General features: G+C 72.5%; 54 protein-coding genes and 1 pseudogene (2 of these 55 cut by a window edge). 34 read left to right on the forward strand and 21 right to left on the reverse strand.

All coding sequences use genetic code 11. The annotated features are described in order from the left end of the window. From ACIHCL_RS21645 to ACIHCL_RS21665, 5 genes are all read left to right on the forward strand, one after another. Positions 1 to 464, forward strand: partial view of an ABC transporter permease gene (locus tag ACIHCL_RS21645; RefSeq protein WP_399864035.1) — the 3' portion only. Its footprint begins 460 nt before the window's first position; only the last 464 of its 924 coding nucleotides appear in the window; the start codon falls outside the window, past its left edge; the stop codon is at positions 462 to 464. Beyond that, positions 457 to 1,434 (forward strand): ABC transporter permease, encoded by a 978-nt coding sequence (locus tag ACIHCL_RS21650; protein ID WP_399864037.1) that lies wholly within the window; start codon positions 457 to 459, stop codon positions 1,432 to 1,434. The genes ACIHCL_RS21645 and ACIHCL_RS21650 overlap by 8 nt, the downstream gene beginning before the upstream one ends. Before the next feature lie 11 nt (positions 1,435 to 1,445). After that, a complete protein-coding gene (locus ACIHCL_RS21655; protein ID WP_399864039.1) occupies positions 1,446 to 2,426 on the forward strand; it encodes an ABC transporter ATP-binding protein in 981 nt (326 codons plus the stop codon). After that, the gene (locus ACIHCL_RS21660; RefSeq protein ID WP_399864041.1) at positions 2,416 to 3,591 is read left to right on the forward strand and encodes an ABC transporter ATP-binding protein; all 1,176 of its coding nucleotides are present in this window, start codon (positions 2,416 to 2,418) and stop codon (positions 3,589 to 3,591) included. The genes ACIHCL_RS21655 and ACIHCL_RS21660 overlap by 11 nt, the downstream gene beginning before the upstream one ends. Before the next feature lie 237 nt (positions 3,592 to 3,828). Then, positions 3,829 to 4,968 (forward strand): hypothetical protein, encoded by a 1,140-nt coding sequence (locus ACIHCL_RS21665; RefSeq protein WP_399864042.1) that lies wholly within the window; start codon positions 3,829 to 3,831, stop codon positions 4,966 to 4,968. A 209-nt stretch (positions 4,969 to 5,177) separates the two neighbouring features. Here the strand turns inward: ACIHCL_RS21665 and ACIHCL_RS21670 are convergent, their stop codons facing one another. Further along, positions 5,178 to 7,310: a prolyl oligopeptidase family serine peptidase gene (locus tag ACIHCL_RS21670; RefSeq protein WP_399864044.1), complete on the reverse strand. Its 2,133-nt coding sequence runs from the start codon at positions 7,308 to 7,310 to the stop codon at positions 5,178 to 5,180. A 184-nt stretch (positions 7,311 to 7,494) separates the two neighbouring features. On the opposite strand from ACIHCL_RS21670, the gene ACIHCL_RS21675 reads away from it, so the two are divergent. The 4 genes from ACIHCL_RS21675 to ACIHCL_RS21690 all read left to right on the forward strand — a co-directional run bounded on the left by ACIHCL_RS21675 (position 7,495) and on the right by ACIHCL_RS21690 (position 11,627). Further along, positions 7,495 to 7,689 carry a hypothetical protein gene (locus ACIHCL_RS21675; protein ID WP_399864045.1) on the forward strand — a complete coding sequence of 65 codons (195 nt, stop codon included), beginning with the start codon at positions 7,495 to 7,497 and terminating at the stop codon, positions 7,687 to 7,689. A 291-nt stretch (positions 7,690 to 7,980) separates the two neighbouring features. Then, positions 7,981 to 9,009, forward strand: a complete 1,029-nt coding sequence (gene mshB, locus ACIHCL_RS21680) for an N-acetyl-1-D-myo-inositol-2-amino-2-deoxy-alpha-D-glucopyranoside deacetylase (protein ID WP_399864046.1) — start codon at positions 7,981 to 7,983, stop codon at positions 9,007 to 9,009. Further along, positions 9,006 to 9,452, forward strand: a complete 447-nt coding sequence (locus tag ACIHCL_RS21685) for a DUF6113 family protein (RefSeq protein WP_399864048.1) — start codon at positions 9,006 to 9,008, stop codon at positions 9,450 to 9,452. The genes mshB and ACIHCL_RS21685 overlap by 4 nt, the downstream gene beginning before the upstream one ends. A gap of 174 nt (positions 9,453 to 9,626) precedes the next feature. Further along, entirely contained in the window at positions 9,627 to 11,627 is a 2,001-nt protein-coding gene (locus ACIHCL_RS21690; RefSeq protein WP_399864049.1) for a hypothetical protein, read from the forward strand. Between the two features lie 394 nt (positions 11,628 to 12,021). On the opposite strand, the gene ACIHCL_RS21695 is transcribed toward ACIHCL_RS21690, so the two are convergent. Then, complete coding sequence (locus tag ACIHCL_RS21695) at positions 12,022 to 12,747, reverse strand: class F sortase (RefSeq protein ID WP_399864050.1); 726 nt, start codon at positions 12,745 to 12,747, stop codon at positions 12,022 to 12,024. 236 nt (positions 12,748 to 12,983) lie between these two features. Beyond that, entirely contained in the window at positions 12,984 to 13,841 is an 858-nt protein-coding gene (locus ACIHCL_RS21700; RefSeq protein ID WP_399864051.1) for a hypothetical protein, read from the reverse strand. A gap of 602 nt (positions 13,842 to 14,443) precedes the next feature. Between ACIHCL_RS21700 and ACIHCL_RS21705 the strand changes: the two genes are divergently transcribed. Genes ACIHCL_RS21705 through ACIHCL_RS21725 form a run of 5 tightly spaced genes read left to right on the forward strand, consistent with a single transcriptional unit; the run spans position 14,444 to position 19,076 of the window. Then, positions 14,444 to 15,595, forward strand: coding sequence for an ABC transporter substrate-binding protein (locus ACIHCL_RS21705; protein ID WP_399864053.1), 1,152 nt, complete (start codon positions 14,444 to 14,446; stop codon positions 15,593 to 15,595). Then, positions 15,576 to 16,790, forward strand: coding sequence for a FecCD family ABC transporter permease (locus ACIHCL_RS21710; protein WP_399864054.1), 1,215 nt, complete (start codon positions 15,576 to 15,578; stop codon positions 16,788 to 16,790). Before ACIHCL_RS21705 ends, ACIHCL_RS21710 begins: the two co-directional genes overlap by 20 nt. Continuing rightward, positions 16,787 to 17,734 carry an ABC transporter ATP-binding protein gene (locus tag ACIHCL_RS21715; RefSeq protein ID WP_399864056.1) on the forward strand — a complete coding sequence of 316 codons (948 nt, stop codon included), beginning with the start codon at positions 16,787 to 16,789 and terminating at the stop codon, positions 17,732 to 17,734. The genes ACIHCL_RS21710 and ACIHCL_RS21715 overlap by 4 nt, the downstream gene beginning before the upstream one ends. Next, positions 17,731 to 18,429 (forward strand): hypothetical protein, encoded by a 699-nt coding sequence (locus ACIHCL_RS21720; RefSeq protein ID WP_399864058.1) that lies wholly within the window; start codon positions 17,731 to 17,733, stop codon positions 18,427 to 18,429. The genes ACIHCL_RS21715 and ACIHCL_RS21720 overlap by 4 nt, the downstream gene beginning before the upstream one ends. Continuing rightward, positions 18,429 to 19,076, forward strand: coding sequence for a hypothetical protein (locus ACIHCL_RS21725; protein WP_399864059.1), 648 nt, complete (start codon positions 18,429 to 18,431; stop codon positions 19,074 to 19,076). Before ACIHCL_RS21720 ends, ACIHCL_RS21725 begins: the two co-directional genes overlap by 1 nt. Before the next feature lie 362 nt (positions 19,077 to 19,438). Here the strand turns inward: ACIHCL_RS21725 and ACIHCL_RS21730 are convergent, their stop codons facing one another. Then, entirely contained in the window at positions 19,439 to 20,308 is an 870-nt protein-coding gene (locus tag ACIHCL_RS21730; RefSeq protein WP_399864060.1) for a tetratricopeptide repeat protein, read from the reverse strand. A gap of 16 nt (positions 20,309 to 20,324) precedes the next feature. Further along, positions 20,325 to 21,458 (reverse strand): GNAT family N-acetyltransferase, encoded by a 1,134-nt coding sequence (locus ACIHCL_RS21735; protein ID WP_399864061.1) that lies wholly within the window; start codon positions 21,456 to 21,458, stop codon positions 20,325 to 20,327. A gap of 117 nt (positions 21,459 to 21,575) precedes the next feature. Here ACIHCL_RS21735 and fdxA point away from each other — a divergent pair, with 117 nt between their 5' ends. Both fdxA and dapC read left to right on the forward strand, forming a co-directional pair. After that, positions 21,576 to 21,896 (forward strand): ferredoxin, encoded by a 321-nt coding sequence (fdxA, locus tag ACIHCL_RS21740; RefSeq protein WP_018956287.1) that lies wholly within the window; start codon positions 21,576 to 21,578, stop codon positions 21,894 to 21,896. A 388-nt stretch (positions 21,897 to 22,284) separates the two neighbouring features. Continuing rightward, on the forward strand, positions 22,285 to 23,394 hold the full coding sequence (gene dapC, locus ACIHCL_RS21745; protein WP_399864062.1) for a succinyldiaminopimelate transaminase: 1,110 nt from the start codon (positions 22,285 to 22,287) through the stop codon (positions 23,392 to 23,394). Between the two features lie 231 nt (positions 23,395 to 23,625). On the opposite strand, the gene ACIHCL_RS21750 is transcribed toward dapC, so the two are convergent. Both ACIHCL_RS21750 and ACIHCL_RS21755 read right to left on the reverse strand, forming a co-directional pair. Continuing rightward, positions 23,626 to 24,054, reverse strand: coding sequence for an ATP-binding protein (locus ACIHCL_RS21750; RefSeq protein ID WP_399864063.1), 429 nt, complete (start codon positions 24,052 to 24,054; stop codon positions 23,626 to 23,628). Between the two features lie 287 nt (positions 24,055 to 24,341). After that, positions 24,342 to 25,319 carry a hypothetical protein gene (locus ACIHCL_RS21755; RefSeq protein WP_399864064.1) on the reverse strand — a complete coding sequence of 326 codons (978 nt, stop codon included), beginning with the start codon at positions 25,317 to 25,319 and terminating at the stop codon, positions 24,342 to 24,344. A gap of 129 nt (positions 25,320 to 25,448) precedes the next feature. On the opposite strand from ACIHCL_RS21755, the gene dapE reads away from it, so the two are divergent. Together dapE and ACIHCL_RS21765 are read left to right on the forward strand one after the other, a co-directional pair. Beyond that, complete coding sequence (gene dapE / locus ACIHCL_RS21760) at positions 25,449 to 26,528, forward strand: succinyl-diaminopimelate desuccinylase (protein WP_399864065.1); 1,080 nt, start codon at positions 25,449 to 25,451, stop codon at positions 26,526 to 26,528. 100 nt (positions 26,529 to 26,628) lie between these two features. Further along, complete coding sequence (locus ACIHCL_RS21765) at positions 26,629 to 27,381, forward strand: TIGR00730 family Rossman fold protein (RefSeq protein ID WP_399864066.1); 753 nt, start codon at positions 26,629 to 26,631, stop codon at positions 27,379 to 27,381. A 162-nt stretch (positions 27,382 to 27,543) separates the two neighbouring features. On the opposite strand, the gene folP is transcribed toward ACIHCL_RS21765, so the two are convergent. Then, the gene (folP, locus tag ACIHCL_RS21770) at positions 27,544 to 28,416 is read right to left on the reverse strand and encodes a dihydropteroate synthase (protein WP_399864067.1); all 873 of its coding nucleotides are present in this window, start codon (positions 28,414 to 28,416) and stop codon (positions 27,544 to 27,546) included. A 277-nt stretch (positions 28,417 to 28,693) separates the two neighbouring features. Here folP and ACIHCL_RS21775 point away from each other — a divergent pair. After that, positions 28,694 to 29,086 (forward strand): annotated as a pseudogene (locus tag ACIHCL_RS21775) (DivIVA domain-containing protein); the annotation flags it as partial. Positions 29,087 to 29,274: 188 nt separating this feature from the next. Then, positions 29,275 to 29,877, forward strand: coding sequence for a DNA-3-methyladenine glycosylase I (locus tag ACIHCL_RS21780; RefSeq protein ID WP_399864068.1), 603 nt, complete (start codon positions 29,275 to 29,277; stop codon positions 29,875 to 29,877). A 289-nt stretch (positions 29,878 to 30,166) separates the two neighbouring features. Here the strand turns inward: ACIHCL_RS21780 and ACIHCL_RS21785 are convergent, their stop codons facing one another. Next, positions 30,167 to 30,979 (reverse strand): enoyl-CoA hydratase/isomerase family protein, encoded by an 813-nt coding sequence (locus ACIHCL_RS21785; RefSeq protein WP_399864069.1) that lies wholly within the window; start codon positions 30,977 to 30,979, stop codon positions 30,167 to 30,169. 324 nt (positions 30,980 to 31,303) lie between these two features. On the opposite strand from ACIHCL_RS21785, the gene ACIHCL_RS21790 reads away from it, so the two are divergent. Continuing rightward, positions 31,304 to 31,471 (forward strand): DUF3117 domain-containing protein, encoded by a 168-nt coding sequence (locus ACIHCL_RS21790; protein ID WP_003966491.1) that lies wholly within the window; start codon positions 31,304 to 31,306, stop codon positions 31,469 to 31,471. 247 nt (positions 31,472 to 31,718) lie between these two features. Here ACIHCL_RS21790 and ACIHCL_RS21795 read toward each other — a convergent pair whose 3' ends face one another. Further along, on the reverse strand, positions 31,719 to 32,384 hold the full coding sequence (locus tag ACIHCL_RS21795) for an O-methyltransferase (RefSeq protein ID WP_399864070.1): 666 nt from the start codon (positions 32,382 to 32,384) through the stop codon (positions 31,719 to 31,721). A 181-nt stretch (positions 32,385 to 32,565) separates the two neighbouring features. Here ACIHCL_RS21795 and sigE point away from each other — a divergent pair, with 181 nt between their 5' ends. The 5 genes from sigE to ACIHCL_RS21820 all read left to right on the forward strand — a co-directional run bounded on the left by sigE (position 32,566) and on the right by ACIHCL_RS21820 (position 37,580). Next, entirely contained in the window at positions 32,566 to 33,330 is a 765-nt protein-coding gene (sigE, locus tag ACIHCL_RS21800; RefSeq protein ID WP_399864071.1) for an RNA polymerase sigma factor SigE, read from the forward strand. Further along, on the forward strand, positions 33,327 to 34,406 hold the full coding sequence (locus ACIHCL_RS21805) for a zf-HC2 domain-containing protein (protein WP_399864073.1): 1,080 nt from the start codon (positions 33,327 to 33,329) through the stop codon (positions 34,404 to 34,406). Before sigE ends, ACIHCL_RS21805 begins: the two co-directional genes overlap by 4 nt. Before the next feature lie 160 nt (positions 34,407 to 34,566). Continuing rightward, positions 34,567 to 36,228: a trypsin-like peptidase domain-containing protein gene (locus ACIHCL_RS21810; RefSeq protein WP_399864075.1), complete on the forward strand. Its 1,662-nt coding sequence runs from the start codon at positions 34,567 to 34,569 to the stop codon at positions 36,226 to 36,228. A gap of 100 nt (positions 36,229 to 36,328) precedes the next feature. After that, positions 36,329 to 36,802, forward strand: a complete 474-nt coding sequence (locus tag ACIHCL_RS21815; RefSeq protein ID WP_399864077.1) for a sec-independent translocase — start codon at positions 36,329 to 36,331, stop codon at positions 36,800 to 36,802. A gap of 118 nt (positions 36,803 to 36,920) precedes the next feature. Beyond that, positions 36,921 to 37,580, forward strand: coding sequence for a hypothetical protein (locus tag ACIHCL_RS21820; protein WP_399864078.1), 660 nt, complete (start codon positions 36,921 to 36,923; stop codon positions 37,578 to 37,580). Between the two features lie 144 nt (positions 37,581 to 37,724). Here ACIHCL_RS21820 and ACIHCL_RS21825 read toward each other — a convergent pair whose 3' ends face one another. From ACIHCL_RS21825 to ACIHCL_RS21835, 3 genes are all read right to left on the reverse strand, one after another. Continuing rightward, on the reverse strand, positions 37,725 to 38,858 hold the full coding sequence (locus tag ACIHCL_RS21825) for an Mrp/NBP35 family ATP-binding protein (RefSeq protein WP_399864079.1): 1,134 nt from the start codon (positions 38,856 to 38,858) through the stop codon (positions 37,725 to 37,727). Positions 38,859 to 39,001: 143 nt separating this feature from the next. Next, positions 39,002 to 39,568, reverse strand: a complete 567-nt coding sequence (locus ACIHCL_RS21830) for a DUF1003 domain-containing protein (protein ID WP_399864080.1) — start codon at positions 39,566 to 39,568, stop codon at positions 39,002 to 39,004. Next, positions 39,558 to 40,832: a magnesium transporter MgtE N-terminal domain-containing protein gene (locus ACIHCL_RS21835; RefSeq protein WP_399864082.1), complete on the reverse strand. Its 1,275-nt coding sequence runs from the start codon at positions 40,830 to 40,832 to the stop codon at positions 39,558 to 39,560. The genes ACIHCL_RS21830 and ACIHCL_RS21835 overlap by 11 nt, the downstream gene beginning before the upstream one ends. Before the next feature lie 228 nt (positions 40,833 to 41,060). Between ACIHCL_RS21835 and ACIHCL_RS21840 the strand changes: the two genes are divergently transcribed. Next, positions 41,061 to 41,825, forward strand: coding sequence for a hypothetical protein (locus tag ACIHCL_RS21840; RefSeq protein ID WP_399864083.1), 765 nt, complete (start codon positions 41,061 to 41,063; stop codon positions 41,823 to 41,825). 125 nt (positions 41,826 to 41,950) lie between these two features. On the opposite strand, the gene ACIHCL_RS21845 is transcribed toward ACIHCL_RS21840, so the two are convergent. Further along, positions 41,951 to 42,472 (reverse strand): hypothetical protein, encoded by a 522-nt coding sequence (locus ACIHCL_RS21845; protein ID WP_399864085.1) that lies wholly within the window; start codon positions 42,470 to 42,472, stop codon positions 41,951 to 41,953. Between the two features lie 46 nt (positions 42,473 to 42,518). Further along, positions 42,519 to 43,631: a magnesium and cobalt transport protein CorA gene (locus ACIHCL_RS21850; RefSeq protein ID WP_399864086.1), complete on the reverse strand. Its 1,113-nt coding sequence runs from the start codon at positions 43,629 to 43,631 to the stop codon at positions 42,519 to 42,521. 407 nt (positions 43,632 to 44,038) lie between these two features. Between ACIHCL_RS21850 and ACIHCL_RS21855 the strand changes: the two genes are divergently transcribed. After that, positions 44,039 to 44,629 carry a suppressor of fused domain protein gene (locus ACIHCL_RS21855; protein WP_399864088.1) on the forward strand — a complete coding sequence of 197 codons (591 nt, stop codon included), beginning with the start codon at positions 44,039 to 44,041 and terminating at the stop codon, positions 44,627 to 44,629. 91 nt (positions 44,630 to 44,720) lie between these two features. Here the strand turns inward: ACIHCL_RS21855 and ACIHCL_RS21860 are convergent, their stop codons facing one another. Further along, positions 44,721 to 45,953: an MFS transporter gene (locus ACIHCL_RS21860; protein WP_399864089.1), complete on the reverse strand. Its 1,233-nt coding sequence runs from the start codon at positions 45,951 to 45,953 to the stop codon at positions 44,721 to 44,723. 163 nt (positions 45,954 to 46,116) lie between these two features. On the opposite strand from ACIHCL_RS21860, the gene ACIHCL_RS21865 reads away from it, so the two are divergent. The 3 genes from ACIHCL_RS21865 to ACIHCL_RS21875 all read left to right on the forward strand — a co-directional run bounded on the left by ACIHCL_RS21865 (position 46,117) and on the right by ACIHCL_RS21875 (position 48,815). Then, positions 46,117 to 46,755: a DUF6758 family protein gene (locus ACIHCL_RS21865; protein WP_399864090.1), complete on the forward strand. Its 639-nt coding sequence runs from the start codon at positions 46,117 to 46,119 to the stop codon at positions 46,753 to 46,755. A 380-nt stretch (positions 46,756 to 47,135) separates the two neighbouring features. Continuing rightward, complete coding sequence (locus ACIHCL_RS21870; protein WP_399864091.1) at positions 47,136 to 48,002, forward strand: PHP domain-containing protein; 867 nt, start codon at positions 47,136 to 47,138, stop codon at positions 48,000 to 48,002. Positions 48,003 to 48,209: 207 nt separating this feature from the next. Then, positions 48,210 to 48,815 carry a MarC family protein gene (locus ACIHCL_RS21875; protein ID WP_399864092.1) on the forward strand — a complete coding sequence of 202 codons (606 nt, stop codon included), beginning with the start codon at positions 48,210 to 48,212 and terminating at the stop codon, positions 48,813 to 48,815. 76 nt (positions 48,816 to 48,891) lie between these two features. On the opposite strand, the gene ACIHCL_RS21880 is transcribed toward ACIHCL_RS21875, so the two are convergent. Next, entirely contained in the window at positions 48,892 to 49,044 is a 153-nt protein-coding gene (locus tag ACIHCL_RS21880; RefSeq protein WP_399864093.1) for a hypothetical protein, read from the reverse strand. A 159-nt stretch (positions 49,045 to 49,203) separates the two neighbouring features. Between ACIHCL_RS21880 and ACIHCL_RS21885 the strand changes: the two genes are divergently transcribed. Together ACIHCL_RS21885 and ACIHCL_RS21890 are read left to right on the forward strand one after the other, a co-directional pair. Then, positions 49,204 to 49,341, forward strand: coding sequence for a hypothetical protein (locus ACIHCL_RS21885; RefSeq protein WP_399864095.1), 138 nt, complete (start codon positions 49,204 to 49,206; stop codon positions 49,339 to 49,341). Beyond that, positions 49,338 to 50,234, forward strand: a complete 897-nt coding sequence (locus tag ACIHCL_RS21890) for an NYN domain-containing protein (RefSeq protein WP_399864096.1) — start codon at positions 49,338 to 49,340, stop codon at positions 50,232 to 50,234. Before ACIHCL_RS21885 ends, ACIHCL_RS21890 begins: the two co-directional genes overlap by 4 nt. A gap of 142 nt (positions 50,235 to 50,376) precedes the next feature. Here ACIHCL_RS21890 and ACIHCL_RS21895 read toward each other — a convergent pair whose 3' ends face one another. Next, positions 50,377 to 51,261, reverse strand: a complete 885-nt coding sequence (locus ACIHCL_RS21895) for an alpha/beta fold hydrolase (protein WP_399864097.1) — start codon at positions 51,259 to 51,261, stop codon at positions 50,377 to 50,379. Between the two features lie 291 nt (positions 51,262 to 51,552). Continuing rightward, a complete protein-coding gene (locus tag ACIHCL_RS21900; protein WP_399864098.1) occupies positions 51,553 to 53,427 on the reverse strand; it encodes a DEAD/DEAH box helicase in 1,875 nt (624 codons plus the stop codon). A gap of 473 nt (positions 53,428 to 53,900) precedes the next feature. Between ACIHCL_RS21900 and ACIHCL_RS21905 the strand changes: the two genes are divergently transcribed. Further along, complete coding sequence (locus ACIHCL_RS21905; protein ID WP_399864100.1) at positions 53,901 to 54,635, forward strand: ferritin-like fold-containing protein; 735 nt, start codon at positions 53,901 to 53,903, stop codon at positions 54,633 to 54,635. Positions 54,636 to 54,779: 144 nt separating this feature from the next. On the opposite strand, the gene ACIHCL_RS21910 is transcribed toward ACIHCL_RS21905, so the two are convergent. Together ACIHCL_RS21910 and ACIHCL_RS21915 are read right to left on the reverse strand one after the other, a co-directional pair. Next, positions 54,780 to 55,052 (reverse strand): hypothetical protein, encoded by a 273-nt coding sequence (locus ACIHCL_RS21910; RefSeq protein ID WP_399864101.1) that lies wholly within the window; start codon positions 55,050 to 55,052, stop codon positions 54,780 to 54,782. Between the two features lie 219 nt (positions 55,053 to 55,271). Next, positions 55,272 to 55,451, reverse strand: the 3' portion of a protein-coding gene (locus ACIHCL_RS21915; RefSeq protein WP_399864102.1) for a DUF3107 domain-containing protein. 48 nt of this gene lie beyond the right edge of the window; the window shows 180 of its 228 coding nt (coding positions 49-228); its start codon lies beyond the right edge, outside the window — the gene reads right to left on this strand; the stop codon is at positions 55,272 to 55,274.

The raw sequence follows: 55,451 nt of genomic DNA on the forward strand, positions 1-55,451 counted from the left end.
TGGGCGTCGAATGGGGCGTCGTCAGACCCTCCGTCTCGCCGGGGGCGCCCGTGAACGAACTGATCGTCCCCGGGCTGGTCCTCGCCTCGGTCTCGCTGGCGTACGTCACCCGGCTCACCCGGACCTCGATCGCTGAGAACGCCCGCGCCGACTACGTCCGCACAGCCGTCGCCAAGGGGCTGCCCGGTCGCCGCGTCGTCGTCCGCCATCTGCTGCGCAACTCGCTGATCCCCGTCGTCACGTTCATCGGCACCGACATCGGCGCCCTCATGGGCGGCGCGATCGTCACCGAGCGGATCTTCAACATCCACGGCGTCGGCTACCAGCTCTACCAGGGCATCCTGCGCCAGAACTCCCAGACCGTCGTCGGCTTCGTCACCGTCCTGGTGCTCGTCTTCCTGACGGCCAACCTGCTCGTCGACCTGCTGTACGCCGTACTCGACCCGAGGATCCGCTATGCCTGAGCAGCAGACACCGGACGAGGCGATCTCACCCGGCGGGGCGGGGGGCGCGACGGGCCTCGCCCTGGAGGAGGGCGCGACCCTCGGAAGGGCACCCGGCGGGCCCGGGGGCACCGGCCCCGCCCGGAAGCCGCGCAGTCTGTGGTCCGACGCCTGGCAGGACCTGCGCCGCGACCCGGTCTTCCTCGTCTCCGCCCTGGTCATCCTCTTCCTGGTGGTCATCTCCGTCTGGCCTTCGCTGATCGCCGGTCAGGACCCCCTCGACTGCGACCTCGCCAGGGCCCAGGACGGCCCCCGCCCCGGCCACCCCTTCGGCTTCGACGGACAGGGCTGCGACGTCTACACCCGCACCGTCCACGGCGCCAGGAACTCGGTGACCGTCGGCGTCTGCGCCACCCTCGGCGTGGCCCTCCTCGGCGGTGTCCTCGGCGGTCTGGCCGGATACTCCGGCGGCCGGTGGGACACCGTCCTCTCCCGGATCACCGATGTCTTCTTCGGTATCCCGGTGGTCCTCGGCGGGCTGGTCTTCCTCTCCGTCGTCACCGGCTCCACCGTCTGGCCGGTGATCGGCTTCATCGTGCTGCTCGGCTGGCCGCAGATCGCCCGCATCGCCCGGGGCTCCGTGATCACCGCCAAGCAGAACGACTACGTCCAGGCGGCACGGGCCCTCGGCGCCTCCCACACCCGGATCCTGCTGCGCCACATCGCCCCGAACGCCGTCGCACCGGTCATCGTCGTCGCGGCCATCGCGCTCGGCACGTACATCGCGCTGGAGGCCACCCTGTCGTTCCTCGGCGTCGGGCTGAGGCCGCCCGCCGTCTCCTGGGGCATCGACCTCTCCGCCGCCTCCCCGTACATCCGCAACGCCCCGCACATGCTGCTCTGGCCCGCCGGGGCCCTGGCGGTCACGGTCCTCGCCTTCATCATGCTCGGCGACGCGGTGCGCGACGCCCTCGACCCCAAGCTGCGCTGAGGAGCCCCGCCATGCTGCTCGAAGTACGCGACCTGCACGTGGAGTTCCACACCCGCGACGGCGTCGCCCAGGCCGTCGACGGGGTCGGCTACGCCGTGGACGAGGGCGAGACGCTGGCCGTCCTCGGAGAGTCCGGCTCCGGCAAGTCCGTCACCGCGCAGGCCGTCATGGGCATCCTCGACATGCCCCCGGGACGGATCGGCGGCGGCGAGATCCTCTTCAAGGGCCGCGACCTGCTGACACTGGGGAAGGAGGAGCGCAGGAGGATCCGCGGCCGGGAGATGGCCATGGTCTTCCAGGACGCGCTGTCCTCCCTCAACCCGGTGGTCAGCGTCGGGGACCAGCTCGGCGAGATGTTCGTCGTCCACCGCGGGATGTCCCGCAAGGACGCCCGGACGAAGGCCGTCGAGCTGATGGACCGGGTGCGCATCCCGGCGGCGGGGCAGCGCGTCCGCGACTACCCGCACCAGTTCTCCGGCGGAATGCGCCAGCGCATCATGATCGCCATGGCGCTGGCCCTGGAGCCCTCGCTGATCATCGCGGACGAGCCCACCACGGCGCTCGACGTGACGGTCCAGGCGCAGGTCATGGACCTGCTCGCGGAGCTCCGGCGCGAGCTGGACATGGGGCTGATCCTGATCACCCACGACCTGGGCGTGGTCGCCGACGTCGCGGACAGGATCGCGGTCATGTACGCGGGCCGGATCGTCGAAACGGCCCCCGTGCACGACCTCTACCGGGCCCCCGCCCACCCGTACACCAGGGGCCTGCTCCGGTCCATTCCGCGCCTGGACCACAAGGGCCGGGGGCTGTACGCGATCAAGGGCCTGCCGCCCAGTCTGCTGAGCGTCCCGCCCGGCTGCGCCTTCCACCCGCGCTGCCCGCTGGCCCGGGACGTCTGCCGGCACGGGGCGCCGCCCCCGCTGTACGAGGTGACCGAGCGGCGCCGGAGCGCCTGCCACTTCTGGCAGGAGGCGCTCCATGCGCGCTGATCACTCGACGCGCGCCGGCCGCGGGAGCGCCCGCGAACCCGGAGGCGTGCCCGGCGAACCGATCCTCCAGGTCCGGGACCTGGTCAAGCACTACCCGCTCACCCGGGGCGTGTTGTTCAAGAAGCGGATCGGCGCGGTCAAGGCGGTCGACGGGGTCTCCTTCGACCTGGCGGCGGGGGAGACGCTCGGCATCGTGGGGGAGTCGGGCTGCGGCAAGTCGACCGTGGCCCGGACGCTGGTGCATCTGGAACGGCCGACGGCCGGGGCGATCAGGTACAAGGGCGAGGACATCACCGGTCTCTCGGGGCGCGCGCTGAAGGCGGTGCGCCGCAACATCCAGATGGTGTTCCAGGACCCGTACACCTCGCTGAACCCGCGCATGACGGTGGGCGACATCGTCGGGGAGCCGTACGCGATCCACCCCGAGGCGGCGCCGAAGGGCGACCGGCGGCGCAAGGTCCAGGAGTTGCTGGACGTGGTGGGCCTGAACCCGGAGTACGTCAACCGTTACCCGCACCAGTTCTCCGGCGGTCAGCGCCAGCGCATCGGCATCGCCCGCGGCCTCGCGCTCAACCCGGAGATCATCATCTGCGACGAGCCGGTCTCCGCGCTCGACGTGTCGGTGCAGGCGCAGGTCATCAACCTGCTGGACCGGCTCCAGAGCGAGTTCGCGCTGAGTTACGTCTTCATCGCGCACGACCTGTCGGTCGTCCGGCACATCTCCGACCGGGTGGGCGTGATGTACCTCGGCCGGATCGTGGAGAGCGGCACCGACGAGCAGATCTACGACCACCCCACCCATCCGTACACCCAGGCGCTGCTGTCCGCCGTGCCGGTGCCGGACCCGACGGCGCGCGAGCGCCGGGAGCGGATCATCCTGCGCGGCGACATCCCCTCACCCGCCGACCCGCCCTCGGGCTGCCCCTTCCGGACCCGCTGCTGGAAGGCGCGGGAGCGCTGCGCGCGGGAGGTACCGCCGCTGGCGGTCCCGGAGGTCTTCCGGCTGACGGGCGGCCCCGCGGAGCACGCCTCGGCCTGCCACTTCGCGGAGGAGAGGCGGATGGCGCCACCGGGCGGGCCGGGTGGACCGGGCGGACGGGGTGGACAGGATGCGGGGGACGGGGAGGGCGGGGCGCCGCCGTCCGGGGCCGGCCCGGCGCGCTGACCGTGTGGCAGCGGTTCGGTGCACCGACCGCGTGAGCCGTGACGCGCGGGCCGGTCCGGCCGTTGCTGCCCCGGCACTCCGGTGCGTCGGCGGGGGAGGTGGACGGCCGTGCGGACGCCGTGGACCGGCCGGGGGCCAACGTCCCCCGGCCGGAAGCCCGTTGAGCGTCGGCCTTCCTCGCGCAACAACCCGGCAGCCCCCTTGCCCGGTTCGGGAGGAAGGTGGAGTATCGCTCGGGTGATACTCACACGGGGGGCAAGGATCACCGGCGCCGTTCTCTGCGCCCTGCTCGCGGCGATCGTCGCGGGCTGGATCGTGCGGGACCTCGGCGCGGTCGCCGAACCGGGTCAGCTCCTGCGGTACTGGGCGGGCTTCGAGGACGCGCGGCTGCCCGCGATGCCTGCCGCCTCGACCGTCGACGTGGCCCTGTTCGTGGTGTACGTCGTCGTCGCCCTCGTCGTCCCGCGGTCGACGGTGGCCGCCTCCGCGCTGGTCGCCACCGGTGTGCTCACGCTCGCCTTCCGGCTTCCCGGGCTTTGGAACATCGGGACGTCCCGGATGGGCCACCAGTACTCCGACGAGCTGCGCACCCGCGCTCTGATCTGCGCCTTCGTGGCCGTGGGCGCGGCGATCGCGATGCTCATCACGGCGGGTGCGGGGCGTCGCCCGCCGGCCGACCTCGCCGAACGAGTACCGGTCCGGCCGGGCCAGGGCGCCGGCGCGCTCGCCTTCCTGCTGCTGGGCGCCTCGGCGGCGGTCCGCGCCGCCTGGGAGATCTGGCAGTTGGTGAAGAACCCCGGCCTCTTCCCCGACTGGTACCTGGGCGGGGACCTGGCCTTCCGCGGGCTGATCGACCCGCCACAGGGCTGGACCAGTGCCTTCGTCGTGCTGCTCTGCCTGTTCGCCGGGGTGAGCGCCCTCGCCCGCGCCCCGCACGCCCGGCCGTTCGGCCTGATCGCCGCGGGCATCCTCTTGCCGAGCGCGGCGTCGCTGCTGAACCGGTCCCTGGACTCCGGCGTACTGGAGCGCTTCGGCGAACTGTCCGTGGAGCACCAGCTCCTTGTGCTGAGCTGGACCTTCGAGCTGATCGCCGGCGCGGCCGTGCTCGTCGTGCTGGCCGTGCGGGGCCCGGCCGATGTCTCCGTCCCGCCGTATCAGGGATACGAACCCGAGTACGGGCAGGACCACGGCCATCCGGGGCCCGACCCGGGGCAGGGCTACGGATACCCCGGTTCCGGCCCCGGGGAGGGCTACGGATACCCCGCTTCCGGCCCCGGACCGGGGAACGGCCACCCGGGCTCCGACCCCGGAGCTTTCGGACCACATCCGCCCCATCAGCCGCCGCCTCCGCCGTCCCAGCCGCCACCGGGCTGGTGACGATCTGGTGAGAATCCGGCGAAGCCTCAGTGCGGGGCAGGTGAGGAGCTGGTGAGGAATCGGTGGCGGTCTGTCGACGGTTCATCGAGGATCCGGTGACGGGGCCGAGAACGCGAACCGAACCGGTGGGTGTGTCCGGTGACCGGAATCGGTCTTCGGACACCCCCACCGGAACGCGGCCGGACACCCCGCACGGCGCCCGGCCCGGCTCAGCCCCGCAGCCCCAGCGACCGCTTCAGGAAGTCCACCTGGAGCAGCAGCAGGTTCTCCGCCACCTGTTCCTGCGGCGTCATGTGCGTCACCCCGCTGAGCGGCATCACCTCGTGCGGGCGCCCCGCCGCCAGCAGCGCCGACGACAGCCTGAGCGAGTGCGCGACCACCACGTTGTCGTCCGCCAGACCATGGATGATCATCATCGGACGCACCTGCTCCGCCGCCTCCGAGAGCCCGTCGTCCGTCAGCAGCGAGGTGTGCGCGTACACCTCCGGCTGCTCGGCCGGGTCGCCGAGGTAGCGCTCGGTGTAGTGCGTGTCGTAGAGCCGCAGATCGGTCACGGGCGCGCCCACCACCGCGGCGTGGAAGACATCCGGCCGCCGCAGTGCCGCCAGCGCCGACAGATAGCCGCCGAACGACCAGCCGCGGATTGCCACCCTGCCGAGGTCCAGCGGATGATTTTCGGCCAAAGCGTGCAGCGCCTCGACCTGGTCGTCCAGGGCAAGGGCGAGGTTGTCCTTGACGGCCTTCTCCCAGCCCGGCGAGCGGCCCGGAGTGCCCCGGCCGTCCGCGACGACCACGGCGAATCCCTGGTCGGCGAACCACTGCGAGGTCAGGTGCGGATTGTGCGCGGCGAGCACCCGGCGGGCGTGCGGACCGCCGTACGGATCCATCAACACCGGAAGCGGGCCGTCTGATTCCTTGTGGTCCCGGGGGAGCAGCACGGCGCACGGAATCCGCCGCGCGCCCGCCTCGGTGAGCGACACCCGCGGCGAAATCACCGGTTCCTGGGCGAAGTTGGCGATGGTGGCGATCCGCTTGCCCTCGCGGAACACCTCGGCGCGCACCCCCGGCCACTGGAGCGACTGGGAGGCCAGCACCGTCACGCCACCCCCGCGGACGGCCGAATGGATCCCCGGTTCCTCGGAGATCCGCTCGACGCCCAGCTCGTTGACCCGGTACACATGGCTCTCGCCGATCTCCGGCGCCGCGGCCTCCTCACCCGCCGACGCCGACACCAAAATGTCTGATTCGCCGATGTCCAGGACCGCTTGGAGCTGCAACTGCGCCCCGGTCAGCGGACGGTCACCGACCGCGAGCACCCGGGCCCCGCCCTCGTCCGCGATCCGCACGAGCCGCCCGTCCGGAGCCCAGGCGGGAACTCCGGGGAAGATTTCCAGCCAGATCGGATCCTCGTCGACGTGCACCGTCCGCGTGGCGCCCGTCTCCGTGTCCACCGCGAGGTAGAGCTGGCTGCGCTGGTCGCGGGCCTGCACCAGGAGCAGCGGGGCCCCCGCCGAGGACCAGTGCACCTGGGCGAGATACGGGTGCCGCGCACGGTCCCAGACCACTTCGGTGCGACCGCCGTCCAGGTCCGTCAGGAAGAGCCGCACCTCGGCGTTGGGCGTCCCGGCCGCCGGGTAGGCGACCTCGGCGGGCGTGCGGTCCGGGTGCGCGGGGTCGGCGATCCACCACCGCCGCACGGGGCTGTCGTCGACCCGGGCGACCAGCAGCCGGTCCGATTCCGGCGACCACCAGAAGCCCCGCGAGCGCTGCATCTCCTCGGCGGCGACGAACTCCGCCAGGCCGTAGGTGACGTTCGCGGTCTCCGGCTCCGCCAGCGCCCGGTCCCCGTCGCCCTCGGCGCCCACGACGCGCAGCGCGCCCTTCGCCACGTACGCGATGTGCCGCCCGTCCGGCGAAGGGCGCGGGTCGATCACCGGGCCCGGAACCGGCAGTGCCCGTGCCGTCCCCGCCCGCAACTCCGCGACGTACACCTTCCCGGAGAGGGCGAACGCGGCCAACTCGGCCGCCGCGTCGACCGCGTAGCCGACGATCCCCGAGGAGCCCTCGCGGCTCCGCTCGCGCCGGGCCCGCTCCTGGGCCGACAGGCGTTCCGCCGAACCGCCCAGCAGGGCCTCGGGATCGGCGACGAGCCGTTCCGCGGGAGTGCCGCCCTCGGGCAGGTCAAGCACCCAGAGCCGACCCGACCGGTCCGTGCCGGAATCTGACCGAAGAAAGACCACCCGCTTTCCGTCGGGTGAGATGCTGAACGCCCGTGGAGCGCCCAGGGTGAAGCGCATCGTCCTGGCGTGCTGGCGTGGAAAAGAAGTCTTCTGCGAAGTCATGGCCCGAACCTAGTCCCCGAACCACTGCCCAGGCCCCGATCCACCGTCCGTGCGCCCCTCGTGCTGCCGTGCCCCGATCAATGCGGTGGCACGGAAAGTTATGATCCGTAGCGCTCGGTGGGTATGAACCTGCTGGCTCCATGTGTGCTGCCCGTCCCGACCGTACTGATGGAGGTGAACCGCCGTGGCACTCTCGATTTCGGCGGTGGTGCTGCTGGCGATCGTCGTCTTCCTGCTGATCCGGAAATCCGGATTGAAGGCCGGACATGCGGCGGTCTGCGCGCTGCTCGGTTTCTATCTCGCCAGCTCGTCCATCGCGCCCAGCATCGCGAACCTGACCACGAACGTGGCCGGGATGATCGGCAATCTCAAGTTCTGAGGCACGGCCTTCAAAGCGCTGCTTCCGAGGCACGGCTTCCGGCTTCGAGACACGACCTCTGAGGCACGGTCCCGAGACAGCGGCTTCCGAGTACGGCCCATGAGGCACGGCTCGGCGGCGCGTCCCGGTTCGGCGGCACGGCGGTCCGGTGCCGACATGGCGGTTCGGTGCCGGCACGCAGGCGTGGTCGGCTCACCAGTGCGGTGACCGGCAAGGTTCACCGGGCGCCGCGAGCTGCCCGGACAACCTTCCCGGCCACACCACCAGGCGCTCGGCTCGTAGGGTGGTCCCATGACGGACCACCCCGCCCGGCGCCTGCTTCTGGTGCACGCGCACCCCGACGACGAGTCGATCAACAACGGCGCCACCATGGCCAAGTACGCGGCCGAGGGCGCCCAGGTCACCCTGGTGACCTGCACACTCGGCGAGGAGGGCGAGGTCATCCCGCCCGCCCTCGCCCATCTCGCGGCGGACCGGGACGACGCCCTCGGTCCGTACCGCCGGGGCGAACTCGCCACGGCCATGAAGGAACTCGGCGTCACCGATCACCGCTTCCTCGGCGGTGCCGGCCGCTACCGCGACTCCGGGATGATGGGCGTGGAGCAGAACCACCGCCCCGGTTCCTTCTGGTCCGCGGACGTGGACGAGGCCGCGGCCCATCTCGTGGCGGTGATCCGCTCGGCGCGCCCGCAGGTCCTGATCGCCTACGACCCCGACGGCGGCTACGGGCACCCCGACCACATCCAGGCGCACCGCGTCGCGATGCGCGCGGCGGAACTGGCCGCCGATCCCGCGTACGGAGCCGACTCCGGGGGCCCGCACACCATCGCGAAGATCTACTGGAACCGGGTGCCGCGCTCGGTCGTGGAGGAGGGCTTCGCGCGCCTGCGCGGGACGGCGCCGGACGCCTTCCCGGGGATCGCCGCGCTGACGGACGTCCCCGGTGTGGTCGACGACACCCGGATCACCACGAGGATCGACGGCTCGGCCCATGCGGAGGCCAAGCGCGCGGCGATGCGCGCCCACGCCACGCAGATCGTCGTGGACGGCGACTTCTTCGCCCTCTCCAACGACCTCGGCCAGCCCGTTCTCACCTCCGAGTACTACGAGTTGGTGCGCGGCCCCTCCGGCGCCCGGCCGGGCGGGCACGAGGACGACCTGTTCGCGGGCGTACCGGACGGCCACCTGTCCCTGGGCGCACCGGACACGGAAGCGGGCGCCGCCCCGGGAACGGGTGCACAGGCGGGAACGGGCACGTACGCCGGCGTGGAGCCCGGCACGGACGCGCACACGGGCACGGAAGCGGGAGCGGGACGATGAGCGACGGCAGGCAGCGCGCCGCCCGTTCCGGGGCGCCTTCCGGCGGCGCCCCGGCCACCGGACCGGCCGCGCCCTTCAAACCCGGTCGGATCGCCGTCTACACGGCCCTGGTCGTCCTCGGCGCACTCGTCGGGATCGCCGGTTCACTGGTCCAGGCCGCCTGGTTCCCCGGCGGGCTGCTGCTGGCCCTGGCGGCCTGCGCCGGGCTGTTCCACGGCGGGCGGCGCGTCTTCGGCACCCAACTCGGCGCCTTGGCCCCCGCAGCGGGCTGGCTGATTTCGATCGTGATTCTGCTCGGCGGACGGCCGGAAGGCGACTATGTCTTCGGCGATGCGCTGGGGCTGACCTTCTTCACGCTGGGCGGGATGGCCATCGCCGTGATCTGTGCCACCATGTCGCGGTCACCCCATCCGGGAGCCGACAGCGGCCGACCTGGCAAGTAATGTGCCACGGCCGATTCCGTAGTGCCCTTGAACCGTCAGGGGGTCACGCGGTCGTTTCCCCCGGTCGCGGGGTGTCCGCCGACGCTGGCCAGTATGGTGGTTCGCGCGCCGAGCCGTCCCCTGGACTGCGGCAGGGGAAAGTACGGGCGGCGGAGCCAATCGGGAGAACCTGCTTTGAGTCGTGAAACTGACAGTTCGTCCTCCGGGACCCAGGGGCGCGGAGGAGCCGCGTACCCCTCGGGGACGCCGCCGTACGGATCCCGCCAGTATCCGTCGCCGCACCCCTCGCAGGACGCCCAGGACGGGGCCCCGGAGTCCGGGGACCGGCAGCGGCCCGAGGAGCCGAGAACCGAGACGACGCTGACGACGCGTATCCGGATCAACATTCCGGGCTCGCGTCCCATCCCGCCCGTCGTGATGCGCACGCCCGTCAACGACGGCGACGTCGCCGACGCGGAGCGCACCGGCGGCATCCCGCGCCCCGGATCGGACCCGTCGGATGCCCTTGCGCCCGACAACGACGCGCCGCTCGCCGCTCCACCGGAACCGGCTTCCGAGAAGTCGGCCAGGGAGAAGAACGGCGGCAGCGACTGGTTCGCCCCGCGCAAGGCGCCCATGAACACCTCGGTCACCGGTCCGAAGACCCCGGTCGCAGGCGGTGTGCCCGGCGCCCCGGCCGGTGGCGCGGACGCGGGGGAGGGGGGCGCACCCACTCCGCCCCACGCCGATCTGCCGTACTTCTCGGACGGGCCGCAGCACGGCCCCGCCCCGGACGGGTCCCGCCCCGGCCACAGTGCTTTCGACGAGTTCGACGCCCCCGGCGCCCCCGTGGCCGGGCCGAGCGGCCCCACGGCGGGGCCGGTCGGCGGCGCCGCGCCGCTGACGACGAGTCCGGCCGCGAACGCCGTCACTGGCACCGGCCCCGTGCCGCGGCTGTCCGACGACACGGCGGAGCTGACGCCCCAGTTCACCGCCGCGGTCCGTGCCGCGTCCGACGGCAACGTCTCCGGTGACACGCTCACGAGCGGAATTCCGGTCATCACGCCGGAACAGCGTTCCGCGTCCCCGTTCCCGAACGCGGGCGGCCTCTCCGCCCGGCGCGCGGACGCCGCGCCCGTGGTCGAGGACGAGGCTTTGGGCACGGGCCCGCTGGGCTCGGGCGGTCCCGCCGCCCCGTCGCCCGCTCCGGCCGCCGGTTCCGACGCGCCGTCCGCGCCCGCGAAGAAGAAGGGCCGCTCCAAGCTGGTGCTGCTCGGCGCGGCCGTCGTGGGCCTGGCCGCCGTCGCGTACGGCGCCGGGCTGCTGATGAACCACGCCGACGTGCCCAAGGGCACCACCGTCCTCGGCGTCGACATCGGCGGTGGGACGAAGGAGGAGGCCGTCGCGAAGCTGGACGCCGCCCTCGGCAAGCGCGCCGTGGCGCCCCTCCAGTTGTCCGTGGACGGCAAGACGACCGAGCTGGCCCCGGAGAAGGCCGGACTCAGCCTGGACAGCCAGGAGACCGTGCGCGCCGCCGCCGGAAGCGACTACAACCCGATGTCCGTCATCGGCACCGTCTTCGGGCAGAAGCGCGTCGTCGACCCGGTGATCCCGGTCGACGAGGAGAAGCTGGGCGTCGCGCTGACGGACCTCGCGGGCGCCTCCGGCTCGGCCAGCGACGGCACGATCAAGTTCGTGCCCAACAAGGCCATCGCCGTACCTGGCAAAGCGGGCAAGGGGCTGGACGTCAACCAGTCGATGATCTCGGTCCGCGACGCCTACCGGGCCCAGGTGCAGACCGGCAAGGCGTCCACGGTCCAACTGCCCGTCATCACCCGCGAACCCACCATCACCCAGGCCGAACTGGACCGGGCGATGAAGGAGTTCGCGGAGCCCGCGATGTCCGGTCTGATCACGATCAAGGCAGGCCCCAAGCAGATCCAGTTCGGTCCCGCCAGGTCATTGCCGCAGATCCTGTCGATGGTGCCGATCGAGGGGAAGCTGGTCCAGCGCTACGACAAGAAGGCCATCGACACCCTGTGCGACGGCGTCTTCGACGGCATCATGGTCACCAAGGGCGACGGCAAGAAGCACCAGCTCAACGCCGACGACGTGGCGGCGGCCATGCAGGGCGCGCTGCTGGGCAAGACCCCCGTCGAGCGGACCGTCACGATCAGTCTCGACGGCAACGGCTGACGGCCCCGTCGCGGCCGGCCGCCCCTCCCGGGGAGCCCGCGTACTTCCCGGGAGACCTCACGCACACCCGCCCCCGTCCGGCCCCCGGGCGGGGGCGGTGTCGCACGGGAGCCCGCGTTCCCCGAGCCCGTGCCATCACGGCGGTTCGACGGTTCCGGCGGCAGGGTCCTTGGCCCGACCGTCATGGACGACGGCAACGGCCCCTCCGGCGGACACCGGGGCGGCCTGTGCGCTGGGGCGGCACGGCAGCACCGGTCGACTCCCTTGCGAGAAGTGCCGTTCGGGCCGGGAGAGAAAGCCATCCGTGCCGCCGCGAAGCGCGTAGCCCACTCGGTCCCCGTACGCCATTCCGGGGCGTAGGACGTGTGGGCGGAGCCGCTGCGGTGTGTGGCCGTCAGCCCTTCTTGGACGAGTCGAGGTGGGCGAACACCACCACGTTGTCCTCGTAGTCCTTGGCCTTCTTGTCGTACGTGCCGCCGCAGGTGATCAGGCGCAGTTGGGCCGACGGGGTGTCGGCGTAGACCCGTTGGTCCGGGAACTTCGCCTTCTTGAACGTTTCGACGGAGTCCACCTTGAACGTGGCCACGGACCCGTCGGCGCGGGTGATGTCGACGGTGGAACCCGGCTTGACGTACTGGAGTTGGAGGAAGACGGCGGGCCCGGTCTTCGTGTCGACGTGCCCCGCCACGATCGCGGTGCCGCGCTCGCCGGGCGTGACGCCGTCCTTGAACCAGCCGACCAGGTTGCTGTCGTTCGGGGGCGGCGCGTTGAGCCGGCTGTCCGCGCCGAGAGCGAGCTCGGTGAAGGGCGCGTTGACGGCGAGAGACGGGATCCGCAGCCGCGTCGGGACCGAGCGCAGAATCGCCGGGCCGTCGCCCTGGGGGGCGGGCAGCGGCGGGGCGTGCGAACCGAGTACCTCCTGGGGCATGGAGGGCATCGCGGGCGCCATGGCGGCCGTGGGCGGAGGTGGCACTTTGCCGTCGGCCACGTCGTCGAAGGAGTGGTAGATCATGATCACGCCGAGCCCGGCCGCCATGGCGGGCCACAGCAGGTGGCGGCGGGATCTGGAGGCGTGGGCCTTGCGGCAGGGGGATGAGCCGGGTGGCTGCTGGGCGGCCATGGGAGTGCGCCTTTCACTTGTGCGGTGCGGTGCGGGTGTGCGGGGCGGGGAGGGGAGGTGCGGGGGAGGGAGCCCCGCACCTGTGCCGTGCCGTGCCGGGCCGTGCCGTACCGGGCGTCGGTGCGGAAACGACGCCGCCGCGGCCGTCGCCCCCGAGGGACGACGGCCGCGACAACGTGGACGACCGGTTGATGGTCGGTGGTGGACGGTTACGGGTTGCCGTGGTCGGCCCGGTCTCAGGCGAGCACGTCACCCGTTGGCCGGCGGCGGCGCAGCTTGTACGCACCGACGCCGAGCCCGCCGAGCAGCAACGCCGAACCGGCGGCCAGGCTGCTGCCGGTCACCGCGGTCCCACCGCCACCGGTCTGGACGCCGCCGCGGGGCCGGTCCTCGCCACCGCCGCGCCCGCCGTAGTCGTCGCCACCACGCCCGTAGTCGTCGCCCCCGCCGCCGTAGTCGTCGCCCCCGCGGCCGTCGTTCCCGCCGCCGCGACCACCACGGTCACCGCCGCGCCCGCCGTCGTCGCCGCCGCGACCGCCGCCATCCTCGGTGACCACCCGGGCCATGAAACCGCCGCCGGTGTGTACGCCTCCTTGGGGCTTGCCACCGCCGCGGCCTCCCCGGCCGCCTTCGTCGCCCCCGCGGCCGTTGTCCCCACGGCCGCCCTCGTCGTGACCTCCCCCGCGACCGCCGCGACCGCCCTCGTCGCGGCCGTGGCCGCCGCCCCGGCCGCCTTCGTGGTCATTCGCCACGGCGCCGGCCAGGAAGCCGCCGCCGGTGTGGACGCCGCCGTGCGGGCGGCCCTCGTCGCGACCGCCGCCACCGCGACCGCCTTCGTCGCCGTAGTCGTCACCCCCGCGTCCGTAGTCACCGCGACCACCGCGGTCGCCGTAGTCGTCGTTACCGCCGCGGTCGCCGCCGCGACCGCCGTGGTCGGAGCCGTATCCTCCCTGCTCGTCGCCGCGCGAGGACGAGGAGCCGGTCGCCTGTGCCGCGTCCCCCGCCGCCGTGGTCGCGGCGTAGGCGGAGGGGCCGGTGACGGCGAGGGCCGCTGTGACGGCGGCCGTAGCGAACAGTGTGCGGGCAGAGCGCATCTGAACACATTCCTTCCGTCGCGACTGCTAAGAGTGACAGGGTGTCGACTCGATGTGGAGCAGTAGCGACATGATCCACCGTCAGTCGGAATGCGGTCGCGCGCCATCGGGGAGCGCCGCATTCGAGCGACGCCGTGGGCCCAACGAGTGGTGCGGGGCTGATAATCACCCGTTGGATTGCACGTGGCGCGTCGCGAGGTTTGAGCGGTGGCCTTCCACTCGTTTGCCGAGGTACCGGCGTGTCCCGTCCGGACAGTCACAGCGGTGTGCGATGACCGCGTGTCAGGCGTGAACTCGACCTGATGGAGCGGCGGTTGAAGGGAGGTCGCATATGTGGGAGGCGGTCGGCCGGGGCGCCGGGGCGATGCCGTTCCGGCGCGTTCCGGACCGGGGGCGGCCCGTGATTCCATCCGGCGGCGTAAGCAGATCGGCGAGACGCGCCGAAGCCGGGTTGCTTGTCTTCCGCCACCTCCATGTGGTCAAGCCCCTCCGTGGTCGAGTGGCAAACGGGTTCGCGCCGACTCCCCGGGACCCTCATGGAGGGATGGATTCCGATTGGGTTAGGTTAGGCATACCTAAGTAACTCACTCCGGAGGTGGACCATGTCCGCTGCCTTCCCGGCGCCCCCGGCGCCTTCCCGGCGCACCGCCCTGCGCGGCTTCGGCGCCGGTGCCTTCGTACTGGCCGGAGCAGGTGCCCTCGGCGCCTGCTCCTCTCGCGAGGTCACGGCCGACAAGGCAGGTGCCGCCGCCACCGGCTTCACCATCACCGACCAGCGAGGCAAGAAGGTGGCGTTCGACGGACCGGTGAAACGGATCGCCACCGCGATCATCCCGTCGCCGTCGATGATCGCCGCCGTGGACGGCTCGTACGACCGCATCGTCGGCATCAACGAATCCACGCTCCAGGCCAACAAGGAAGGCATCTTCGGCACGCTCTTCCCCGAGTCGAAGAAGACCGCCACCATCGCCGGAGCCGACTTCGTCCCGAACGTCGAGACCACGCTCTCGCTCAAGCCCGACGTGGTGATCCAGTGGGGCGACATGGGCGACGAGGTCATCGCGCCCCTGGAGAACGCCGGATTCAAGGTCGTCGGCCTCACATACGGCACCCAGGAGCAGATGGAGACCTGGATCGACGTCTTCGGCACACTTGTCGGCAAGAAGGAGCGCGCCGCCGGCCTCATCGCAGGGATGCACGACGAGGACAAGGCGATCCGCACGCTGGTCGCCCCGCAGTCCAGGACCCGCACCAAGGTGCTCTACCTGAGGACCGCGGCCGACGGCTGGACCACCGTCAACAAGTCCCACTACATGAACCACTGGACGGACATCGCCGGCGGTGTCAACGTCGCCCGCGACGAGGCCACCGGCACTCCGCAGGTGTCCGTCGAACAACTGCTCAGCTGGGATCCGGAGGTCGTCTTCCTCTCCGGCTTCGACACCACCACCCCCGCCGATCTCTACGCCGACAAGAAACTCGCGGGCCTGCGCGCCGTCCGCGCCCGCCGCGTCTACAAGATCCCACTGGGCGGCTACCGCTGGGACCCGCCCTGCTGCGAGTCGCCGCTGATGTGGCGTTGGGTCGCGCAGATCCTCCATCCCGGGCTGGGTGCCCGCCTCGGCCTGCGCGCCCGGATCGAGAAGACCTTCGACCACCTCTACGGCTACAAGATCTCGCGCGGCCGGATCGACGACGTGCTGCGCCTCGACATGAACGGTGAGAGCTCCGGCTATGACGGCTTCCGCGCCTGACGCCACGGCGGCGTCCGACCCGCGGGCACACCGGGCGGGGGAATCCGGCCGGCGGGTCCCTCGGGCGGGGGATTCCGGTTCGCAGCCACACCGTGCGGGGGATTCCGGTCCGCAGGCACAGCGCGCGGGGGATTCCGGTCCGCGGGTCTCCCGTGCGGCGGAGGCGGAGACGGGGAACGGGAGCCGCCGCCGGCTCCTCGGCGTACCGCTGCTCGCCGCGCTGACCGTGCTGATCGCCCTCGCCGCGCTCGCGGCCGGCCGCTACATCGTGCCGCCGAACGAGATCGTGCGGCTCCTCACCGGGCAGTTCCTTCCCGTCGACCGGACCTGGACCGGCACCGAGGAGACGGTCGTCCTCGATGTGCGGTTGCCCCGCGTGCTGCTGTCCCTGCTGGTCGGAGGGGGCCTCGCGCTGGCGGGCGCCGCCCTCCAGGGCGTCTTCCGCAACCCGCTGGTCAGCCCCGACGTCATCGGAGTGGCCTCCGGCGCCTCCTTCGGCGGGGTCCTCGCCATGCTGCTGGGGACCGGCTCGTTCGGCGTGGTCACCGGTGCCTTCGGGTTCGGTCTCGTGGCCCTCGCGATCGTCATGCTGATCGGACGCCTGGGCAGCGGCAGCCCGATCCTGATGATCGTGCTGGGTGGCACCGTCACCGCCGCCTTCTTCAGCGCGCTCGTCTCCTTCGGCAAGTACGCGGCCGACCCCGAGTCCGAGCTGCCCTCGATCGTCTTCTGGTTGCTCGGCTCGCTGTCCACCGCCACCTACAGCAAGGTCGTCACCGCCGCGATCCCGGTGCTGCTCGGCGCCGCCGTGGTCCTCGCGCTGCGCTGGCGGCTGAACATCCTCTCGCTCGGCGACGAGGACGCCACCGCGCTCGGCGTGCCCCCGCGCCTGACCCGTGGCGTGTTCCTCTGCGCCGTCGCCCTGATGACGGCCGGAGCGGTCGCCGTCGCCGGCCTCGTCGGCTGGGTCGGTCTCGTCGTGCCGCACCTGGCCCGCCTGGTGACCGGCAGCGACCACCGGGTGCTGCTGCCCGCGTCGTTCCTCATCGGCGGTTCCTACCTCACCGTCATCGACACCCTCTCCCGGACGCTGACCGCCTCCGAGCTGCCGCTCGGCATCCTCACCGCGATCGTCGGCGCCCCGTTCTTCATCGCCCTGCTCGCCAGGTCGCGCAACCGGATGTGGTCCCAGTGAGCCGAACCGAACCGGCCGACGCCGTGAGCCGCCCCGCGGGCCGTACGCGGGCCGACGCCACAGGCCGTATGCGGACCGTCCCCGCCGGTGGGGTGCGGGCCGCGCCCACGGGCGCGACCGGGCCGGCCCACGCGGACGGTCCCGTGGCGGACGATCCCGTGATCGAGGCCCGGGCCCTGGGGCACCGCTACACAAAGGACCGCTGGATCTTCCGGGGCGTCGACGTCGCCGCCCACCGGGGCCGGGTCCTCGGTGTCCTCGGCCCCAACGGCCGGGGCAAAACGACCCTGCTGCGCCTCCTCGCCGGGCTCGCCCGGCCCACCGAAGGCAGCGTCACCGCCCACGCCCCCGTCGCATACGTGCCGCAGTCCCACGCCTCCCCCTTCGCCTACTCCGTCACGGACATGGTGCTGATGGGCCGCTCCCGGCACATCAAGGCGTACGCCACCCCGGGGCGCCGCGACCGCGCACGGGCCGCCGAGGCGCTGGAGCGCGTCGGCATCGCCCCCATGGCCGACCGCTCGTACGCGGAACTGTCCGGCGGAGAGCAGCAGATGACGCTGATCGCACGGGCCCTCGCCGCCGAATGCCAGGTGATGGTCCTCGACGAACCGGTCTCCGCGCTGGACCTGCGCAACCAGACCCGGGTGCTGACCCTCCTCCAGGAGCTCGCCGCCTCCGGCCTCGGCATCGTCCTGACCACGCACCACCCGGACCACGCCCTGCACCTCGCCGACGACGCGGTGCTGGTGCTCGGCCCGGACGACGTCCGTACCGGCCCGGCCGCCGAACTCCTCGACGCCGCAGCGCTGAGCGAGCTGTACGGCATCCCCGTCGCCGCCCCCCGGGTCGAGGGACCGCGCGGCCCCAGGACCGTGGTCGTCCCCGACCTCGGCCCCACCCGCACCGATCTGTCCACCCCTCTCCAGGAGGTCCCCGCGTGAGCACCGTCCGAGTCGTCACCATGGGCGTGCCGGCGTCGGCGCCCGGATCCGAGCCCGGGCCGGGAGCCGAGTCCGGAGCCGGGACCGGCCCCGGTGGCATGGACCCGTCCGCCCGGCCGTCCGTCGAACCGCTCGACGTGTACGACCTGTCCGAAGAGCTGCTGCTGGGCGGCGGGATCAAGGGGCTGTCGATCGCGGGCAACGTCGACCAGGTCTTCCTGGAACGCCGCGCGCCCCTGCTGGCGGACTTCGTGCGCGGCGGCGGCCGGGTCCTGGTCAACGGGCACGTCGTCCGGCCCTTCCTGCCCGGTCTCTCCCCGTGGCGTGCCCTCGACCACCACGGCCCGTCCGACCTGTGGATCAGCCCGGTCACCCCGCATCCGGTCTTCGAGGGCATCGACCACCTCGAACTGGTGTACCGCACCGGCGTCCCCGGCACCCCGACCGGCGGGGACCTGGTGCGCCTGGGGGTGGCCGGCTTCTACGGCCGCGGCTACCACTCCCGCGTGCCCGAGGGCGGCACCGTCCTCAACGGGATCGGCCCGCACGCCCTGCCGATCGACATCCTCTACCCGCTCGGCGAGGGCTTCGTCATGGCCCACGCGGGCAACGACCTGTTCATGTTCAGCGACCCCGACCGTTCCACCCGGACCCTCGGCCCCCGACTGCACGCCTGGCTGGAGGGCACCCTCTGATGCACCGACTCGGTTTCCTGCACGGCGGCTCCTACAGCCAGCTGACCACCCTCGCCGATCCGGCGGTCCAGGTCTGGCGGCCCCGCGACCTCTACCTCCCCGACGTCATCGGGGGCGATTTCGACGACCTGGACACCCTCGTCGTGTCCGACCGGCTGCACCCCCGGCTGCTGGACCGGGCCGTGCCCTGGGTGCTGAAGGTCGCCGAACGCGGCGGCACGGTCGTCGTCCTCGGCGAGAACGGCGACTGCGGCTGGATCCCCGGTCTGCGCGGATTCCGGCCCGCCGAGACCAACTTCTGGTGGTGGCGTGTCCCCGGCGGCGACAACGGCGTCCGCCGGTCCGGCGACGGTCACGCGGCATGGGACCACCTCACCGAACGCTCCGTCCGCTGGCACTACCACGGGCTGCTGGAACCCCCGGCGGACGCCACCGTCCTGGCGTACACGGAGCTGGAGAGGGAGGGCGATCCCGCCACCCGGCAGGTCCTCCTCTACGAGGACCGGGTCTCCACCGCGGGCCGACTGATCGTCACCACGATGGACCCCGTCCACCATCACGGGTCCCGCTTCATGCCGGGCGCCACACAACTCCTGTTCGGCCTGCTCCGGTGGACCGGCACCACGGCCCCGGCGTACCGGAGCTGACCGGCCGGGGCGGCCCCGGGCCAACGGCGGGGAGCCGGGGCGCTCCGGCGGTCGGACCCGCGAGCGGTGCGGTGGGCGCCCCGACCGGCGGCGTGGCGGGCGGTGCGCGGTCGGGGGGGGGGGGGGGCCGGGCCCGGGCGGCCCCCCCCCCCCCCCCCGGGGGGGGGGGCCGCGGGGGGCCCCCCCCCCGCCCCGGGGGTTGGGGGGGGGGGGGGGGGGCGCCCGGGGGGGGGGGGGGGGGGGGGGGGGGGGGGGGGGGGGGGGGGCGCGCCCGGCGGGGGGGGGGGGGGGGGGGGGGGGGGGGGGGGGGGGGCGGGCCGGGGCCGGGCCCCCCCCCCCACCGCAGGCCGAGGGGCGTCCGCTCAGTTCAGCAACGCACGTGCCGCCTGGGCCCGTTGGCGGATCGTCTCGGCCGTCTCGGGGTCGATCCCGCCGATCACGTCCGCGTACTCCTCCATCTCCGCCGCCCCGTGCAGGAACTGCCCGCTCTGCACGAGCAACTGCGCGCGCTCGTAGCGCAGCCGGGCAGGATGCGAGGGCAGCAGCAGCGAGAGGTCCACCGCCCACAGCGCCACGTCCGTGTGCTCCGGACGGGCCGCCGCCCACGCCCTGACGTTGTTGAGGATGCGGAGCACGATCTCCAGCGGGCGGGCGGGAGCCAGCATCGACTCGTCCAGCGGTGCCCCCGTCATCCCGGCCACCAGCAGCCCCGCGTCCTCCTCCGTCAGCGGGCGTCCGCCGTCGAAGGGGTCGGCCAGTACGTGTTCCGAGGGGTCGCCGAAGCCGACCACGAAATGACCCGGCAGCGCCACCCCGTACACCGGGGCGCCCGCCCGTCGGGCCACTTCGATCCACACCACCGACAGCAGGATCGGCAGCCCGCGCCGTTGCCGCAGCACCGCGTGGAGCAGTGACGACTCCAGTCGCCGGTAGTCGCCCGACGCGCCCACGAAACCGCACCGCTCGCCGAGCAGCTCCGCCAGGGCCAAGGCCCACGCCCGGGCGCCCTGCAGCCCGTACGGGAGCCGCCCCGCGAGCTCGTCCAGCTCTATCTGCGCCAGGTCGATCCCGTTCGCGTCCAGCGCCGGGTCGGCCACGGCGGCCAGCAGCAGGCAGAGCTGCGCCAGGTCCGGTCGCTCGGCGCGGGCGTGGGCGGCGAACTGCCGGAACAGCTCGTCCCGGCGGCCGGGGTCCTCGGGCCGCTCGTGCGGGCCGGGCCGGTGAGCGTTCATCGGATTCCTCGCCCCGTCATGCCGACCGGAAGTGGTGGTAGCGGTGGTGGACCGCGAACCCCATGTCGTCGTACAGCGCCCGCGCCGCCTCGTTGTCCGCCTCCACCTGGAGCCACGCAGCCGAGGCGCCCTCCTCCAGAGCCCGGCGGGCGAGCGCCGCCATCACGGCGGTGGCCAGCCCCCGGCGCCGTCGGGCGGGGGCGACCTCCACGGCCATGAACCCGGCCCACCGCCCGTCCACCACACACCTTCCGATCGCCGCGGGCAACCCGGCCGTGCCCCCGGCCCCGGCCGTTCCACTGTGCCCGGCCCGGTCCGTGCCGCCGTGAGCGATCCCGGTCGCGTCCCCGGCCCCGGCACCGGCCATGTCCTCGCCCCCGGCCCCGGCGGTGCCGCCCTCGTCCGGGCCATCGGCCGGCACGGAGGCGAACCACACCGAGGGCCCGCCGCGCAGCACCTCCAGGACGTGCGCTCCCGGAGTCTCGAAGCGCTGGTAGCGGGAGAGCCATGCCGCGTCGAGGTCCCGGCTCAGCCGCACCCGCGCCACATCGGCGTCCAGATCGGCGACCGGCGCCAGCGCGCCGACCCGTACCTCCGTCGTCACCTCGCGCCGCCAGCCGCGCTCCTCAAGGGCCGCCCCGAGCCGCTCCTGGGTGCCCTCGGCGCCGGTCGCGACCTGGATGTACGCGGGCAGTCCGCGCTCCCCGTACCACCGCTGGACATGGCGGAGCGCCTCGTCCAGCGGAGCGCCGGGATCGCCGAGCGGCAGTACGGAGTTGGCACGTCGGGTGAACCCCTGTGCGGCCCGCAGTTCCCAGCCGCCCAGGGCCTCGCTCTCCACCGGCCGCCAGGCCCGGGCACAGACACGCGCGAGTTCCTCGAAGGAGACCGCGGGAACGCCGCGCCGCCGGGCCGGGGCGGCGGGCACGATCTTGCCCGCGACGAGATCCGATTCCGCGATGCGGACGGAGTCACCGCTCTTCGTTGTGATCGACAGCACACCGTGCTCCCACGATGTGAGAACGCCGACCGTGTCCGTGAACCTCGGTCCTTGCGCGCCCTGCGCCGAAGCGCGCCGGACTGATACCCGTTTGCCCACGTCAGTCGGCGCAATTCGGACCTCGAGTCGTCCGCCGACGGTGAATTCCACAGCTCTGCCCGCCCCTCCTGTTCGGTTCGTGCCCGGGAACGGAGATACTAGGGGTGGGCATCGACGACGCCGCGCTCCCGCGCGAGAGCCAACGCCCTACCGAGGAGGAACGACAGCGTGACTTACGTCATCGCACAGCCTTGTGTCGACGTGAAGGACAAGGCCTGCATCGAAGAGTGCCCCGTCGACTGCATCTACGAGGGCCAGCGGTCCTTGTACATCCACCCGGACGAATGTGTCGACTGCGGAGCCTGTGAGCCGGTGTGCCCGGTCGAGGCGATCTTCTACGAGGACGACACCCCGGAGGAGTGGAAGGACTACTACAAGGCGAACGTCGAGTTCTTCGACGACCTCGGGTCGCCTGGTGGCGCCTCCAAGCTGGGCCTGATCGAGCGCGACCACGCGTTCATCGCCGCGCTGCCGCCGCAGAACCAGTAATCGGCGGACCGCACGTGCGTCGCCCGGTCCCGTACGGTCGTCCCCGTACGGGACCGAGGCGTTTTCGCGCGCCGGCGGCCGCAGCGGACTCCGGACTCCGTGAGCCGCACCGAGCAGCACCCTGCCCCGGCGAGCCCGTGAACCGCAGCGCGCGCCCGAGGCCCCAGCGGGCCCGTGAGCTGCACGGGGCCCGCAGGCCCGGGTGAGCCCACCACGGCTCACGGGCCCGCAGCGGTCCCTCGGGCCGAAGCGAGTTCGTGAGTCGCAGCGGGTTCATGAGCCGCAAGAGGCCCGTGAGCCGCAAGAGGCCCATGAGCTGCAAGAGGTCCGTGAGCCGCGGTGGGCACCCCGGGCCGTAGTGGGTCCCCGTACGAGAAAGCAGAGATCCGTGTCCGCAGTCTCCTCCCTCTCCTCCCGCCTCCCCGTCTTCCCCTGGGACAAGCTCGCGTCCTACAAGTCGACGGCCGCCGCCCACTCGGACGGCATCGTGGACCTGTCCGTGGGCACGCCCGTCGATCCGGTGCCCGAGCTGATCCGGCGAGCGCTCGTCGACGCCGCGGACAGCCCCGGCTACCCGACGGTCTGGGGCACCGCCGAGCTGCGTGACGCGATCACCGGCTGGGTGGAACGGCGGCTCGGCGCGGCCGGGGTCACCCACGAGAACGTCCTGCCGGTCGTCGGCTCCAAGGAACTCGTGGCCTGGCTGCCCACCCAGCTCGGACTGGGCGCGGGCGACAAGGTGGCCTACCCGCGCCTGGCCTACCCGACGTACGAGGTGGGCGCCCGGCTCTGCGGGGCCGAGCCCGTCGTCTACGACGACCCCACGGAACTGGACCCGGCCGGTCTGAAGCTGCTCTGGCTCAACTCGCCGTCCAACCCGACCGGCCGCGTCCTGGCCAAGGACGAGCTGACCCGGATCGTCGCCTGGGCGCGCGAGCACGGCGTCCTCGTCTTCAGCGACGAGTGCTACCTGGAGCTGGGCTGGGAGGCCGCGCCCGTCTCCGTGCTGCACCCGGACGTCTGCGGCGGCACCTACGAGGGCGTCGTCGCCGTCCACTCGCTCTCCAAGCGCTCCAACCTGGCCGGGTACCGCGCCGCCTTCATCGCGGGCGACCCGGCCGTGCTCGGCGAGCTGCTGCTGATCCGCAAGCACGGCGGAATGATGACTCCGGCCCCCGTCCAGGCGGCGGCGACCGCGGCCCTCGGCGACGACGCGCACGTCGCCGAGCAGCGCGCCCGGTACGCGGAGCGGCGTGCGGCCCTGCGCACGGCCCTGGAGGCCCACGGCTTCCGGATCGAGCACAGCGAGGCGAGCCTCTACCTGTGGGCGACGCGGGACGAACCCTGCTGGGACACCGTCGCCCACCTGGCGGAGCTCGGCATCCTGGTGGCCCCCGGGGACTTCTACGGACCGGCCGGCGACCGTTTCGTGCGCGTGGCGTTCACGGCGACGGACGAGCGGGTCGCCGCCGCGGTCAAGCGGCTGACCCGCGACTGACGGGCCGCCGACCGAGGCCCGTCGGATCACCGGCCGACGGCCCGGGACCGGTCGACTCCGCGCCGGCTGGTGCCCGCGTGCGGCGGCCGGCGCGGGCCGCGGGGGTGGCACCCCCGAGGGTCCACGGCCGCTCGGGCCGCCGTCGGCGTCGGGCGTACGCGAGGGGCCGCGGGAGTGCACATACACCGTGACTCCCGCGGCCCCTCGCGTGTGAGGTGACGACGGACCGGATCAGCCGATCGGCAGCCCCTGGGTCGGCAGCCCCTGGGTCGGGAGGCCGTTGGTGGGCAGAGCGCCCTTGGTCGCGGCGTTCGCCGTGTCGCCGAGGACCTCACCCGCGCTCTCCGCCGCGCCACCAGCGGCCTTCTGCACGGCCGGTACGGCCTCGGGGCCCGCCTTGTCGACGGTCTTGCCCGCGGCCGGGAGGGCCGTCCCGACGATTTTGCCGCCGGTCTCACCCGTCGCCTTGACGCCCTGCTTGGACGCGCCGTCGACCGTCTTGCCGAGGCCGGAGCCGTCGACGGCGGTCAGGCCGCCGAGGTCCGGCGTCTGCGGAAGCGGTGCGGCACCCGCGGCTCCGGCCGCGCCGATCACGGGAGCGGCGCCCGCGGCGAGCAGCAGGGCGGCACGGGTGATCCGGCGGGTCAGGGGGAGGGACATGATGCTCCTTCGACGGAGTGAGGAATCTTTCTGTCCGTTGATCGGACGCAATGACAACCGTCATGGGGGCGGGGGAGGTTGCGGTGAGCCGAGGTAAAGAGTCGGTAACGCACCACGTGGCCCACGGTGGAGCGACCCGGACGGACAACACCCTTACGGGGGAGTCGACGGGGTTTCAATTCCCTTCTGACGCACTGGGGTTGAAGAGAACGGGGGCGAGTGGGAAGCGGGTGGTGCGCGGCGCCGCCGCGGGGTGACCGGACGACGCCTCCGGGCGATCGGCCGTACTACCGTGCGAGCTTCATTCGGACCTGGTCGATGTTCGATTCACCGTCGGCGCCCTTGTCGGCCTCGGAGCCTCTGTGCTCCGTCCGCCAGCCCGTCCCGGCCTTCCACACCCGGTCCCCGTACGCCACTTCGCCCAGGCCCAGTGACTCGGACCGCGCGACCGCCCAGTGCGCCAGCTCCCAGCCGCGCCGCTTCGCGCCGCCGTCCCCGGAGCCGGCGCTCACCCGCACCGGCACCGCGACCGTGGTCGCCGACGGCGCGCCGCCCGCACCCGCAGTGCCCTTCGGCGACGGCGGTGCCGAGGGGAGCACGTCCTCGCCGAAGGCACGCACTAGCTCCGACCGCACCTTCGCGGCATCGGCCGTCACGGTCGTCTTCCGCGGTGGATTGCAGTTCAGCGTGGCGGGCGCACGGCCCGTCAGCGCCGCCGCCAGCAGCGCCGCGTCCGGCTCGTGCTTCGCGTACGCCTGCGGGAAACCGCTGCGCTGCACCCGCTGCGCGGCGACCGTCAGCGGCAGGCGCGAATAGCCGGGGACCTCGGCCAGGTGCCGGTAGAACTCGCCCGCGGAGTAGACCGGGTCCAGGATCTGCTCCCCGGTGCCCCAGCCCTGCGAGGGCCGCTGCTGGAACAGCCCCAGTGAATCCCGGTCGCCGTGCTCGATGTTGCGCAGCGCGGACTCCTGCAGCGCGGTCGCCAACGCGATCGTCACCGCGCGCTCGGGCATGCCCCGCGAGGTGCCGACGGCGGAGATGGTCGCGGCGTTCGAAGCCTGTTCCATGCTCAGGCGGTAACTACGGCTCTTGCCGGCCGAGCCGTCGGCGGACTCCACGACGCATCCCTGGGCGATCGTTCTGCCGGTGATGTACTGCATGAGGACGTAGCCGCCCAGGGCGGCGAGGACGACGAGAGCGGCCACGACACGGAGGAGGCGGCCGAGGCCGGTGTGGCGGCGGGCTGGGGAGAGGGTCCGGGACACGGGGCCACCGTACTGGAGTGCCCGTCCTGGGCCGAGGGCCCCACGGGCCCATCGCCCGAGGCCCTTCGCCCGACGGTCCGGACGGGCACGGGCCCCGGCGGCCGGGCCGCGGTCGCTATGGTCGGTGCCATGACCGAAAGCACCCTTGACCTCACTCTGGACGGCCCCGCGCTGACCGCACGGCTCGTCGACTTCCCGTCGGTCAGCGGCCAGGAGAAGGAGCTCGCCGACGCCATCGAGGCGGCGCTGCGCACCCTGCCGCATCTGACCGTCGACCGGCACGGCAACAACGTCGTGGCCCGGACGAACCTGGGCCGCGCCGAGCGGGTCGTGCTCGCCGGACACATCGACACCGTGCCGATCGCCGACAACGTGCCGTCCCGGCTCGACGCCGACGGCGTGCTCTGGGGCTGCGGCACCTCCGACATGAAGTCCGGTGTCGCCGTCCAGCTGAGGATCGCCGCGACCGTGCCCGAGCCCAACCGCGACCTCACCTTCGTCTTCTACGACAACGAGGAGGTCGCCGCGCACCTCAACGGCCTCGGACACATCGCCGAGGCCCACCCCGACTGGCTGGCGGCCGACTTCGCGGTCCTCCTGGAGGGCTCCGACGCCGAGGTCGAGGGCGGCTGCCAGGGCACCCTGCGGGTCTTCCTGCGCACCGAGGGGGAGCGGTCCCACTCCGCACGGAGCTGGATGGGGTCCAACGCCATCCACACCGCCGCCCCGATCCTGGCCCGCCTCGCCGCGTACGAACCGCGCCGTCCGGTCATCGACGGCCTCGAATACCACGAGGGCCTGAACGCGGTGCGGATCGAGGGCGGCGTCGCCAACAACGTCATCCCCGACGCCTGCACCGTCGTCGTCAACTACCGTTACGCCCCCGACCGGACCGCCGAGGAGGCGCTGGCCCACGTCCGTGAGGTCTTCGCGGACTGCGGTGTCGCCGAGTTCGTCGTCGACGACCACTCGGGCGCGGCCATGCCCGGCCTCTCCCACCCGGCGGCCAAGGCGTTCATGGCCGCGGTCGGCGGTATTGCCCGGCCCAAGTTCGGCTGGACCGACGTCGCCCGGTTCGGCTCCCTCGGCGTTCCCGCGGTGAACTACGGACCCGGCGACCCGCTCCTCGCGCACAAGCGCGACGAGCATGTGCGGACCGACCGGATCGTCCACTGCGAGGAGCGGCTTCGTTCCTGGCTCACCGACTGACCTCCGGGATTCCCCCACGCGTAACCTCCGTGGATTTACGCTGACCTGACAGAGATGGTCATCGGCGACGACCAACGACCGTCGTCGGAGGAGGCAGGTCATGGGCAACCCCGAGGAAGGACGCGTTCCCGAGGAGCAGCGGCTCGGACCGGTGCTGCGCCGCAGGGGGCAGGTGCAGCCCGGCACCACGGACCAGCGGCTGCTGGACACGGAGGGCGACTCCGAGTGGGTGCACACCGACCCCTGGCGGGTGATGCGCATCCAGTCGGAGTTCGTCGAGGGCTTCGGCGCCCTCGCCGAACTCCCGAGCGCCATCAGTGTCTTCGGCTCGGCCCGGACGCGGCCCGGCGCACCGGAATACGAGGCGGGCGTGCGGATCGGCCGGGCCCTGGTCGAGGCCGGCTTCGCGGTGATCACCGGAGGCGGCCCCGGCGCCATGGAGGCCGCGAACAAGGGGGCGCGGGAGGCCCAGGGCGTCTCGGTGGGGCTCGGCATCGAGCTGCCCTTCGAGTCCGGGCTCAACCCGCACGTCGACATCGGGGTCAACTTCCGCTACTTCTTCGTCCGCAAGACGATGTTCGTGAAGTACGCGCAGGGCTTCGTCGTCCTGCCGGGCGGCCTCGGGACCCTCGACGAACTCTTCGAGGCGCTCACCCTCGTCCAGACCGGCAAGGTCACCCGCTTCCCGATCGTGCTGTTCGGCACCGCGTACTGGAGCGGCCTCGTGGACTGGCTGCGCGACACGGTGGTGGCGCAGGGCAAGGCGTCCGACCGGGACCTGCTGCTGTTCCACGTCACGGACGACGTGGACGAGGCGGTCGACCTGGTGACCAAGGAGGTCGGTAGGGCGTGACGCGCCGGGCGTGACGGCGGCGTGCGCCGGTGGGGCGGCGTGACGGGGGAGCGCGCCGGGCGGGGTGCGCCGACGGGGTTGCCCCTCGGCCCCCGGGCCGCCGGACCGGTGCGCCGCCCGGCGGCGGCCCGACGGGCACGGGGCCGGTCCGCCACCGGTCCGTCAGGCCAGTCCGCGCCGGGCCACCGCGGGCTCCCGGTGCCCCGCGATCGACGTGACCATGTCCAGCACCTGGCGGGTCTCCGCGACCTCGTGCACCCGGTACACCCGCGCCCCCAGCCACGTCGACACGGCCGTCGTCGCGAGCGTCCCGATCAGCCGCTCCTTGACCGGCCGGTCGAGCGTCTCGCCCACGAAGTCCTTGTTGGACAGCGATACCAGGACCGGCCAGCCGGTCTCCGTCATCTCGCCGAGCCTGCGCGTCGCCTCCAGGGAGTGCCGGGTGTTCTTCCCGAAGTCGTGCCCGGGGTCGATCATGATCCCGTCCGGCCGCACCCCGAGCTCGACCGCCCGCTCGGCCAGCCCCACCGTCACCCGCAGGATGTCCGCCATCACGTCGTCGTACGCGACCCGGTGCGGCCTGGTCCGGGGCTCGGCGCCGCCCGCGTGCGTGCACACCAGACCGGCGCCGTACCGCGCGGCGACCTCCGCGAGCTTCGGGTCGACGCCGCCCCACGCGTCGTTCAGCACGTCCGCTCCGGCCTCGCAGACCGCCTCGCCGACGTCGTGGCGCCAGGTGTCGACGCTGATCACCACGTCCGGGTGGCGGCGTCGCACCTCCGCGACGAAGCCGACCGTGCGGCGGGCCTCCTCCTCGGCGGTCACCTCCGCGCCGGGACCGGCCTTCACCCCGCCGATGTCGACGATCGCCGCCCCGTCCGCGATCGCCTGCTCGACCCGGGCCAGCGCGGGCTCGTCCTGGAACGTGGCGCCCTGGTCGTAGAAGGAGTCCGGAGTACGGTTCACGATCGCCATGATCACCGGCTCGTGGACGCCGAACTCGCGCCGTCCCAGCCTGAGCGCACCGCTTCGCATCCCGCGTTTCTCCTCTGGTAGATCGCCCGTGGTCGTAGATCGTCCGTGGTCGCCTGCGACCCTAGCCCCTCACCCGGTACGGGGCCGCGGACGAGAAGCCGCAGGACCGCTCGGACGGGGAGCCGCCGGATGCACGACGGCGGGGAGCCGACGGAGGTACGGCCGCCCCGGCGGGGGAGGGGGCGGTGGGGGTGCGGACATGGGACGCGGCACCGGTTGTCGGTGGCGCGTGGCACGATCGGACCCGGACAGGTTTCCGCTCCCAGGGGAGAAGCGCGTGTTCTGGTTCTTGCTGCTGACGATGGTGGTGGTCGTGGCCGCGGTCACCCTCGCGGTGGTCGGCGGAGGAAAGGAAGCCGTCCTCCAGGACGTGGCCCCGGAGCGGCTGACCGACCCGCTGCCCGCGACGCGCCCGGTCGGCCGCGCGGATGTCGAGGCGCTGCGGCTGCCGGTCGCCGTGCGCGGCTACCGCATGACGGACGTCGACGAGGCGCTCGACCGGCTCGGCGCCGAACTCGCCGAGCGGGACGCGCGGATCGCGGAGCTGGAGTCGGCACTGGCCGGTGCGCAGGCGACCGCGGTCGGCGGCCCCGCCCTCCTCGAACGGCCGGAGGACGGTCCGCAGCCGGCGCCGGAGCGTTCCGAGGAGGTGGCCCGGGAGGACCGGGAGCGGCCCGACGAGCGTTCGGAGTCGCCGTGGGACGCCGCCGTGCCGGACGCCGACGCCACGGGAGCGATGCGCCGGGACCCCTGGCCCGAGCATCGGCAGCACACCTCGCGGCAGCACGACACCCAGCAGAGCGACCCCCGGGGGCACGATTCCCGGCGGGCGGAGCACCCCGGAGAGGAGCCCCGGCGATGAACGGCGGCACGGTGACGGCACCGGACGGCGGCGCGCGCTGCCCGTGGGGACTCTCCACCGAGGACTACCTCGCGTACCACGACACCGAATGGGGCCGTCCGGTCCACGGCGACGACGCCCTCTTCGAGCGGCTCAGCCTGGAGGCGTTCCAGTCGGGCCTTTCCTGGCTGACGATCCTGCGCCGCCGGGAGGGCTTCCGCTCCGCCTTCTCCGGGTTCAAGATCTCCGCCGTGGCGGAGTTCACCGACGCCGACAAGGACCGCCTCCTCGCCGACACCGGGATCATCCGCAACCGGGCGAAGGTCGTGGCCACCCTCGCCAACGCCCGGGTGCTGGCGGGCTGGGGCGAGGGCGAGCTGGACGAGCTGATCTGGTCCCACGCCCCCGATCCGGTCGGCCGCCCGGCCCCGCGCACCGTTCAGGACGTCCCCGCGGTCACCCCGGAGTCCACGGCGCTCGCCAAGGACCTCAAGAAGCGCGGCCTGCGATTCATCGGCCCGACGACGGCCTACGCCCTGATGCAGGCGTGCGGCCTGGTCGACGACCATCTGGCCGACTGCGTGGCGCGCGGCACCGGAGTGCGCGGCCCGGCCTCCTGACCACAGGGGGCGGCCGGTCACGGACGCCCGGTCGGTCCCGGCCGCCGACCGGCGGACGGTTCCGCCCTGCGCCGGGGCCCTGCGCCACCCGGTCCCGGCGGGCCGGTCCGGCCACCGGCGGACCGGGGGTCCAGGAGCCCGGACCGCCCCGTCCCGGACCGACCGGCCCGTCCCGGACCGGACCGCCCCGTCCCGTCCCGGACCGACCGGACCGACCGGCCCGTTCCCTCGCAGGGCCGGACACGCGGAGGGGGCCGCACAGGCGAACGGGCGGGGGCCCGTCAGCCGGTCACCGGCCGAGGTACTCCGGCTTCTTCTTGTCCAGGAACGCCCGCACTGCGATCGCGTGGTCCTCGGACACGCCCGCCTTCGTCTGGAGCTCGTCCTCCTTCTCCAGCGTCTCGACCAGGCTGTGGGTCGAGCCGTAGGCCAGGGATTCCTTGAGCGAGGCGTACGCCACCGTCGGACCGGAGGCCAGGGCGCGGGCCACGGCGACCGCCTCGGCCGCCAGGTCGGCGGCGGGCACCAGCTTGTTCACGATGCCCAGCTCGTGCGCCTCTCGCGCGGAGATCGAACGCGGGAAGAGCAGCAGATCGGCGGCACGGCTCTGCCCGATCAGCCGGGGCAGCGTCCAGGAGACGCCCGAGTCGGCGGTGAGCGCGACCCCGGCGAAGGACGTGTTGAAGGAGGCGGTGTCCGCGACCACCCGGTAGTCGCAGGCGAGCGCGAAACCGAAACCGGCTCCGGCGGCGACGCCGTTCACCCCGGCCACGACCGGTTTGGGCATCTCCGCGATGGCCCGCACGATCGGGTTGTAGTGCTCCCGCACGGTGCTCAGGGCGTTGCCGCCGCCGGACGCACGGACCTCTTCGAGCTTTCCGACGTGTTCCTTCAGATCCTGGCCCACGCAGAAGGCGCGCCCCGTCGCGGTGAGCAGTACGGCCCGTACGGCGGTGTCGGCCGCCGCGGACCGCAGCGCGTCGCGCAGTGCCACCTTGACCGCGGTGTCCAGGGCGTTCATCGCCCCGGGGCGGTTGATCGTGATCGTCGCGAGTCCGTCGCCCACCTCGTAGAGCACGCTGTTCGCCGTCTCGTCGGCCATTTCGCTGTCTCCTTCTGCGCCTCGGACGATGTGTTGTCCGGGCAAGCATGGCCGACCGGGGCACGGGCGAACATGTGACCTGCGTCTAACAATCGTGCTCGTCCGCGTTCCGGTGAGGGGACGAAGTGAAGGAGTATCGCAGCCCGATCGCCGAATTGGGTGGTTTTGAGAGCGCGCGTTGCGCAAGCGATGCCTACCGATGTTGGTCATCGGGGTCTGTGATGCGGGATAATGGCCAGGAAGCAATGTGTTCGATGCCGGTGACACAGCGCCTGTCATGGGGCCGCCGGTTGCGACGAGCTGGTTTCAGGAAGGGGAACGAGCATGGCGGCCATGAAGCCGCGGACGGGTGATGGCCCGCTCGAGGTGACCAAGGAGGGGCGGGGCATCGTCATGCGCGTTCCGCTCGAAGGCGGCGGTCGGCTTGTCGTGGAGCTGACACCGGATGAGGCCGATGCGCTCGGTGACGCTCTCAAGAAAGTCGTCGGCTGAAGCAGAGGCACCCACACTTTCGTCACTGCCCCGGTACGGTCACCCGTGCCGGGGCAGTGACGTGTTGTGGCCGGTTTCCCGGGGCGTCGGTACCGCCGTGCGTGGTTCCGTGGTGACCGCCGTCCGTCCTGCCGCCGCCCCGCTGCCGCGGTTGCCCGGTCCTCGCACGGCCGGATGTGACCCGGCCTGTGCGGCCGTCTCCCACCGTGTCCGGACCTGATCGGTCGTGTCGGTCGGGTGCGCGCCGTCAGCCGCGCCGCACCGCGCACAGCAGTCCGTTGCCCACCGGCAGCAACGTCGCCATCAGCTCCTGGCTCTCCCGCACCGCCCGCAGCAGCTCCCGCAGCCGCAGCACCTCCGCGGGCTGTGCCGCCGCGTCGACCGTCCGGCCGTCCGCGAAGACGCCCTCGAAGCAGACCAGGCCGCCGGGGCGCAGCAGACGCAGCGATTCGGCGAGGTAGTCCAGGCACTCCAGCCGGTCCCCGTCGCAGAACACCAGGTCGTAGCCGCCGTCCGCGAGCCGCGGCAGCACGTCCAGGGCGCGCCCGGGGATGAAGCGTGCCCGGTTGGCGGCGAAGCCGGCCGCGCGGAACGCCTCACGGGCGAACTGCTGGCGCTCGGGCTCCGGGTCCACCGTGGTGAGCACCCCGTCGGGCCGCATTCCGTACAGCAGATAGAGTCCGGAGACACCCGTTCCGGTGCCGATTTCGGCCACGGCTTTGGCGTCCGTGGTGGCAGCGAGCAAGCGCAGCGCGGCACCGGTGGCCGGTGACACCGGGCGGAGTCCTGTCTCCCGGGCCCGGTCTCTGGCCCAGAGCATCGCTTCGTCCTCGGCGACAAAGGCGTCGGCGAACGCCCAGCTCGTCTGCCGGTTGGCGGTAATGACCCTCTCCTGTCCCCGTAGTTGGCGCAACGGTGACTGTATCCGCTGCGCGCGGGAACCCGCAGATGGGACCGGACGTTGTACGGGACCGGGGAGAGCACGTGGAAAACGGCCCGCAGGACCGGGCCGGGAGCCGCGGGCCTGCGGTTCCGGGGAGATCCCCGGCCCCGGAAGGAAAAAGGCTTATCCGGAACTAACGGGCGAGGTGGCTATGGTAGGGGCTCCGCTGGACACCACCAGAGCCGATAGGGGAGGTGCGGCTGCGCCTGCGGATCGGGGAGGAGTGCTGCGGCGCTTTCTCAGGTCGGCGGGTGAGCCGAAATCCGTGACCGACATCGCTGACCGTTCTTCCACTGACTCCGCGCCGACCGCGACCTTCGCTTCCCATGCGGACTCCCAGGCGTGGACACCGCCCTCATGGGAAGAGATCGTCAGCACGCACAGCGGCCGCGTCTACCGTCTCGCCTACCGCCTCACGGGCAACCAGCACGACGCGGAGGACCTCACGCAGGAGGTCTTCGTCCGCGTGTTCCGGTCCCTGTCGACCTACACGCCGGGGACGTTCGAGGGCTGGCTGCACCGCATCACGACCAACCTGTTCCTGGACATGGTCCGCCGCAAGCAGCGGATCCGTTTCGACTCCCTCGGCGACGACGCCGCCGAGCGGCTGCCGAGCCGCGAGCCGTCCCCGCAGCAGGTCTTCAACGACGCCCACTTCGACGCGGACGTGCAGCAGGCACTGGACACCCTCGCGCCCGAGTTCCGTGCCGCCGTGGTGCTCTGCGACATCGAGGGTCTTTCGTACGAGGAGATCGCCGCCACGCTGGGTGTGAAGCTCGGCACCGTGCGCAGCCGCATCCACCGCGGCCGCTCGCATCTGCGCAAGGCGCTGCAGCACCGCTCGCCCGATGCCCGACGCGTCGAGCGGCCGTCGCTGGCGGGCGCGGTCCTGGCCGGGGAGGGCGGAACGGCGTGAGCGGCATGAGCCCGACCCCCGCGGAGCAGCATCTGGGGGACCGGCTCGCCGCGCTTGTCGACGGCGAGCTGAAACACGACGCGCGCGAGCGGGTGCTGGCCCACCTGGCGACCTGCGCCAAGTGCAAGGCCGAGGCGGCGGCCCAGCGCCGTCTGAAGAGCGTCTTCGCGCAGTCCGCCCCGCCGTCGCCTTCCGAGGGGTTCCTCGCCCGGCTGCAGGGCCTTCCCGGGGGTTTCGGGAACGACGGAGACGGCCGAGGAGGACCGTTCGGCGGTTCCGGACGGTTCGCCGACGGATTCCTCCCTCCGATCGAGCCGTCCGGCCGGCCCGGGGACGCCGGGCGGGATTCGGGCCTGGGCGCTTTCGGCTACTTCCCGGACCGGCCCGGGGCGACCGCCGTCCTTCCCCGCGGATCCTCCCGCGAGGGCTTCCGGCTGCCCGTCGGGTCGCCCCGTACGGGCTTCCGGATCCATGAGGTCGGCCGCGAGGCGGACCGGGCGGCGTCGCGCGGTCGGAGGTTCGCGTTCGCCGCCGCCGGCGCCGTGTCGCTGGCGGCCATCGCCCTGGGCGGGGCCCTGCAGGCGGGGGCCGGCACCAACACCCCGGTCAGAGCGGCGGGCGGCGGAAACACCGTGACCCCGATCGACACCTCCCGCGGGGAGAACAGCGGCTCGGTGAGCCGTCGCGGCGGCAGCGGCCAGAGCGCCCCCACCACGACGGAGGCGTACGACCGCGTCGGCATCCCCACGGCCCCGCCGCTGCCGGAGCCCGCCCCGACGGTGCCCTATGCGGCCCCCGTGCTCTCCACCGGCGGTCTCACGGGCCTCCCGGACCCCTACGGTCTCCCCGGCCTTCCGCGCAACACCCTCGACGTCCAGGTCCTGACCAATGTGTCGGCCCCGTCGCTGATACGCCCGACCGGTACCACCACCCCGCTCCTCGCCCGGGTGCTGGGCCGACTCGCCGCGACGCCGTCGCCGACGGCGCCGTCCGCGCAGCCGCCCTGGACCCCGCCTCCCGCCTCGGCCTTCCCGGCCGCCGAGGACGAGGTCATGCCCCTGCCGTCCCGGCGGTGAACCGCACCCGGGGCTGAGCGGGGCCCGTGCGGACGAGGCCCGTGCGGACACGGACAAGGTCTGCGCAGACAATCGCAAACCTGGTTGAATTCCGGGTGGAGTTCCGGGAGGGCGCCCCGCCCGGGGCGCACAGGCCGGTCGCGGCAGTTGCGGGGAGAGCATGGAAGACGGGAAGTCCACCGAGCCGAAGGCGAAGTGGTGGAGCCGGCCCACGCCGATGGGGACGTCCCGCACGGCGCCGGAAGGGTCGCCTTCCCCGGAGGATGCCGCGCCGCACGCCGACCCGCAGGGAACGGCCGCCATGGAGGCGCCCCCGACCGGGCCCCCGTCCCAGGCCGGCCTCTCGGCTTCCGCGGCCGAATCCGCGGCGCCCGCACCGGACGCGCGGCCGATGCGACCGCTGCACGAACCCGACGAGTACCGGACCCCTCCGTACGGGGAGCCCGGCCCCTGGGCGCCGGCGCCCCCCGTGCAGCGCCCGGTCCCGACTCCGGCGCACGGCACCCCCGTGCCCCCGGCCTATACGGGAACGGACGGCGCGGGCATCCACAACGCGGCGGCGACCGGCTTCACGCCCCCGCCCCCGCCCCCGCACGCGGCACAGCCCGCGCAGCCGACGCAGTGGCTCCAGTACGACCCCTGGGCCGCCCCCACCCCCCGTCAGCCGCTGACCCACCCCGGCCCGCCGCTCGGGGCCGACACCGGCCGCAAGAAGAACCGCCGGGGCTCCGCCCTCGTCGGTGCGCTCCTCCTCGCCCTGGTGGCGGGCGGGATCGGCGGCGGGGTCGGCGCCTACGTCGAGCGCAACGGCGGCCTCACCCGGGTCGAGCTTCCGCAGGCCGCCCGGAGCGACGGCGGCCGGGCCCCCGACAGCGTCGCGGGCATCGCCGCCAGCGCCCTGCCCAGCGTGGTCACGCTCCATGTCAGCGGGACCGGCGAGGCCGGCACGGGCACCGGCTTCGTACTCGACAAATCGGGCCACATCCTCACCAACAACCACGTCGTGGCCCCGGCGGGCTCCTCCGGCCGGATCACCGTGACGTTCAGCGGCGGCGAGACCGCGCGCGCCGAGGTCATCGGCAAGGACAGCGGCTACGACCTCGCGGTGGTCAAGGTCAGAGGCGTCTCCAACCTCAAACCGCTGCCGTTGGGCAACTCCGACAACGTGCGGGTCGGCGACCCCGTGGTGGCCATCGGCGCCCCCTTCGAACTGTCCAACACCGTCACCTCCGGCATCATCAGCGCCAAGGACCGCCCGATCACCGCGGGCGGGGAGAAGGGCGACGGCAGCGACATCAGCTACGTCGACGCGCTGCAGACCGACGCCCCGATCAACCCCGGCAACTCCGGCGGACCCCTGGTCGACGCCGGTGCCCACGTCATAGGCATCAACAGCGCCATCCGCGCCGCCGACGGCGGTTCGGGCACCGACGGCGGGCAGTCGGGGTCCATCGGCCTCGGCTTCGCCATACCGATCAACCAGGGCAAGCGCGTCGCCGAGGAGCTGATCAACACCGGACGGGCCACGCACCCGGTGATCGGCGTCACGCTGGACATGAAGTACACCGGCGACGGCGCCAAGGTCGGGGAGCGGGGCGCGGAGGGGAAGCCCGCGGTGACGCCCGGCGGGCCCGGGGCCAAGGCGGGGATCAGGCCGGGGGACATCATCACCGAGATCGGCGGCCACCGGGTGCACAGCGGCGAGGAACTGATCGTGAAGATCCGGGCGCACCGGCCCGGCGACCGGCTGGACCTCGGGCTGACCCGCGGGGGCAAAGAGCTGTCCATGTCCGTGACGCTCGGGTCGGCCACCGGAGGCTGATGGCCGTGGGGGCGCTATCGTGCGGACCGCCCCGGCGGGTACCGTGGGGCGGGTCCGGACCGCAACCGCCCTGGTCGCGGAGAACACGAGGAGCGACAAGGTGTTCAACGACATAGGCGTCATGGAGCTGTTGACGCTCGCGATCATGGGCATGCTGATCTTCGGCCCGGACAAGCTGCCCAAGGTCATCCAGGACGCCTCGCGCTTCATCCGCAAGGTCCGTGAGTTCTCGGAGAGCGCCAAGGAGGACATCCGCGCGGAGCTGGGCCCGGAGTTCAAGGACTTCGAGTTCGAGGACCTCAACCCCAAGACATTCGTCCGCAAGCAGCTCGCGGCGGGCGGCGACGAACTCGGGCTGAAGGAGATCCGCGACAGCTTCGACCTGCGCAAGGACCTGTCCGAGGTTGCCGACACGGTGAACGGGCGGGAGCCCGCCGCGGTGGAATCGGCCGATGCCCGCAGCGACGCGCCGAGTGGTTCGGCGGCCGGTTCCACCGGTACTCCGGACCTGCTCAAGAAGCGTCCGCAGCCCGCGAAGGACGACTACCCGCCGTTCGACGCCGACGCCACCTGACGACGGTCAATCCCGGGTCGACCGGACGGTATGGCTATTCTCCATCTGTCCGGTTGTGAGGACGCCCGCGGGGGGCGGGCCGCACCGGACCCCATGGATCGAGGAGGCGGCCGGGCAGATGGAGACGACCAGTCGGGTGGGCGCGGAAGACGCGCCGGGCACAGTCACCGCCGAGGCGACGTCGGCTGCCCGGCGCACGGTCGATGGTTTTCTGGCCGCCCCGTTTCCCTGGTACGGACTGGACGGGGCCTTCACCGGGCCGCGTCGGCTGATGCAGATCGGCGCGGCGGCGGACGGTCTGGTGCGGCACGGCTCCATCGGCCACGGCGACGAGCCGACGGTGCGCGCCGACGCGGAGGCCGAGAAACGGCGGTTCGCGGTCGTCGTGACGGTGGCCCGCAGCCCGGAACGGCGCAGCGGCGACGGCACCGGTCGGCTGGACGCGACCACGGTCTCCTCCGCCGCCTGGCTGGCCGGGTCCGGGTTGCTCGCCTGCACCTGGCCCGCCCAACTGGACCACGCGCTGCGCGACGACTGGCTGAGCCAGCAGACGGAGACGGCGTTCGAGCTCGCCGACGTCCTGGACGGGCCCGCGTGGTCGACGCTGTCCCTCCCGGTGGACGGTGTCCCGGTCCCGTTCCACTACCGCGAGTCGGAGTTCGGCTGGGTGCTGGCGGGAGCGGCGCCCGACAAGGTGTACATCGGCGCGTACGGGCGCGGGATGAGCGCGTACGGGCTGGGCTTCTCGATGGTCGACGACATCACGGCGTACGCGTAGCCCCGGAGCCCGCACGCCGTGCGGGCTTCCTCCGGTGGCCCTGCGCGGACCCGACCGGCGGGCGGCGCGGCCGGACCCGGCCCGTGGATGGCATCGGCCGCCCGACGGCTCCGTTCCGGATGCGTCGGGCGGCCGGGGGACCGCTCAGAACTTGTTGCGCGGGGTGATGCCGAGCGACATGCCCGTGAGGCCGCGACGGCGGCTGCCGAGCTTGTCCGCGATGGTGCGCAGCGCCTTGCCCGCCGGGGAGTCGGGGTCGGACAGGACGACCGGCCGGCCGTCGTCGCCGCCCTCGCGCAGTCGTACGTCGATCGGGATGGAGCCGAGCACCGGCACCTCCGCGCCGACCGTCCGCGTGAGCCCCTCCGCGACCTTCGCGCCGCCGCCCGTACCGAACACGTCGACCATCTCGCCGCAGTGCGGGCACGGCATGCCCGACATGTTCTCGACGACACCGGCGATCTTCTGATGCGTCTGCACGGCGATCGCGCCGGCCCGCTCGGCGACCTCGGCCGCCGCCTGCTGCGGCGTGGTGACCACCAGGATCTCGGCGTTCGGTACGAGCTGCGCGACCGAGATCGCGATGTCGCCCGTGCCCGGCGGCAGGTCGAGCAGCAGGATGTCCAGGTCGCCCCAGTACACGTCGGCGAGGAACTGCTGGAGCGCGCGGTGCAGCATCGGGCCGCGCCACACCACCGGGGCGTTGCCCGGGGTGAACATGCCGATGGAGATGACCTTCACCCCGTGCGCCGCCGGCGGCATGATCATGTTCTCGACCTGGGTCGGCTTCCCGCCCACGCCGAGCATCCGGGGCACGCTGTGGCCGTAGATGTCGGCGTCCACGACACCGACCTTGAGCCCGTCGGCCGCCATCGCCGCCGCCAGGTTCACCGTGACCGACGACTTGCCGACCCCGCCCTTGCCGGACGCGACCGCGTAGACCCGGGTCAGCGAGCCCGGCTTGGCGAACGGCACCTCGCGCTCCGCCGTACCGCCGCGCAGCGAGGCCGCGAGCTCCTTGCGCTGTTCGTCGCTCATCACGTCGAGCGTGACGTCGACCCGCGAGACGCCTTCCACCCGGGCGACCGCGTCGGTCACGCTCTTGGTGATCGTCTCGCGCATCGGGCAGCCCGAGACCGTGAGATAGACCGTGACAGCGACCGCACCGTCAGCGCCGATCTCGACCGATTTCACCATGCCGAGTTCGGTGATCGGGCGGTGGATCTCCGGGTCGTTCACCGTCGCCAGTGCCTCGCGCACCGCGTCTTCCGTAGCCATACCTCGATAGTACGGGTGTGAGCAGCGCTCGTTCAGGGTGGTGGCGGGCGACGGGTGGGAGGGTGCGCGCAGTGCTCGTTCAGGGTGGTGGCGGGCGATGGGAGGGCGTTGCGGCGCCCGCCGCTACGCGCGGGTAGCAATCCTCAGTGGTCTTCGTCACTCCCGTCCGTAGAGGCCGCGGAACGGGTGTGCCGGTCGTCCAGGGCCCGCAGGAGGTCCTCCAGTTCGGAGCGTATCCAGTCGCGGGTGGCGACCTCGCCCAGGCCCATCCGCAGTGCGGCGATCTCCCGGGTGAGGAATTCGGTGTCCGCGATGGAACGCTCGTTCTGCTTGCGGTCCTGCTCGTAGGTGACCCGGTCGCGGTCGGCCTGCCGGTTCTGCGCGAGCAGGATCAGCGGCGCCGCGTACGAGGCCTGGAGCGACAGCATCAGCGTCAGGAAGATGAACGGGTACGGGTCGAACCGCCAGGTCACGGGCGCGAAGACGTTCCACATCAGCCACGCGAAGATGAAGAGCGTCATCCAGGCGATGAAGCTCCAGGTGCCCAGGAAGCGGGCGATCCGTTCGGAGATCCGGCCGAATGTCTCGGCGTCGTACTCGGGCAGCAGCCTCGGCCGGGGGGCCCTCGGCTGGTCCAACCGGGAGCGGGGCGGGCGCACGATGCCCGAGGCACCGGTCGTCGTGGCCTTCGCGCGGTCCTCACCCGCCATGGGCGGACTCCCCCTCGCCGCGGAAGTCGGCCTCCCGCCAGTCCTCCGGCAGCAGATGGTCGAGCACGTCGTCGACGGTCACGGCGCCGAGCAATGAGCCGCTCTCGTCCACGACCGGTACCGACACCAGGTTGTACGCGGCCAGATAACTCGTCACGGCCGGCAGCGGGGTGTCCGGGGTCAGCGGGACGAGGTCGCTGTCGACCACCGAACTGACCAGGGTGTACGGCGGATCGCGCAGCAGCCGCTGGAAGTGGACGGTGCCCAGGTACTTGCCGGTCGGGGTCTCGTCCGGGGAACGGCACACGTACACCTGCGCGGCGAGTGCCGGGGACAGGTCCGCCTGCCGGACCCGGGCGAGCGCGTCGGCGACCGTCGCGTCCGGACGCAGGATGATCGGTTCGGTGGTCATCAGGCCGCCCGCGGTGCGCTCCTCGTACGACATCAGGCGCCGCATGTCCGCCGCGTCGCCCGGGCGCATCAGGGCCAGCAGCCGTTCCTTCTCCTCCTCGGGCAGTTCGGACAGCAGATCGGCCGCGTCGTCCGGGTCCATGGCCTCCAGGACGTCGGCCGCGCGCTGCTCCTGGAGCTTGCCGATGATCTCCACCTGGTCGTCCCCGGGCAGTTCCTCCAGGACGTCGGCGAGCCGCTCGTCGTCGAGCGCGGCGGCGACCTCCGCCCGGCGCTTCGGCGACAGGTGGTGCAGCGCGTTGGCCACGTCGGTCGGGCGGAGCCGTTCGAACGTGGCGACCAGGGATTCGGCGCCCTGGCCCTGCTCCTCCAGCGAGAACCCGCTGACCGCCGACCACTCGACCGTGAGCGTCTCGCCCTTGCGGCGCAGCGCCCCGCCCCTGCCCCGGCGCACGAAGTACTTGTCGATCTCCCAGTCGCGGCGGGCCGGCAACTGCTGGACGGAGACGTCGAGGACGGTGACCTCCTCGCCGGTCTCCACGAGCCGCACGCGCCGGTCCAGGAACTCGCCCAGCACCAGGCGTTCGGTCGGGCGCTGCTCGAAGCGCCGCATGTTGACCACGCCGGTGGTGATGACCTGGCCGGACTCGATCCCCGTGACCCGGGTCATCGGGAGGAAGATCCGGCGCCTGGTCAGCACCTCGACGACCAGGCCGAGCAGCCGGGGCGGCCGTCCGCCGACCCGCAGCATCGCGACCAGGTCGCGGACCCGGCCCACCTGGTCGCCGGTGGGGTCGAAGACCGGGGCACCGGCGAGGTGCGAGACGAAGACCCGGGGGGCGCCTGCCGCCATGGTGCGTCTCCTTCCTCCGTCTCCGCCGGGGACGACCTCGTCGTCCGGCCTGTTTGGCCGTCAATCGTCCGGTATGACGGGATCAGGCTAGCCCGTGCCGCTCCGTGCCGCTCCGGCGGAGCGGTCCGTACGACTCTCTGCCGGACGGCATGATCGGCACGGGTACGCTGCGGTCTGTCACCCCGCCACGCGGATGAACCGCCACGCAGACGAGAGGCAGTGCGTCCTGTGACCGCTTCCGTGCCGCCCGCCCGGGCCCGACGCCGGACCGCCCTCGCCGTCGTGCTCTGCGCGGGGCTGTCCGCCGCTCTCACGGCATGCGCGGGCGAGGACCCGGACAAGGGGACCAACGGCGTCGGCAAGCTCACCGCCGCGCAGATCGAGAAGAAGGCGCAGGCCGCCGCGGACGTTGCCGATGCGGTGCACCTCTCCGGGACGCTGGTCGGCAAGGGCGGCACGTACAAGCTGGATATGCGGCTCAGAGAGAAGGGCGGCACCGGCTCCGTCGCCTCGAAGGACAGCACCTTCGAACTGCTGCGGATCGGTGACGAGCTCTATCTCAAGGCGGACGCCTCGTTCTGGAGCCACGAGGAGAGGGCCGGGGCGGACACGGAGGCGGGCGAGGACGCGGCGGACAAGCTCCAGAACAAGTACGTCAAGGTGCCCGAGGACGATCCCACGTACAAGCAACTGCGCGGGTTCACGGACAAGGACACCCTGCTCGACGGGGTGCTCACCCTGCACGGCACGCTCAACAAGGGCGACCGCACGAGCGTCGGGCCGAACCGGACCATCCAGATCACGGGCGGCAAGGGCGAGGGCGGCACACTCGACGTCTCCCTGGACGGCACGCCGTACCCGCTGCGGTTCGCGCGCGGCGGCGGGGGCGGCACCGTGATGCTGTCCGAATGGGGGCGCGACTTCCCGCTGGAGGCGCCGGCGAAGGAGGAGACGGTCGACTACGGGCAGCAGCTGCCCAGGAGCTCGCCCTGAGCCCGAACCGGGTACGGGAGGGCGGCACGTCCACGGCAGGGTCCGCCGTGTCCGGCGGCGCGGGCGGGGCACGGGCGCTGCGCCTGACCCGTCGGGCGCTCCCCGCCGTACCGCACGACCCCGGATCAGCCCTTGCGCCCGCGCTTCAGCAGCCGCGGCAGCCCGGCCGGCACCGGCCGCCGGGTGGTCGCGTGCGTGGGCAGCGGCGCGGCGGCAAGTGAGCCGTCCGGCAGGCGCGTACGGACCTCACCGGGGGTCAGGCGCAGCACCCGGCACTCACGCGCCCACCGCTCCGGCATCCGCTCCGCGTCGGGCGCGTTCAGCCGCTTGGTCCTGAGCTCGCCGACGGCGGCCTCCCACTCCTCGGAGCGCGGGGCCGGCTCGGTCACGGCGGCCGTCCAGGCGACCAGTCGGCCGCCCTTGTCCTTGCTGCGGACGGTCACCTCGACGGTGGCTCCGTCGGTGAGCCCGGGTGGGAACGGCTGCTCGCCGGGGCCGTCGCCCACCAGATACGCCGCGCCGTCGAACCACACGTGCCACAGGGCGCGTGCGGGCCCGGTGCCGCGCACCCACACGAGCCCGGACTTCTTGGTGGCCTCCTCGACCAGGGCCCGGTCCAGCGGTGCGTCAGCGTCAGCGGCAGTCATGTCCCGCACTCTATTAGCAACGGACGGTCCCGCAGGCGACGGCCGGTCAGAGCCAGCCGTTGCGCTTGAGGGTGCGGTGGATCGAGAAGCAGACCACCCCGATGACGCCCAGCACCATCGGATAGCCGTACTTCCAGCCCAGTTCGGGCATGTCGAAGTTCATGCCGTACACGCCGCAGATCATCGTCGGCACGGCGACGATGGCTGCCCAGGACGTGATCTTGCGCATGTCCTCGTTCTGCGCGACGGTCGCCTGCGCGAGGCTGGCCTGGAGGATCGAGTTCAGCAGTTCGTCGAAGCCGATGACCTCTTCGTGCACCCGCGCCAGATGGTCGGCGACGTCGCGGAAGTACTTCTGGATGTCGGGGTCGATCAGCCGCATCGGCCGCTCGCTCAGCAGTTGCATCGGTCGCAGCAGCGGCGAAACGGCCCGCTTGAACTCCAGGACCTCGCGCTTCAGCTGGTAGATCCGGCCCGCGTCCGAGCCGCGCGGACTGCCCTTCGCAGGGGTGGAGAAGACCTCGTTCTCCACCTCGTCGATGTCCTCCTGCACGGCGCCCGCCACCGCGATGTAGCCGTCGACCACATGGTCCGCGATGGAGTGCAGCACCGCCGAGGGGCCCTTGGTGAGCAGTTCGGGGTCGTCCTGGAGCCGGTGGCGCAGCGCGCGCAGCGAGCCGTGGCCGCCGTGCCGGACGGTGATGACGAAGTCCCGGCCGGTGAAGCACATCACCTCGCCGGTCTCCACGACCTCGCTGCTCGCGGTGAGTTCGGCGTGCTCGACGTAGTGGAGCGTCTTGAAGACGGTGAACAACGTGTCGTCGTACCGCTCCAGCTTGGGGCGCTGGTGGGCGTGGACCGCGTCCTCGACGGCGAGCGGGTGGAGCCCGAACTCCCGGGCGATCCCGGCGAATTCCTCCTCGGTCGGCTCGTGCAGACCGATCCAGGCGAAGCCGCCCTCCTCGCGGACCTGGAGCATCGCCTCGTGCGGGGTGCGGCAGCCGCCGCTCTCCACCCTCCGGCCGTCGCGGTAGACCGCGCAGTCCACCACCGCGCTGGGGGCGGACGGGTCGCGGGTGGCGTCGTAGACGTTGTGGATGGAGTTGTTCCTGCGCAGGGACGGGCGCACTACGGCGCGCAGGTCGCGGATCATCGACATGGCTGACTCCTTCACGGAGAGCCGTCCTCGGGCGCGTGGAACAGCCCGGAACGAGGACGTGCACTCACGTCCGCAAAGCGGGCGGCACCGGGGCGACGCGAAGACGGCGGTCGCTACGGACAAGCGGAAAGGCGGTGCTCTTCCGTCGTACGCGATGCCTTGACCCTGACTGGGAAGGCTTCAGATCACCGAGGTGAGGGTGTGGGGCGGAAGAGCGGTCGTACTGCACGATCGACTTCGATCCATGGCAGCCCCACCTCCTCCAGCCGGTCCCCCGTGGGGGATGACGTGTCGTCGGGACCAGGGGGACGCTTCTGCGTGATGTCCCGACCAGCGGCCAACAGTATCAGCCGTCCGAGGGTCAATCCCTTACTTTGCCCGTTCCATACGCGTCCTATGCTCACTGGATGGGAGAAATTCTTGCTCTGGTCGAGGCCCGGTTGCTGACGGCCCTCGGCGAACCGGACGCGCGTGCCGCGGTGACCTTCCTCGGCACCGACCGGATCGAGGTGCTCCGCTTCGTCGACGGTGATGTGGTGCGCTACGCCACACTCGGCATGTCCGCCCACCCCATGACGGACCCGACCGCCACTCTCGCCGACCCGGTGAAGGGGCCGCGCGCCGAACTGCTGCTCTCCGTGCGCGCCGGACGCGCCGACACCGACAAGGTGCTGCGTCCGCTTGCGGTGCTGGCCGCCTCCCCGCAGGTCGAGGGGGTGGTCGTGGCCCCCGGCGCCTCGCTGGAGGTCGGCGAGCCGCTCTGGCCCGGGGCGCCGTTCAGCTCCGTACTGGTCGCCGAGCCGGGCGGCCTGGTCGAGGACCTGGATCCCCGCCGGCCGGGGACGGACCCGGTGCGGTTCCTGCCGCTGCTGCCGATGACGGCCAACGAGGCCGCCTGGAAGCGGGTCAGGGGCGCGCAGGCCCTCCAGGAACGGTGGCTCTCGCACGGCACGGACCTCCGCGATCCACTGCGCACCTCCGTGCCGCTGGACGTCTAACCTGATCTTTAACCTGTGCGGCGGCGACGTCTGCCCCGTCGTGCCACCCGGCACGCACGCTCGCCGCTGTGGGACGCGGGCGCGGCGGGGCTCAGTCGGCGAAGGCCGCGACTCCGTCCTCGGCGGCGTGCCGGGGTTCCAGCTCCCGCGCCTCGTGCGTCAGCGCCGTACGCCGGGCCAGGACGACGGCCGCGCCGATCACGGCCGTGGCCGCGGCAACCACGAACGGCATGTGGACGTCGCTCCACTCCTCGATCTTCGGGGCGAGGTACGGGGCGGCCGCCGCCGCGAACCAGCGGACGAAGTTGTAACCGGCGCTCGCCACCGGGCGAGGGGCGTCCGAGACGCCGAGGGCCAGCTCCGTGTAGACGGTGTTGTTCATGCCGATGAAGGCACCGGAGGCGATCGTGCCGACGACGGCGGCGGTGTGGTCGCCGTACCCCAGCACCAGCAGGTCGATGGCGAGCAGCAGCAGTGAGGCGCCGAGCACCCTCAATGACCCGAAACGCCTCTGGAGCCGTGGGGCCACCAGCACCGAGAAGACCGCGAGCAGCAGGCCCCAGGCGAAGAAGACCGCACCCGACCGGTACGGCGTCATGTTCAGCACGAACGGGGTGAACGCCAGGATCGTGAAGAACGCGTAGTTGTAGAAGAACGCCGAGGCCGCGACGGAGGCCAGGCCGCCGTGGCCGAGCGCCCGGACGGGGTCGAGCAGCGAGGTCTTCCGGGCCGGCCTGGGCTGTTCCTCGAGGAATGCCGTGATGCAGATGAAGCCGATCGCCATCAGCGCGGCCGTGCCGAAGAACGGGTAGCGCCAGCTGGCGTCGCCGAGCAGTGCGCCGAGCAGGGGCCCGCACGCCATGCCGAGGCCGAGCGCCGATTCGTACAGCAGGATCGCCGCCGCGCTCCCGCCGGCCGCCGCGCCGACGATCACGGCGAGCGAGGTCGACACGAAGAGGGCGTTGCCCAGACCCCAGCCGGCCCGGAAGCCGACGAGTTCGCCCACGGACGACGAGGTGCCCGAGAGGGCCGCGAAGACCACGACGAGCGCCAGACCGGCCAGCAGCGTCCTGCGCCCGCCGATCCGGCTGGACACGAAACCGGTGACCAGCATCGCCACCGCGGTGATCAGGAAGTACGAGGTGAACAGGAGCGAGACCTGGCTCGGCGTCGCCTCCAGTCCCTTGGCGATGGACGGCAGGATCGGGTCCACCAGGCCGATGCCCATGAACGCCACGACCGATGCTCCCGCGGTGGCCCAGACGGCCTTCGGCTGGCGCAGGACGCTTCCTGCTCCTTGATCGAACGGTTCCTCTCCCTGCATGGGGCTGCTCGCTCTCCACTCGTCCACCGGTTGTTGTGCGCCGCACAGGTTAAGTTAGGGAATCTAATAAATGCAAACTACATCTATTTTTCCTGGTGGGGCCACGCAGCGGTCGGGTGATCGTCCTTGACGCGGCGCCGCTCCTGGAGGACCGTTGGTCGCTATGAGGGGCGAACCCAGTTGCCCGAAGTGCGGAGGCCGGGTCAGGGCGCCCGGTCTCTTCGCCGACACCTGGCAGTGCTCCGTGCACGGTGCCGTACAGCCGCTTCAGCCGGTCGTGCCGCCCAGCGTCGAGGCGCTGGGTGTGGTCGTGCGCCGGGCCAGGGTGCCGGTGTGGATGCCCTGGCCGCTGCCGGTGGGCTGGCTGTACACCGGTGTCGCGAGCGCGGGCGACGAACGCAGCGGCGGCCGTGCGATCGCTGTCGCCTGCTCCGGCCCCGGCCCGGTCGGCGGCATGGGCGAGCTGCTGCTCGTCACGGAGGAGCTGGGCGTGGGCCTCGGAGCGCGTTACGCCGGTGTCGACGGCCCGGACCCGGGTCCGTATCTGGATGTCGACGGCCCTCCGGACGTCAAGATGCTCGCCGCCGGACGTCCCACCCCGCTCTGGCACGTCAAGGGGGCCCCCGAGGACCGGGCGGTCTTCGCCGGCGAGGCGCGCGGGCTGTGGCTCTGGGCGATCGTCTGGCCCGAACAGTCGGGGCTGCTGATGTACGACGAGCTGGTGCTCGCGGACCTGCGCGAGGCCGGGGGAGAGATGGACCTCGTGCCGTGCGGGGCGCTCACCCCCCGCCTGCTCGACTGAGGGGCGGTCCCGCCGCCCGCGGCGGGACGGCGCACCCCGTCCGACGGTGTGCGCGACACGGTGGGGGAGTGCTGGCGTGCGCGGACGTTCCGGCGACGCGGCGGACCGCCGCCGGGGTCGTCGTCGTGTGCCTGCCGGCAGCCGGTCTCCGGGCGTGGCCGGGCACTGGTTGAATGCCGGTTATCCTGTGAATGTCCCCATGAGGGTGCTGAAGATCCTGGTCGGCCTCAACGGCTTCGCTTCACACCTGCGGCCTCACCGGCAGGGCGTGACGACCCGCTGTGAGGCCGCTTCGCCGCCCGCGCGCACCAGATCTCCCTCGCCGGTCCGGCCAGGATCTTGAGCACCCTCCGTCCGCCCCGAGCACTGGAGTACGCGTCGTGCGCATCGACCTGCACACCCACTCCACCGCATCGGACGGTACGGACAGCCCCGCCGAACTGGTGCAGCGCGCCGCCGCCGCGGGCCTCGACGTCGTCGCGCTCACCGACCACGACACCGTGCGTGGCCACACCGAGGCGGTCGCCGCGCTGCCCGCGGGGCTCACCCTCGTCACCGGCGCCGAGCTCTCCTGCCGGATCGACGGGGTGAGCATGCATCTGCTGGCGTACCTCTTCGACCCCGAGGAGCCCGAGTTGGCCCGCGAGCGCGAGCTGGTGCGCGACGACCGCGTGCCGCGTGCCCGGACCATGGTGGGCAAGCTCCAGGCCCTCGGCGTGCCGATCGAGTGGGAGCGGGTCGCGAGGATCGCCGGGGACGGTTCGGTCGGCCGGCCGCACATCGCTGCCGCGCTCGTCGAACTCGGCGTCGTCGAGACCGTCTCCGACGCGTTCACGCCCGAGTGGCTCGCCAACGGCGGACGCGCGTACGCCGAGAAACACGAACTCGACCCCTTCGAGGCGATCCGCCTGGTCAAGGCCGCGGGGGGCGTCACCGTCTTCGCCCATCCGGCCGCCGTCAAGCGCGGGCAGGTGGTACCCGAGTCGTCGATCGCGCGATTCGCCGCCGCCGGGCTCGACGGCATCGAGGTCGACCACATGGACCACGACGAGCCGGCCAGGGCCGGACTGCGCGGGCTCGCCCGGGAGCTGGGACTGCTGACGACCGGATCCAGCGACTACCACGGCGACCGCAAGCCCATTGCGCTCGGCGCGTACACCACCGACCCCGAGATCTACGGCGAGATCACCCGGCGTGCCACGGGAGCCTTCCCGGTGCCGGGCGCCGGCGGCCCCCGGCCCGTCTGACGGCCCGCGCAGCCCGGCCGGACCCGGGGGCCGAGTGCGGCGCCGTGCGGCACGCCCCGGAGCCCGCCCGTTCTGCCCGACTCGCCCGTCCACCCCGTCCCGTCCCCCGTACCGCTTCCGCGCCCTCCCGGCCGCCGGGGGCCGCCTCACGGCCCCCGGCGTGCGATTCCCGGGCCGGTCCCCCTCCCTCTTCGTGCAAGGCTCACCGTGTTCGACATCGCTGTCTTCGGATCCCTTTTTCTCACCCTTTTTGTGATTATGGATCCGCCGGGTATCACCCCGATCTTCCTCGCCCTCACCGCGGGCCGCCCCGCCAGGACCCAGCGCAAGATGGCGCTCCAGGCGGTGACGGTCGCCTTCGGCGTCATCGCGGTCTTCGGTGTGCTCGGCCAGCAGATCCTCGACTATCTGCATGTCTCCGTGCCCGCCCTGATGATCGCGGGCGGGCTGCTCCTGCTGCTCATCGCGCTCGACCTGCTGACCGGCAAGACCGACGAGCCGACGCAGACCAAGGACGTCAACGTCGCCCTCGTACCGCTGGGCATGCCGCTGCTCGCCGGGCCCGGCGCCATCGTGTCGGTGATCCTGGCGGTGCAGCACGCCGACGGCGTGGGAGGCCAGATCTCGGTCTGGTCGGCGATCATCGCCATGCACGTCGTGCTCTGGCTGACCATGCGCTACTCGCTGGTGATCATCCGGATCATCAAGGACGGCGGTGTCGTCCTGGTGACCCGGCTCGCCGGGATGATGCTCTCCGCCATCGCGGTGCAGCAGATCATCAACGGTGTCACCCAGGTCGTCCAGGGCGCCTGACGGCGTGCGGACACCACGGCGCCCCCACACGGATCCGTCCGTACGGGGGCGCTACGTCTGTCTGCGTCGTCGTGCGTTACACGGCCGAGGAGTCGGCCGGGCGGATGTAGATGCGCTGGCCCGTCGCCGCGGCCTGCTGCACGATCCGGTTGACGGAGGCGGCGTCCACGACGGTGCTGTCCACGGCGGTACCGTCGACATCGTCGAGGCGCATGATCTCGAAGCGCATATGGCTTCCCTTCGTCTGATCCTCCTGCTGGAGAACTGCTGGAAGGACGGGTGACCCGTCCACAAGGATGGGAGCGCCCGACGCCCATGTCCTGCGCTCCATGACATGGGAAACGACTTGCCCACTACAAACATTCCCTACGCTAAGGAAAATTTTTGGATGTCTAAGCATCAGCAGGCCCTCGGGCACGCGACGGTGATGACGCGCGCACCGGGGCACACCACCGGGCCCTCGGCGGGGCATGCCATCGACCGCACGCCGAGGGACGCGACGAAGCGCATGACGAGGTCCGCATGAGCGAGGCAGGGATCCGCGAGATCCGCGACCGCCTGGACCGGACGAACCAGCTGCTCCAGCGGGTGCTCGTCGAAGTGTCGAGGACCCCCTCGACCCATGCGATCTTCGTCGACGCCGGCTATGTGTACGCCGCGGCCGGCCTGCTCGTCACCGGCACCGAGGACCGCCGGTCCTTCGACCTCGATGCGGAAGGGCTGATCGAGGCGTTCATCGACAAGGCCCGCACGATCTTCGCGGACAGCCGGCTGCTGCGCGTGTACTGGTACGACGGGGCCAGGCGCCGCATCCACACCACCGAGCAGCAGTCCATCGCCGAACTGCCCGACGTCAAAGTCAGACTCGGCAACCTCAACGCCAACAACCAGCAGAAAGGCGTCGACTCGCTGATCCGCAACGACCTCGAATCGCTCGCCCGGCATCGCGCCATCAGCGACGCGGCACTGGTCGGCGGCGACGAGGACCTGGTCTCCGCGGTCGAGGCGGCACAAGGCTACGGGGCCCGGGTGCACCTGTGGGGCATCGAGGCCGGGGAGGGGCGCAACCAGGCCGAACCGCTGCTCTGGGAGGTCGACAGCCAACGCACCTTCGACCTGGACTTCTGCCGTCCGTACGTCACCAGACGCCCCGTCACCACGTACGAGGACGACACCCCCGCACCCTCCCGCGAGGACGTCCGTTTCGTCGGCGCGCAGATCGCCGCGGCCTGGCTGGTCGCGCGGGGCCGCGAATCCCTCGTCGAACTGTTGCCCGGCCACCCGTATCTGCCCGGCTCCGTCGACCAGGACCTGCTCGTCGAGGCCGAGCGGTTGCTCCAGCACTCGTTGCGCGGCCACGCCCATCTGCGGCGGTCGCTGCGCGACGGCTTCTGGCAGCACGTGCAGGCGCAGTACTGAGCGGACCGCTTCGCCGAGCCCCCGGCGTGTCCCGGGCGGATGCCGGGCACGCCTCGGTGGGCCCGGGTACGCCTCGGCGGCCCCGGCACGATCAAGGCAGGTCGCGAGCCGGGTTCAGGAGCGCAGGTTCAGGAGCGTGGGCTCAGGGGTGCGCTGCCGTCCGCAGGCCGTCCCAGAAGGAGGCGAGCGCGCTCGCGGTCCGCTCCGGGCGGTCCGTGTTCGGCGAGTGCTCGGCGCCCTCGATCCGGGTGCGGTGCGCGCCCAGCCGCCGGGCCATCTCGTCCAGCAGCGGCACCGGCCAGGTGTCGTCGCGTTCGCCGGAGAGCACATGGACGGGCAGGGCCGTGGCGGCGAGTTCGGCCACCCGGTCCGGCTCGGTCGCCAGCTGGCGACCGGTGGCGATCAGCTGGGCGGGCCGGTGGCACAGCCAGCGTCGGCGCAGCGCCTCGCCGTTGGGCACCATCTCGTCGGGCGGATCGAAGGCGCGCAACGCCTCCCACACGTCGGCCATGGTCATGGTCGCCAGCGCGTCGGCGAGCAGCTTCACCTTGACCTGCTGGGCCTCGGTGACCTGGGCGGGGCCGGACGACATCAGCGTCAGCGAACGGAACGGCGAGGCATCGAGCAGGACGGCGGCACGGGCGATCTGGCCCCCGAGCGAATGCCCGACCAGGTGCACCGCGCCCCCGTCCCCGTCCCCGCCCTCCTCCCCGGCCCGGAGGGCGGACGCCTGCGCGAGCACGTCGCGGGCCAGCTCGTACTGCGCGTAGATCTCCTCGCGGTCCGTGCCGCCGGTCTCGTACTGCCCCCGGCCGTCCACGGCGACGATCCGGTACCCGGCGGCACCGAGCGGTTCGAGGAGCGTGACGAAGTCCTCCTTGCTGCCCATGTAGCCGGGCAGCAGAAGGGCGGTGCCGTGCGTCACGCCCGGCGGCACCACGTCCAGCACGGCGAACTCGCCGCGCGTGGTGCGCAGCCGGTGGGCGCGGGCGCAGGGCGGTGGGGTGAACGTGTGCGGCCGACTCATGGGACGAGGTTATGTCCTGGGACACCGAATGGGCAGGACGGCCGGCGCGTGAGCCGTGGGGGCATCGGCCGGTCCCGGACGTGTCCGGCATGTCCCGCCCCACGGGTGAACGGCCACGGGTGAACGGCGGCAGGTGCCGGAAGCGGCCCCGCACGGACCGCGCACGGCCGCCGCCCGACCCCTTACCCGCTGGAGGTCCCCCGTGACGGGGGACCGTGACGGGGCCCGTGGCACGGAAACGCGTCCGGTCCGGGACCAGGTCCCGGACCGGACGCGTGAGGTGTCGTCGGCTCAGCCCTCGGTGGCCGTACCGGCGGCAGCGGCACGGGCCGTCCGGCGCCTGCGCGGCTTCGCCTCGGCGTCGGTGGCCGGGGCCTGCGCCCCGGTCCCGGCCACGGCCTCGGTCTTCGAGGAGGCGCGGGTACGGCGGCGGGGCCTGGTCTCCGGGACGGGCTCGGCGATCGGCGCGATCTGGAAGTCGACCTCGTCCTCGACCGGCTTGGCCACGCGAATGCGGCGGCGCGGCCTGGTCACCGTCTGCGCGGGCGCCGGCTCGGCGACGGGGGCGGTCTGGAAGTCCACTTCCTCCGCCACCGGCCGCGCCACGGCGGCACGGGTGCGGCGGCGGCGCGGCTTAGCCGCGGCCTCGGCCTCGGCCTCGGCCTCGGCCTCGACCGGGGCCTGGGCAGCCGGAGCTTCGGCCGCCTGAGCCGTGTTCACCGCCGCCTCGGCAGCCGCGGCGGGGGCACCGGCGCGGGTGCGGCGACGGCGGCGCGGCGTGCGCGGCTGCGCCGGGGCGTCGGCCGCCTCGGCCTCACCGGCCGGGGCAGGCACCGTGGCCGTGGGCGCCGTGGGCGCCGTGGCCGTGGTCTCCTGCGTGGAGGCGGCGGCGCCGCCCCGGGTGCGACGGCGCTGGCGCGGCGTGCGCGGCGCACGCTCCTCGCGCGCGGTGGAGGAGCGGCGGCCGCGACCGCCCGTCTCGCCGAGGTCTTCGATCTCCTCGGCGCGCAGCCCCGCACGGGTCCGCTCGGAACGCGGCAGCACGCCCTTGGTGCCGGCCGGGATGTCGAGCTCCTCGTAGAGGTGCGGCGAGGTGGAGTACGTCTCGACCGGGTCGTTGAACTTCAGGTCGAGCGCCTTGTTGATCAGCTGCCAGCGCGGGATGTCGTCCCAGTCGACCAGCGTGATCGCGATGCCCTTGGCACCGGCGCGACCGGTCCGGCCGATGCGGTGCAGGTACGTCTTCTCGTCCTCCGGCGACTGGTAGTTGATGACGTGGGTCACACCCTCGACATCGATACCGCGGGCCGCCACGTCGGTGCAGACGAGCACGTCCACCTTGCCGTTGCGGAACGCGCGCAGCGCCTGCTCGCGCGCCCCCTGGCCCAGGTCGCCGTGGACCGCCCCGGCGGCGAAACCGCGCCGGTCGAGCTGTTCGGCGATGTCGGCGGCGGTGCGCTTCGTACGGCAGAAGATCATCGCGAGCCCGCGGCCGTCGGCCTGGAGGATGCGGGCGACCATCTCCGGCTTGTCCAGCGAGTGGGCCCGGTAGACGTGCTGCGAGATGTTGGCGACGGTCGCGCCCTCGTCGTCCGGCGAGGTGGCCCGGATGTGCGTGGGCTGCGACATGTAGCGCCGTGCCAGGCCGATGACGGCGCCGGGCATGGTCGCCGAGAAAAGCATCGTCTGACGCTTCTGCGGAAGCATGGTGATGATCTTCTCGACATCGGGCAGGAAGCCCAGGTCGAGCATCTCGTCGGCCTCGTCGAGCACCAGTGCGCGGACGTGCGAGAGGTCGAGCTTGCGCTGCCCGGCCAGGTCGAGCAGCCGGCCCGGTGTGCCGACGATCACGTCGACGCCCTTCTGCAGGGCCTCGACCTGCGGCTCGTACGCGCGACCGCCGTAGATCGCGAGGACGCGCACGTTGCGCACCTTGCCGGCGGTCAGCAGGTCGTTGGTGACCTGCTGGCAGAGCTCGCGGGTGGGGACGACGACCAGCGCCTGCGGCGTGTCGGTCAGCTCCTGCGGCGCGGCGCGGCCCGCCTCGACGTCCACGGGGACGGTGACGCGCTCCAGCAGCGGCAGGCCGAAACCGAGGGTCTTCCCCGTGCCGGTCTTGGCCTGGCCGATGACATCGGAGCCGGAGAGGGCGACGGGGAGCGTCATCTCCTGAATGGGGAACGGGGACACGATGCCGACGGACTCAAGTGCCTCGGCCGTCTCGGGGAGAATCCCGAGTTCTCGAAACGTAGTCAGGGTGCTGCCTCTTCTGTGAGACGCGGCCCGAGGCGAACGCTGGGGGTCGTACCGTGCCGAGGGTGGTCATCCGGCCGCGGATGGGCCGGGTGGCGCGGGACCACTGCCGTCGCTCGAGCGCTCGTGCCGCTGAGGGGGTCCCTCATCTGCGGTCGTACGTGCCGTACGACCCGCGCGGAGGGCTGTCGGGTCGGAGCCGATCGGGCCACCGACCGGGCATCCTCATTCAATTCGCGCCGCAGATGCATCCAAAATACTCAGTAGCGCAATACCACTGTACCCCGGATTCGCGCATGTGTGTTGGGCGAATTCGTCGGATCGGTGGGATGTCACTGGCTGACCAGGACCTTCCGTCCACCGCCGGGCGGGCTATTCTGCGCTCCATGGAGACGCCTGACAACGCCAACGAAGCCCCCGAAGCCACCGGAGTCGCCGCCCAGGACTGGGCCGCCGCGTCCGCGGAGCCGCAGTACCGAGAGGCGGTCGTGGACCTGCTGGGAGCGCTGGCGTACGGGGAGCTGGCGGCCTTCGAGCGGCTGGCCGAGGACGCCAAACTCGCGCCGACGCTCGCCGACAAGGCGGAGCTGGCGAAGATGGCCGCCGCGGAATTCCACCACTTCGAACGCCTGACGGAACGGCTGACCGCGATCGAGACCGATCCCACAAGCGCGATGGAGCCGTTCGCCAAGGCCCTCGATGAATTCCACCGGCAGACCGCTCCGTCGGACTGGCTGGAGGGCCTGGTCAAGGCATATGTCGGTGATTCGATCGCCAGCGACTTCTACCGCGAGGTCGCCGCCCGACTCGATTCGGACACCCGTTCCCTCGTTCTCGCCGTCCTCGATGATACGGGGCAGGCCGACTTCGCGGTCGAGAAGGTGCGTGCCGCGATCGAGGCCGACCCGCGTGTCGGCGGCCGGCTCGCGCTGTGGGCGCGTCGGCTGATGGGGGAGGCGCTGTCGCAGGCGCAGCGGGTCGTGGCCGACCGTGACGCGCTGTCGACGATGCTCGTGGGCGGAGTGGCGGACGGTTTCGACCTCGCGGAGGTCGGGCGGATGTTCTCCCGGATCACCGAGGCGCACACGAAGCGGATGGCCGCGCTGGGGCTCGCCGCTTGAGGGCTGTCCCGTAAGCCCCGGTGGGTGCGCGACGCCTGCCGGGCGGCGCGACGGGGCGGACGTCGCAGGGAGGGGCACGGGTTCCTCCACGCGCCGTGCGTGCCGTACGGACCCGTGCGTGCCGTACGGACGGGCGCGGCCCGCTCAGACCGCCGCCGACCGCCTCAGCCCGCTTCGGCTCCGCGGCCGGACCAGCAGCGAGAGCGTCACGGCCCCGACCGACGCCGCGCCGATCAGCGCGACCGCGAGATGTCCCGGATCCAGCACCGAGCGCATGAGGAACACACCGAACAGGGCCCCCAGGGCGCCGGTGGTGAAAACGACGCGGCGGGACGGGAGCCGGTCCGGCAGGGAGCGGAGCGCCACCCAGGCGAGGGCGAGTCCGAGCACGACGGCGCCGAGAGGTTCCAGGATCACAGGTGATCACCTCGCTGGTTGCGGGGCTGGTGGAGCGGTCACCTGCGGTACTACCCGAGCGGCGCGGAGAACAACCCTCCCCCGACCGGTGCCTCCCCGGCCCGGGCGGTTCTCACGGGCCGGGGAGGCACCGGTCGGCGGAACGGAAGCGGAACGGGAAACGGCCCGGCGGGATGTCCCACCGGGCCGCCTCCACGGCCACTGCGCCAGGCGTGTCGCCTACAGCGTGCCGAAGCCCACACGGCGCGTGCTGGGCTCGCCGATCTCCACATACGCGATCCGGTCGGCCGGCACCAGGACCTTCCGGCCCTTCTCGTCCGTGAGGCTGAGCAGCCGCGCCTTGCCGGCGAGAGCCTCGGAGACCGCGCTCTCGACCTCTTCGGCGGAAAGCCCGCTCTC

Origin of the sequence: Streptomyces sp. NPDC052042, assembly GCF_044548345.1 — a bacterium.
Lineage (GTDB): Bacteria > Actinomycetota > Actinomycetes > Streptomycetales > Streptomycetaceae > Streptomyces.

Coding starts and splice junctions, on each gene's coding strand:
- ACIHCL_RS21855 (WP_399864088.1), top strand. CDS start 44,039: ATGGGAGAAATTCTTGCTCTGGTCGAGGCCCGGTTGCTGACGGCCCTC.
- sigE (WP_399864071.1), top strand. CDS start 32,566: ATGGTAGGGGCTCCGCTGGACACCACCAGAGCCGATAGGGGAGGTGCG.
- ACIHCL_RS21685 (WP_399864048.1), top strand. CDS start 9,006: ATGAGCGACGGCAGGCAGCGCGCCGCCCGTTCCGGGGCGCCTTCCGGC.
- ACIHCL_RS21885 (WP_399864095.1), top strand. CDS start 49,204: ATGTCTAAGCATCAGCAGGCCCTCGGGCACGCGACGGTGATGACGCGC.
- ACIHCL_RS21900 (WP_399864098.1), bottom strand. CDS start 53,427: ATGACGCTCCCCGTCGCCCTCTCCGGCTCCGATGTCATCGGCCAGGCC.
- ACIHCL_RS21705 (WP_399864053.1), top strand. CDS start 14,444: ATGTCCGCTGCCTTCCCGGCGCCCCCGGCGCCTTCCCGGCGCACCGCC.
- ACIHCL_RS21670 (WP_399864044.1), bottom strand. CDS start 7,310: ATGACTTCGCAGAAGACTTCTTTTCCACGCCAGCACGCCAGGACGATG.
- ACIHCL_RS21780 (WP_399864068.1), top strand. CDS start 29,275: ATGAACGGCGGCACGGTGACGGCACCGGACGGCGGCGCGCGCTGCCCG.
- ACIHCL_RS21905 (WP_399864100.1), top strand. CDS start 53,901: ATGGAGACGCCTGACAACGCCAACGAAGCCCCCGAAGCCACCGGAGTC.
- ACIHCL_RS21785 (WP_399864069.1), bottom strand. CDS start 30,979: ATGGCCGACGAGACGGCGAACAGCGTGCTCTACGAGGTGGGCGACGGA.
- ACIHCL_RS21820 (WP_399864078.1), top strand. CDS start 36,921: ATGGAGACGACCAGTCGGGTGGGCGCGGAAGACGCGCCGGGCACAGTC.
- ACIHCL_RS21865 (WP_399864090.1), top strand. CDS start 46,117: ATGAGGGGCGAACCCAGTTGCCCGAAGTGCGGAGGCCGGGTCAGGGCG.
- ACIHCL_RS21710 (WP_399864054.1), top strand. CDS start 15,576: ATGACGGCTTCCGCGCCTGACGCCACGGCGGCGTCCGACCCGCGGGCA.
- ACIHCL_RS21750 (WP_399864063.1), bottom strand. CDS start 24,054: ATGTCCCTCCCCCTGACCCGCCGGATCACCCGTGCCGCCCTGCTGCTC.
- ACIHCL_RS21850 (WP_399864086.1), bottom strand. CDS start 43,631: ATGTCGATGATCCGCGACCTGCGCGCCGTAGTGCGCCCGTCCCTGCGC.
- mshB (WP_399864046.1), top strand. CDS start 7,981: ATGACGGACCACCCCGCCCGGCGCCTGCTTCTGGTGCACGCGCACCCC.
- ACIHCL_RS21695 (WP_399864050.1), bottom strand. CDS start 12,747: ATGGCCGCCCAGCAGCCACCCGGCTCATCCCCCTGCCGCAAGGCCCAC.
- dapE (WP_399864065.1), top strand. CDS start 25,449: ATGACCGAAAGCACCCTTGACCTCACTCTGGACGGCCCCGCGCTGACC.
- ACIHCL_RS21845 (WP_399864085.1), bottom strand. CDS start 42,472: ATGACTGCCGCTGACGCTGACGCACCGCTGGACCGGGCCCTGGTCGAG.
- ACIHCL_RS21890 (WP_399864096.1), top strand. CDS start 49,338: ATGAGCGAGGCAGGGATCCGCGAGATCCGCGACCGCCTGGACCGGACG.
- ACIHCL_RS21810 (WP_399864075.1), top strand. CDS start 34,567: ATGGAAGACGGGAAGTCCACCGAGCCGAAGGCGAAGTGGTGGAGCCGG.
- ACIHCL_RS21895 (WP_399864097.1), bottom strand. CDS start 51,261: ATGAGTCGGCCGCACACGTTCACCCCACCGCCCTGCGCCCGCGCCCAC.
- ACIHCL_RS21650 (WP_399864037.1), top strand. CDS start 457: ATGCCTGAGCAGCAGACACCGGACGAGGCGATCTCACCCGGCGGGGCG.
- ACIHCL_RS21700 (WP_399864051.1), bottom strand. CDS start 13,841: ATGCGCTCTGCCCGCACACTGTTCGCTACGGCCGCCGTCACAGCGGCC.
- folP (WP_399864067.1), bottom strand. CDS start 28,416: ATGCGAAGCGGTGCGCTCAGGCTGGGACGGCGCGAGTTCGGCGTCCAC.
- ACIHCL_RS21790 (WP_003966491.1), top strand. CDS start 31,304: ATGGCGGCCATGAAGCCGCGGACGGGTGATGGCCCGCTCGAGGTGACC.
- ACIHCL_RS21835 (WP_399864082.1), bottom strand. CDS start 40,832: ATGGCGGCAGGCGCCCCCCGGGTCTTCGTCTCGCACCTCGCCGGTGCC.
- ACIHCL_RS21880 (WP_399864093.1), bottom strand. CDS start 49,044: ATGCGCTTCGAGATCATGCGCCTCGACGATGTCGACGGTACCGCCGTG.
- ACIHCL_RS21860 (WP_399864089.1), bottom strand. CDS start 45,953: ATGCAGGGAGAGGAACCGTTCGATCAAGGAGCAGGAAGCGTCCTGCGC.
- ACIHCL_RS21730 (WP_399864060.1), bottom strand. CDS start 20,308: ATGAACGCTCACCGGCCCGGCCCGCACGAGCGGCCCGAGGACCCCGGC.
- ACIHCL_RS21655 (WP_399864039.1), top strand. CDS start 1,446: ATGCTGCTCGAAGTACGCGACCTGCACGTGGAGTTCCACACCCGCGAC.
- ACIHCL_RS21725 (WP_399864059.1), top strand. CDS start 18,429: ATGCACCGACTCGGTTTCCTGCACGGCGGCTCCTACAGCCAGCTGACC.
- ACIHCL_RS21765 (WP_399864066.1), top strand. CDS start 26,629: ATGGGCAACCCCGAGGAAGGACGCGTTCCCGAGGAGCAGCGGCTCGGA.
- ACIHCL_RS21830 (WP_399864080.1), bottom strand. CDS start 39,568: ATGGCGGGTGAGGACCGCGCGAAGGCCACGACGACCGGTGCCTCGGGC.
- ACIHCL_RS21660 (WP_399864041.1), top strand. CDS start 2,416: ATGCGCGCTGATCACTCGACGCGCGCCGGCCGCGGGAGCGCCCGCGAA.
- ACIHCL_RS21825 (WP_399864079.1), bottom strand. CDS start 38,858: ATGGCTACGGAAGACGCGGTGCGCGAGGCACTGGCGACGGTGAACGAC.